Source organism: Stenotrophomonas ginsengisoli, assembly GCF_001431485.1.
Lineage (GTDB): Bacteria > Pseudomonadota > Gammaproteobacteria > Xanthomonadales > Xanthomonadaceae > Stenotrophomonas > Stenotrophomonas ginsengisoli.
Genome location: NZ_LDJM01000034.1, coordinates 1 through 56338 on the forward strand (window position 1 = coordinate 1; position 56338 = coordinate 56338).

52 protein-coding genes (1 of these 52 cut by a window edge) are annotated in these 56338 nt (G+C 67.2%); 22 read left to right on the plus strand and 30 right to left on the minus strand.

The window, feature by feature from the left end; all coding sequences use genetic code 11:
* The 5 genes from ABB30_RS16310 to ABB30_RS12680 all read right to left on the minus strand — a co-directional run.
* On the minus strand, nucleotides 1-98 hold a 98-nt coding region (locus tag ABB30_RS16310), incomplete at its 3' end, for a transposase (RefSeq protein ID WP_152980734.1).
* A gap of 495 nt (nucleotides 99-593) precedes the next feature.
* Complete coding sequence (locus ABB30_RS12665; protein ID WP_057638684.1) at nucleotides 594-899, minus strand: hypothetical protein; 306 nt, start codon at nucleotides 897-899, stop codon at nucleotides 594-596.
* Nucleotides 900-963: 64 nt separating this feature from the next.
* Nucleotides 964-1479 (minus strand): hypothetical protein, encoded by a 516-nt coding sequence (locus tag ABB30_RS12670; protein ID WP_057638685.1) that lies wholly within the window; start codon nucleotides 1477-1479, stop codon nucleotides 964-966.
* A 595-nt stretch (nucleotides 1480-2074) separates the two neighbouring features.
* Nucleotides 2075-4102: a M3 family metallopeptidase gene (locus ABB30_RS12675; RefSeq protein WP_057638686.1), complete on the minus strand. Its 2028-nt coding sequence runs from the start codon at nucleotides 4100-4102 to the stop codon at nucleotides 2075-2077.
* A gap of 36 nt (nucleotides 4103-4138) precedes the next feature.
* Nucleotides 4139-5260 (minus strand): PLP-dependent cysteine synthase family protein, encoded by a 1122-nt coding sequence (locus ABB30_RS12680; RefSeq protein ID WP_057638687.1) that lies wholly within the window; start codon nucleotides 5258-5260, stop codon nucleotides 4139-4141.
* A gap of 102 nt (nucleotides 5261-5362) precedes the next feature.
* Here ABB30_RS12680 and ABB30_RS12685 point away from each other — a divergent pair, with 102 nt between their 5' ends.
* The 5 genes from ABB30_RS12685 to gloA all read left to right on the plus strand — a co-directional run bounded on the left by ABB30_RS12685 (nucleotide 5363) and on the right by gloA (nucleotide 9765).
* Nucleotides 5363-5728: a CopL family metal-binding regulatory protein gene (locus ABB30_RS12685; protein WP_057638688.1), complete on the plus strand. Its 366-nt coding sequence runs from the start codon at nucleotides 5363-5365 to the stop codon at nucleotides 5726-5728.
* A gap of 75 nt (nucleotides 5729-5803) precedes the next feature.
* Complete coding sequence (locus tag ABB30_RS12690; RefSeq protein ID WP_057638689.1) at nucleotides 5804-7588, plus strand: copper resistance system multicopper oxidase; 1785 nt, start codon at nucleotides 5804-5806, stop codon at nucleotides 7586-7588.
* A complete protein-coding gene (locus tag ABB30_RS12695) occupies nucleotides 7585-8613 on the plus strand; it encodes a copper resistance protein B (protein WP_057638690.1) in 1029 nt (342 codons plus the stop codon). Before ABB30_RS12690 ends, ABB30_RS12695 begins: the two co-directional genes overlap by 4 nt.
* Before the next feature lie 51 nt (nucleotides 8614-8664).
* On the plus strand, nucleotides 8665-9189 hold the full coding sequence (locus tag ABB30_RS12700; RefSeq protein WP_245626506.1) for a DUF411 domain-containing protein: 525 nt from the start codon (nucleotides 8665-8667) through the stop codon (nucleotides 9187-9189).
* 54 nt (nucleotides 9190-9243) lie between these two features.
* A complete protein-coding gene (gene gloA / locus ABB30_RS12705) occupies nucleotides 9244-9765 on the plus strand; it encodes a lactoylglutathione lyase (RefSeq protein WP_057638691.1) in 522 nt (173 codons plus the stop codon).
* Between the two features lie 43 nt (nucleotides 9766-9808).
* Here the strand turns inward: gloA and ABB30_RS12710 are convergent, their stop codons facing one another.
* The 10 genes from ABB30_RS12710 to ABB30_RS12755 all read right to left on the minus strand — a co-directional run bounded on the left by ABB30_RS12710 (nucleotide 9809) and on the right by ABB30_RS12755 (nucleotide 22474).
* Nucleotides 9809-11332 carry a response regulator gene (locus tag ABB30_RS12710; protein WP_057638692.1) on the minus strand — a complete coding sequence of 508 codons (1524 nt, stop codon included), beginning with the start codon at nucleotides 11330-11332 and terminating at the stop codon, nucleotides 9809-9811.
* Nucleotides 11333-11773, minus strand: a complete 441-nt coding sequence (locus ABB30_RS12715) for a response regulator (protein WP_057638693.1) — start codon at nucleotides 11771-11773, stop codon at nucleotides 11333-11335.
* A complete protein-coding gene (locus ABB30_RS12720) occupies nucleotides 11770-13608 on the minus strand; it encodes a sensor histidine kinase (RefSeq protein ID WP_057638694.1) in 1839 nt (612 codons plus the stop codon). The genes ABB30_RS12715 and ABB30_RS12720 overlap by 4 nt, the downstream gene beginning before the upstream one ends.
* A gap of 191 nt (nucleotides 13609-13799) precedes the next feature.
* Nucleotides 13800-15974 (minus strand): carboxy terminal-processing peptidase, encoded by a 2175-nt coding sequence (locus ABB30_RS12725; protein WP_057638695.1) that lies wholly within the window; start codon nucleotides 15972-15974, stop codon nucleotides 13800-13802.
* 194 nt (nucleotides 15975-16168) lie between these two features.
* Entirely contained in the window at nucleotides 16169-17176 is a 1008-nt protein-coding gene (lipA, locus tag ABB30_RS12730; RefSeq protein WP_057638696.1) for a lipoyl synthase, read from the minus strand.
* Between the two features lie 15 nt (nucleotides 17177-17191).
* Nucleotides 17192-17896: a lipoyl(octanoyl) transferase LipB gene (lipB, locus tag ABB30_RS12735; RefSeq protein ID WP_057638697.1), complete on the minus strand. Its 705-nt coding sequence runs from the start codon at nucleotides 17894-17896 to the stop codon at nucleotides 17192-17194.
* Nucleotides 17884-18162, minus strand: coding sequence for a DUF493 family protein (locus ABB30_RS12740; protein WP_057638698.1), 279 nt, complete (start codon nucleotides 18160-18162; stop codon nucleotides 17884-17886). Before ABB30_RS12740 ends, lipB begins: the two co-directional genes overlap by 13 nt.
* A gap of 79 nt (nucleotides 18163-18241) precedes the next feature.
* On the minus strand, nucleotides 18242-20053 hold the full coding sequence (locus ABB30_RS16880) for a CsgG/HfaB family protein (protein ID WP_161808862.1): 1812 nt from the start codon (nucleotides 20051-20053) through the stop codon (nucleotides 18242-18244).
* 288 nt (nucleotides 20054-20341) lie between these two features.
* The gene (locus ABB30_RS12750) at nucleotides 20342-21307 is read right to left on the minus strand and encodes a CsgG/HfaB family protein (protein WP_057638700.1); all 966 of its coding nucleotides are present in this window, start codon (nucleotides 21305-21307) and stop codon (nucleotides 20342-20344) included.
* 267 nt (nucleotides 21308-21574) lie between these two features.
* Nucleotides 21575-22474 carry a DMT family transporter gene (locus ABB30_RS12755; RefSeq protein ID WP_057638701.1) on the minus strand — a complete coding sequence of 300 codons (900 nt, stop codon included), beginning with the start codon at nucleotides 22472-22474 and terminating at the stop codon, nucleotides 21575-21577.
* A gap of 119 nt (nucleotides 22475-22593) precedes the next feature.
* On the opposite strand from ABB30_RS12755, the gene ABB30_RS12760 reads away from it, so the two are divergent.
* Nucleotides 22594-23079 carry a YajQ family cyclic di-GMP-binding protein gene (locus ABB30_RS12760; protein WP_057638702.1) on the plus strand — a complete coding sequence of 162 codons (486 nt, stop codon included), beginning with the start codon at nucleotides 22594-22596 and terminating at the stop codon, nucleotides 23077-23079.
* 72 nt (nucleotides 23080-23151) lie between these two features.
* Here the strand turns inward: ABB30_RS12760 and ABB30_RS12765 are convergent, their stop codons facing one another.
* On the minus strand, nucleotides 23152-24621 hold the full coding sequence (locus ABB30_RS12765; RefSeq protein WP_057638703.1) for an aldehyde dehydrogenase family protein: 1470 nt from the start codon (nucleotides 24619-24621) through the stop codon (nucleotides 23152-23154).
* A gap of 106 nt (nucleotides 24622-24727) precedes the next feature.
* On the opposite strand from ABB30_RS12765, the gene ABB30_RS12770 reads away from it, so the two are divergent.
* Entirely contained in the window at nucleotides 24728-25276 is a 549-nt protein-coding gene (locus tag ABB30_RS12770; RefSeq protein WP_083489866.1) for a DUF1415 domain-containing protein, read from the plus strand.
* A complete protein-coding gene (locus ABB30_RS12775; protein ID WP_057638705.1) occupies nucleotides 25276-26079 on the plus strand; it encodes an SDR family oxidoreductase in 804 nt (267 codons plus the stop codon). The genes ABB30_RS12770 and ABB30_RS12775 overlap by 1 nt, the downstream gene beginning before the upstream one ends.
* A 69-nt stretch (nucleotides 26080-26148) precedes the next feature.
* On the opposite strand, the gene ABB30_RS12780 is transcribed toward ABB30_RS12775, so the two are convergent.
* From ABB30_RS12780 to ABB30_RS12795, 4 genes are all read right to left on the minus strand, one after another.
* Nucleotides 26149-26856 carry a pseudouridine synthase gene (locus tag ABB30_RS12780; RefSeq protein WP_057638706.1) on the minus strand — a complete coding sequence of 236 codons (708 nt, stop codon included), beginning with the start codon at nucleotides 26854-26856 and terminating at the stop codon, nucleotides 26149-26151.
* Between the two features lies 1 nt (nucleotide 26857).
* Nucleotides 26858-27907 (minus strand): class I SAM-dependent methyltransferase, encoded by a 1050-nt coding sequence (locus ABB30_RS12785; RefSeq protein ID WP_057638707.1) that lies wholly within the window; start codon nucleotides 27905-27907, stop codon nucleotides 26858-26860.
* Nucleotides 27908-27939: 32 nt separating this feature from the next.
* Nucleotides 27940-29958 carry a hybrid sensor histidine kinase/response regulator gene (locus tag ABB30_RS12790; RefSeq protein ID WP_057638708.1) on the minus strand — a complete coding sequence of 673 codons (2019 nt, stop codon included), beginning with the start codon at nucleotides 29956-29958 and terminating at the stop codon, nucleotides 27940-27942.
* A gap of 113 nt (nucleotides 29959-30071) precedes the next feature.
* On the minus strand, nucleotides 30072-31982 hold the full coding sequence (locus ABB30_RS12795) for a PAS domain-containing sensor histidine kinase (protein ID WP_057638709.1): 1911 nt from the start codon (nucleotides 31980-31982) through the stop codon (nucleotides 30072-30074).
* 220 nt (nucleotides 31983-32202) lie between these two features.
* Between ABB30_RS12795 and ABB30_RS12800 the strand changes: the two genes are divergently transcribed.
* Nucleotides 32203-32793: a DUF3016 domain-containing protein gene (locus ABB30_RS12800; RefSeq protein ID WP_057638710.1), complete on the plus strand. Its 591-nt coding sequence runs from the start codon at nucleotides 32203-32205 to the stop codon at nucleotides 32791-32793.
* Between the two features lie 19 nt (nucleotides 32794-32812).
* Here ABB30_RS12800 and alr read toward each other — a convergent pair whose 3' ends face one another.
* The gene (gene alr, locus ABB30_RS12805; protein ID WP_057638711.1) at nucleotides 32813-33880 is read right to left on the minus strand and encodes an alanine racemase; all 1068 of its coding nucleotides are present in this window, start codon (nucleotides 33878-33880) and stop codon (nucleotides 32813-32815) included.
* Nucleotides 33859-35241, minus strand: coding sequence for a D-amino acid dehydrogenase (locus ABB30_RS12810; protein ID WP_275452402.1), 1383 nt, complete (start codon nucleotides 35239-35241; stop codon nucleotides 33859-33861). The genes alr and ABB30_RS12810 overlap by 22 nt, the downstream gene beginning before the upstream one ends.
* A gap of 68 nt (nucleotides 35242-35309) precedes the next feature.
* On the opposite strand from ABB30_RS12810, the gene ABB30_RS12815 reads away from it, so the two are divergent.
* Complete coding sequence (locus ABB30_RS12815; protein ID WP_057638713.1) at nucleotides 35310-35795, plus strand: winged helix-turn-helix transcriptional regulator; 486 nt, start codon at nucleotides 35310-35312, stop codon at nucleotides 35793-35795.
* A gap of 59 nt (nucleotides 35796-35854) precedes the next feature.
* Here the strand turns inward: ABB30_RS12815 and ABB30_RS12820 are convergent, their stop codons facing one another.
* Nucleotides 35855-36079 carry a hypothetical protein gene (locus tag ABB30_RS12820; RefSeq protein WP_152980736.1) on the minus strand — a complete coding sequence of 75 codons (225 nt, stop codon included), beginning with the start codon at nucleotides 36077-36079 and terminating at the stop codon, nucleotides 35855-35857.
* Between the two features lie 150 nt (nucleotides 36080-36229).
* Between ABB30_RS12820 and msrB the strand changes: the two genes are divergently transcribed.
* The 3 genes from msrB to ABB30_RS12835 all read left to right on the plus strand — a co-directional run bounded on the left by msrB (nucleotide 36230) and on the right by ABB30_RS12835 (nucleotide 37599).
* Nucleotides 36230-36727, plus strand: a complete 498-nt coding sequence (gene msrB, locus ABB30_RS12825; protein WP_245626507.1) for a peptide-methionine (R)-S-oxide reductase MsrB — start codon at nucleotides 36230-36232, stop codon at nucleotides 36725-36727.
* A gap of 76 nt (nucleotides 36728-36803) precedes the next feature.
* On the plus strand, nucleotides 36804-37289 hold the full coding sequence (locus tag ABB30_RS12830) for a hypothetical protein (RefSeq protein ID WP_057638715.1): 486 nt from the start codon (nucleotides 36804-36806) through the stop codon (nucleotides 37287-37289).
* Nucleotides 37290-37305: 16 nt separating this feature from the next.
* Entirely contained in the window at nucleotides 37306-37599 is a 294-nt protein-coding gene (locus ABB30_RS12835; protein ID WP_057638716.1) for a DUF4031 domain-containing protein, read from the plus strand.
* Nucleotides 37600-37607: 8 nt separating this feature from the next.
* On the opposite strand, the gene ABB30_RS12840 is transcribed toward ABB30_RS12835, so the two are convergent.
* A complete protein-coding gene (locus ABB30_RS12840) occupies nucleotides 37608-38147 on the minus strand; it encodes a DUF6630 family protein (RefSeq protein WP_057638734.1) in 540 nt (179 codons plus the stop codon).
* Nucleotides 38148-38300: 153 nt separating this feature from the next.
* Here ABB30_RS12840 and ABB30_RS12845 point away from each other — a divergent pair, with 153 nt between their 5' ends.
* Nucleotides 38301-38558 (plus strand): DUF3297 family protein, encoded by a 258-nt coding sequence (locus tag ABB30_RS12845; RefSeq protein ID WP_057638735.1) that lies wholly within the window; start codon nucleotides 38301-38303, stop codon nucleotides 38556-38558.
* Between the two features lie 73 nt (nucleotides 38559-38631).
* Here the strand turns inward: ABB30_RS12845 and ABB30_RS12850 are convergent, their stop codons facing one another.
* Entirely contained in the window at nucleotides 38632-40275 is a 1644-nt protein-coding gene (locus ABB30_RS12850; RefSeq protein WP_057638717.1) for a Na+/H+ antiporter, read from the minus strand.
* Nucleotides 40276-40523: 248 nt separating this feature from the next.
* Between ABB30_RS12850 and ABB30_RS12855 the strand changes: the two genes are divergently transcribed.
* Genes ABB30_RS12855 through ABB30_RS12880 form a run of 6 tightly spaced genes read left to right on the plus strand, consistent with a single transcriptional unit; the run spans nucleotide 40524 to nucleotide 46614 of the window.
* Nucleotides 40524-41522 carry a 3-oxoacyl-[acyl-carrier-protein] synthase III C-terminal domain-containing protein gene (locus tag ABB30_RS12855; RefSeq protein WP_057638718.1) on the plus strand — a complete coding sequence of 333 codons (999 nt, stop codon included), beginning with the start codon at nucleotides 40524-40526 and terminating at the stop codon, nucleotides 41520-41522.
* Nucleotides 41522-42499, plus strand: coding sequence for an NAD-dependent epimerase/dehydratase family protein (locus tag ABB30_RS12860; protein ID WP_057638719.1), 978 nt, complete (start codon nucleotides 41522-41524; stop codon nucleotides 42497-42499). Before ABB30_RS12855 ends, ABB30_RS12860 begins: the two co-directional genes overlap by 1 nt.
* On the plus strand, nucleotides 42496-43326 hold the full coding sequence (locus tag ABB30_RS12865) for an MBL fold metallo-hydrolase (protein ID WP_057638720.1): 831 nt from the start codon (nucleotides 42496-42498) through the stop codon (nucleotides 43324-43326). Before ABB30_RS12860 ends, ABB30_RS12865 begins: the two co-directional genes overlap by 4 nt.
* A complete protein-coding gene (locus ABB30_RS12870) occupies nucleotides 43323-44483 on the plus strand; it encodes an ATP-grasp domain-containing protein (RefSeq protein ID WP_057638721.1) in 1161 nt (386 codons plus the stop codon). The genes ABB30_RS12865 and ABB30_RS12870 overlap by 4 nt, the downstream gene beginning before the upstream one ends.
* Nucleotides 44480-45589, plus strand: coding sequence for a hypothetical protein (locus tag ABB30_RS12875; RefSeq protein WP_152980737.1), 1110 nt, complete (start codon nucleotides 44480-44482; stop codon nucleotides 45587-45589). Before ABB30_RS12870 ends, ABB30_RS12875 begins: the two co-directional genes overlap by 4 nt.
* Nucleotides 45586-46614 (plus strand): Rieske 2Fe-2S domain-containing protein, encoded by a 1029-nt coding sequence (locus ABB30_RS12880; RefSeq protein ID WP_057638723.1) that lies wholly within the window; start codon nucleotides 45586-45588, stop codon nucleotides 46612-46614. The genes ABB30_RS12875 and ABB30_RS12880 overlap by 4 nt, the downstream gene beginning before the upstream one ends.
* On the opposite strand, the gene ABB30_RS12885 is transcribed toward ABB30_RS12880, so the two are convergent.
* The gene (locus tag ABB30_RS12885; protein ID WP_245626508.1) at nucleotides 46598-49537 is read right to left on the minus strand and encodes a bifunctional diguanylate cyclase/phosphodiesterase; all 2940 of its coding nucleotides are present in this window, start codon (nucleotides 49535-49537) and stop codon (nucleotides 46598-46600) included. The genes ABB30_RS12880 and ABB30_RS12885 overlap by 17 nt on opposite strands.
* A 421-nt stretch (nucleotides 49538-49958) precedes the next feature.
* Between ABB30_RS12885 and ABB30_RS12890 the strand changes: the two genes are divergently transcribed.
* Nucleotides 49959-50561 (plus strand): hypothetical protein, encoded by a 603-nt coding sequence (locus ABB30_RS12890; RefSeq protein ID WP_057638725.1) that lies wholly within the window; start codon nucleotides 49959-49961, stop codon nucleotides 50559-50561.
* 88 nt (nucleotides 50562-50649) lie between these two features.
* Here ABB30_RS12890 and ABB30_RS12895 read toward each other — a convergent pair whose 3' ends face one another.
* Together ABB30_RS12895 and ABB30_RS12900 are read right to left on the minus strand one after the other, a co-directional pair.
* Nucleotides 50650-52299, minus strand: a complete 1650-nt coding sequence (locus ABB30_RS12895) for a M28 family metallopeptidase (protein ID WP_057638726.1) — start codon at nucleotides 52297-52299, stop codon at nucleotides 50650-50652.
* Between the two features lie 83 nt (nucleotides 52300-52382).
* Nucleotides 52383-54458: an NHL repeat-containing protein gene (locus tag ABB30_RS12900; protein ID WP_057638727.1), complete on the minus strand. Its 2076-nt coding sequence runs from the start codon at nucleotides 54456-54458 to the stop codon at nucleotides 52383-52385.
* 77 nt (nucleotides 54459-54535) lie between these two features.
* On the opposite strand from ABB30_RS12900, the gene ABB30_RS12905 reads away from it, so the two are divergent.
* Nucleotides 54536-54970, plus strand: a complete 435-nt coding sequence (locus ABB30_RS12905) for a hypothetical protein (protein ID WP_057638728.1) — start codon at nucleotides 54536-54538, stop codon at nucleotides 54968-54970.
* 10 nt (nucleotides 54971-54980) lie between these two features.
* Here ABB30_RS12905 and ABB30_RS12910 read toward each other — a convergent pair whose 3' ends face one another.
* Together ABB30_RS12910 and ABB30_RS12915 are read right to left on the minus strand one after the other, a co-directional pair.
* Nucleotides 54981-55436 carry a hemerythrin domain-containing protein gene (locus tag ABB30_RS12910; protein WP_057638729.1) on the minus strand — a complete coding sequence of 152 codons (456 nt, stop codon included), beginning with the start codon at nucleotides 55434-55436 and terminating at the stop codon, nucleotides 54981-54983.
* Nucleotides 55437-55500: 64 nt separating this feature from the next.
* On the minus strand, nucleotides 55501-56338 hold the 3' portion of the coding sequence (locus tag ABB30_RS12915; protein ID WP_057638730.1) for a SulP family inorganic anion transporter. It continues 647 nt past the right edge of the window; only the last 838 of its 1485 coding nucleotides appear in the window; its start codon lies off the right edge, out of view; the stop codon is at nucleotides 55501-55503.

Sequence of the window (56338 nt, forward strand, 5' to 3'; positions counted from 1 at the left end):
ATCCCAGTCTGGCGACAGATGTCCTTGACTGGCACGCCTGCATCGGCCCGTTTGAGCGCGGCGACGATCTGCGTTTCGGTGAACTTTGATGTGCGCATGAAACCTCCTGACTGGGAAAAGATGCCAGAAAGTTCTACTTATGGGATGTCTGCCGATCGGGGGAGCTTACGACGGGGGAGCTTACGACGGGACCGCTCTGATCGCGCACCGTGTAGTGGGCATTGCGGCATTTGCCGTTGCCGTTGCCGTTGCCGTTGCCGTTGCCGTTGCCGTTGCCGTTGCCGTTGCCGTTGCCGTTGGATCTTGATCTTCCTGCCCGAGCCGTAGAGCGTGCCGAGCATCGCAGCGGATCAAAGGAACAGGCGCGAGGTGTTTGAGCGCAGCGAGTTCTCGCGCCGCTTTGAGCCGCGAGAAGCACAGGGCACCGCTGTGGCCGCAGGCCGCAGCGGCACGCGGCCCGGCGAGAAGCACTTTTGGTTCCTTTTGGTGCGTCAAAAGGAACCCGCACGCACAGCGTGTGGAAGCCTTTACCTGCTTTGACAGTTAATCCAACTTGACCCCGTTGATTAAACGAGAAGCCCCTTACGGACTTGCTAGATCACACTACCCTCGAGTGATGAAAATGTTTCTTCACTGACGACGACATGCTCCCCGAAACGAATGCCCCGCATATTACCGAAGCGCTCCTTGATGGCTGCCATTGGCAACTTCCCGCTCATAACCACAACCACATCAGGAGTTTTGTAGTTTTCTAAATAGAGGCCATCAATAACCATGCCAAACTCTGAAGCAAGGAACTTAACAATCCGCCCTATATCTTTTGGCATGAACTGCTGTATGAGATGGGGATATACCCTGGCAAATCGATACTCATTAGACATTACTTCGTAGTAGCTCATAACGCGCTCTAACGCTGGATTTAAGCGGCATCGAAGCCGTCCGTGCCGAGTGTAATGTTAGCGATCAATTGAAGCCAATCCGATTTGAAACCTCGCGACTGTAAACACTCTCGAAGTCGCTTATGCTACTTGCCCTATACCATAGTCCAGCGATGTACTTAAACTCCTGCTCAAATGGATGCAAGAATGCAGAAATATCCGTAGCGTATTCACAGTTCCGAGAAAGCATAACCATCCAGTCCGGATAGCCCAGCGCCTGGTAAATCTTGTCGAATTTTTCTTTGAGAGTGTTAGCACACTCGAATCCTGCCAAATATCTCTGATGAAGTTCGACCAAATACTTGCCAGCGACTAGGTGATAATCAATTTCGGATTGGACGGAGTAACGCGCGACTATGGCCTCGACGTATGGCAATGCTTCCTCAGTAGTAGCTGCACCAGCCAGGAGCACAATATCCAGGTCATCACCCTCTTGATCTAGGCGGAGGCGGTCCATAGCCCAGTCTATTCCGTCCGACAGATCGCTTACGCCAATTTTGTGCATTGAATATGACTGTTGCAGCCTTGCGAGATATTCCATGTGAGGGCTAACGCCTAGTAGACCGCCTATCTGCGGCAATTTACCGAGTTTGGCCTATCCGCAGTGCAAAGTGAACTGGCAGCAACCTGTCCGGAATCAATGCCCTGCATGACAGCCGCACCACATGTTGGCACTTCACCCTGTTCGCGTTATTCCGCAGGAATGCGGTGCTATGCAAACCTCAGGGTCCGATTGGCTTGTCTTTTTAAAGCAGGTAACAGCTTCCGCCCGCTCCGCGTGCGGGCTCCTTTGGAAGCACCCAAAGGAACCCAAGGAGCGCAGCGACTAACGGCGAAGCCGACCCGAAGGGCGAGCGCCACAGGTGCGAGTCAAGGTGCTTTCCGCCGGGCCGCATGCCGATGCGATGAAGCCGCACCGGTGCCCTGCGCTTCTCGCGTGCCGGGGCGGTGCGGGAACTCGCTTCGCTCAAACACCCCGCACCTTCATCCCCGGCTCGCTGCGATGCTCGGCATGCTCTGACGGCTCGGAAAGATCAAAAGCAATGGCAAAAAAAAGCAACAAAAAGCCCGGCTTTTGCCGGGCTTTTTGTTGGAAACGTCGCGGCCGGGGCCGCTCCCACACAGTGGTTGCAGGCTTACGCCGCCATGCCGTTGTGGCGCAGCAGGGCGTCGATGTTCGGCTCACGGCCGCGGAAGGCGCGGAAGTTCTCCGCTGCGGGGCGGCTGCCGCCGCGGCTGATGATCTCGGCCAGGAAACGCTGGCCGGTTGCGGCCAGCTGTTCCTCGCCGGCTTCCTCGAATGCCGCGTAGGCATCGGCGCTGAGCACCTCGGCCCACTTGTAGCTGTAATAACCGGCAGCATAGCCACCGGCGAAGATGTGGCTGAACTGGTTGGCGAAACGGTTGAACGCCGGCGGGATGTTCACCGCCACCTCGGCACGTACCGCGTCCAGCACCGCCTGCACATCACCGGCCGGATCAAAGCCGTGGTGGATGCGCATGTCGAACAGGGCAAATTCCAGCTGGCGCACGGTGAACATGCCGCTCTGGAAATTCTTGGCCGCCAGCATCTTGTCGAACAGGGTGCGCGGCAGCGATGCGCCGGTATCGACATGGGCGGTCATGGCCTGCACGCGCGGCCATTCCCAGCAGAAGTTCTCCATGAACTGACTCGGCAGTTCCACCGCATCCCATTCCACCCCGTTGATGCCGGCCACACCCAGCTCACCGATGCGGGTAAGCAGCTGGTGCAGGCCATGGCCCATTTCATGGAACAGGGTGACCACGTCATCGTGGGTGAGCGTGGCCGGCTTGCCGTCCACCCCGCGGCCGAAGTTGCACACCAGATACACCAGCGGCGTCTGCACGCTGCCATCGGCACGCACGCGGCGGTTGCGGCAGTCATCCATCCACGCACCACCGCGCTTGCCCTCGCGCGCATACGGGTCCAGGTAGAACTGGCCGACCAGATCGCCATGGGCGGTGGTGACCCGGTAGAAGCGCACATCGGCGTGCCAGGTCGGCGCGCTGTCACGCTCCACGGTCAGGCCGTACAGGTCCTTGATCACAGCAAACAGGCCGGCCAGCACACGGTCTTCGGTGAAGTACTGCTTCACCTCCAGCGCCGAGTAGCTGTAACGGGCCTGCTTGAGCTTCTCGCTGACCCAGGACAGGTCCCAGGCCTGCAGCGTGTCCAGCCCCAGCTCATCGCGGGCAAAGGCTTCCAGCTCGGCGCGGTCGGTCTGCGCGAACGGCTTGGCGCGGGCGGCCAGGTCGCTCAAGAAATCCATCACCTGGGCCGGGCTGTCGGCCATCTTGGTGGCCAGCGAATACTCGGCATAGCTTTCCATGCCCAGCAGGGCGGCCTTCTCGGCGCGCAAGGCCAGGATCTGTGCGATCAGTGGGCTGTTGTCGCGCTCGTCCGGGCCGAACTCCGAGGCGCGGGTGACACTGGCGCGGTACAGCTGCTCGCGCAGGCCGCGGTTGTCGGCATAGGTCTGCACCGGCAGGTAGCACGGCATCTGCAGGGTCAGCTTGTAGCCGTCCTTGCCCTCACTCTGCGCCGCCGTGCGGCAGGCGGCCTTGACCTCGGCCGGCAGGCCGGCCAGTTCGGCCTCATCAAGCACATACAGGGCGTAGGCGTCGGTGGCATCGAGCACGTTCTGCGAGAACTTGGCGTTCAGTGCCGAGAGCTCCTCGCTGATCGCGGCAAAGCGGGCCTTGCCGGCCTCGTCCAGCTCGGCACCGCCGAGGCGGAAACCACGCAGGGAGTGTTCCAGCACCTGCTTGCGGGCCGCATCGAAACCGGCAGCCTGCGGGCTGTCGGCCAGCTTGCGGTACTGCGCGTACAAGCCCAGGTCCTGCGACACCTCACTGCCGAAGCGGGTGATCTTGGCCAGGTTGGCGTTGTAGACCTCGCGCAGTGCCGGCGTGTTGACCACCGATTCCAAGTGGCTGACCTGGCCCCAGGCCCGGTACAGGCGCTCGGTGGCGTCGTCCAGCGGCACCACGAACGACTCCCAGGTCACCGGCTCGACGCTGCGCGCAGCGGCCACCGCAGCGCGCGCCTGCTCCAGCAGGGTGTCGATGGCCGGGGTGATGTGCTCCGGGGTGATCGCGTCAAAACGCGGCAGGCCGGAGAAATCGAGCAGGGGGTTGGTCATGGCAAATCCTTTGAACGGCTACCGGCAAGCGCCGGATCAGCCCTGATATGGGTCCGGCAGGGTCCCGGCACAAGCCAGCGGCGGCAACGGGGAGCCTGCCACGGCGGCGGCGATGGCCGCGTCGGCCGCGGCCACCTCGATGCCACGGGCCGCATACCAGGCCGGGTCGTAATAGGAATGGGCGTAGCGCTCGCCGGCATCGCACAGGATGGTGACGATGCTGCCACCCTGCCCAGCCGCGGCCATGGCCTGGGCCACGCGCAGCACGCCGACGAAATTGGTCCCGGTGGAACCGCCGACACGCCGGCCGAGCACCGCGCTGACATGGCGCATCGCGGCCAGGCTGAGGTCATCGGGCACCTTGACCATGGCATCCACGCAGGACGGGATGAAGCTGGCCTCGACCTTGGGCCGGCCGATGCCTTCCACCCGCGAGCCGCCGTCGATGGCCAGGTGCTGCCAGCACTGGCCGTCCAGCGCGGCGCGGTAGCCATCGAAGAACACCGAGATTTCCGGGTCCACACAGGCGATGGCCGTGGCGTGCTGGCGGTAGCGCACGTAGCGGCCCAGAGTGGCCGCGGTACCACCGGTACCCGGCGAGCAGACGATCCAGGTCGGCACCGGGTGCGGTTCCTGAGCCATCTGCTTGAAGATCGACTCGGCGATGTTGTTGTTGGCACGCCAGTCGGTGGCGCGCTCGGCATAGGTGAACTGGTCCATGAAGTGGCCGCCGGTTTCCCGCGCCAGGGCATGGGCGGCGGCATCCAGGCCGCAGGCCGAGGCCACCAGATGGCAGCGGCCACCATAGAACTCGATGGCGGCGATCTTCTCCGGCGAGGTACCTGCCGGAATCACCGCAATGAACGGCAGGCCGAGCAGGCGCGCGAAGTAGGCTTCGGACACCGCGGTGGAGCCGGAGGAGGCCTCGATCACCGGGCAATCTTCGCGCAGCCAGCCATTGGCCAGCGCGTAGAGGAACAGCGAGCGCGCCAGCCGGTGCTTGAGCGAGCCGGTGGGGTGGCTGGATTCGTCCTTGAAGTAGACGTCGATGCCGGGATACCCCGGCAGGGCCATCGGAATCAGGTGGGTATCGGCAGACCGGTTGAAATCGGCCTCAATCTTCTGGATGGCGGCGGCCACCCATGCACGCTGGGACATGGGGCACTCAAGGCTGTGGAACGCTGGGGCCATTGTAGCCCCGCTCAGCCAGCGCCCGGCCGGGCTGTTATGCTCGCCGGCACCTGCCCACCCACTGCACCGATGGCCCTGCTGCTGCGCCTGCTGCTGATCACCCTGCTGCTCGTCAACACGAGTGCCAGCGCGTGGGCGGCCACCGGCATGGCGGCCAGCCTGCTGCCGGCCGCTGGCAGTGCGCACAGCATGGCCATGGCCAGCGAGGCGATGACGGCGGACTGCCACGGCGCACCGGCAGCCGAGGCGCCGATGCCCTGCGGCAATGACAGCCAGCATTGCGACTGCCTGCATGCCTGCAGCGCCCTGCCCTCACCGGTGGCCCTGTGGCTGCCGCTGGCCTTGCGGGCCAGCCCGCAGGCTCCCAGCCCGCGGCCCGCTGCCCCGCCGCACCTGGCCGACCCGGTACGGCCACCGATCCACCTCCCCGCCTGAAGCAAGCCAGCACGCTGCCTGCGTGCTGATCCTTTCCTGCAACACGCCGCCATCGCGGCTGGGAGTGGTTGAACCATGTCTGATGACACCTTGCACGACGCCCGCAGCGTCGTGAGCCGTCGTCGTTTCGTCCAGGGCCTGGGCTTTGCCGGCCTGGTGGCCGGCACCGGCCTGTGGCGCCCGCTGGCCGCCCAGGCCAAACAGGCCTCCTTCCCCGTGCCCGAGCTGCGCGGCAACAACCTGCAGCTGAGCATCGGCCAGCTGCCGGTGAACTTCACCGGCAAGCCGCGCAGCGCCATCACCGTCAACCAGTCACTGCCCGCACCGACCCTGCGCTGGCGCGAGGGCGACACGGTCAACATCCATGTGCACAACGCCCTGCGCGATGACATGAGCTCGGTCCACTGGCACGGCATCCTGCTGCCGGCCAACATGGACGGCGTGCCGGGCCTGAGCTTTGACGGCATTGCCCCGGGCCAGGCCTACCACTACCGCTTCGACCTCAAGCAGAGCGGCACCTACTGGTACCACAGCCATTCGCTGTTCCAGGAGCAGGCCGGCCTGTACGGCGCGCTGATCATCGACCCGCTGGCGCCACCGCCCTACCGGGTGGACCGCGAGCACGTGCTGCTGCTCTCCGACTGGACCGACCTGGACGGCGCTGCGCTGTACCGGCGGATGAAGAAGATGGCCATGCACGACAACACCTACCAGCAGACCGTGGGGGATTTTGTCCGTGATGCCCGCCGCGACGGCCTGCGCGCCACCCTGGCCGACCGCGCGATGTGGGGGCGCATGCGCATGACCCCCACCGACATCTCCGACATCAACGCCAACACCTACACCTACCTGCTCAACGGCCACACCCCGGCCGCCAACTGGACCGGGCTGTTCCGCAGCGGCGAGAAGGTGCTGCTGCGCCTGATCAACGGTTCGGCCATGACCCACTTCGACATCCGCATCCCGGGGCTGAAGATGACCGTGGTGGCCGCCGATGGCCAGTACGTGCACCCGGTCAGCGTGGACGAGCTGCGCATTGCCACGGCTGAAACGTTTGACGTGATCGTCGAGCCCAGCGGCCAGGACGCCTTCACCATCTTTGCCCAGGACATGGGCCGCAGCGGCTTTGCCTGCGGCACCCTGGCCACCCGCCCCGGCCTGGCCGCGGTGGTGCCGGCGCTGGACCGCCGCCCGCTGCTGAGCATGGGTGACATGGCCCATGACCATGGCGGCAGCCACGGTGGCCATGCGATGCAGGCCGATCCACATGCTGGACACGCCGGGCATGCCATGCCGGCCGATCCGCACGCGGGCCATGGCGGCGCGGCCGCCGTCACCATCCACCACCCGGCCGGCGAAACCGGCAACCCGCTGGTGGACATGCAATCCAACCCCACCGGCCCACGCCTGGAAGACCCGGGCATCGGCCTGCGTGACAACGGCCGCCGGGTGCTGGCCTATGCCGACCTGCACTCCTTGTTCGACGACCCGGACGGCCGCGAACCCGAACGCGAGATCGAGCTGCACCTGACCGGCCACATGGAAAAGTTCGCCTGGAACTTCGACGGCATCCCGTTTGCCGGGGCGGACCCCATCTCCCTGCGCTACGGCGAGCGCATGCGCTTTGTGCTGGTCAACGACACCATGATGACCCACCCCATCCACCTGCACGGGGTATGGAGTGACCTGGAAGACGCGCAAGGCAATTTCCAGGTGCGCAAGCACACCATCGACATGCCGCCGGGCACCAGCCGCAGCTTCCGCGTGCGTGCCGACGCACTCGGGCGCTGGGCCTTCCACTGCCACCTGCTCTACCACATGGAAGCGGGAATGATGCGCGAAGTGAGGATCGAGCAATGAAGCACACCCCCCTGCTCATCGCCCTGGCCGCCTGCAGCCCGCTGGCCGCAGCCCAGCACTCCCAGCACCCGGCGCCTTCCACGGCCGTGCCCGCATCACCGGCCGCACCCGTGCCTGCGGCTGATCCGCATGCCGGGCACAACATGAGTGCTGATCCGCATGCCGGGCACAACATGAGTGCTGATCCGCATGCCGGGCACAACATGAGTGCTGATCCGCATGCCGGGCACAACATGAGTGCTGATCCGCATGCCGGGCACAACATGAGTGCTGATCCGCATGCCGGGCACAACATGCCGGGCGCGGCGTTGGACACGCCGCGGACACCGATCCCGGTGCCCACGGCCGCTGACCGTGCAGCGGCCTTCCCGGTGCTGCACCACCATTCCATGGAGCATGCGCCGGCAATCAACCGCTACCTGCTGGTGGATCAACTCGAAGCCTGGGACAACGTCAAGGGCAGCGGCCAGGCCTGGGCCGTGCAGGGCTGGTGGGGCAGCGATACCCGGCGGCTGTGGCTGCGCAGCGAGGGCGAGCGCGAAGACGGCAGCAGTGAGGGCAACATCGACCTGCTCTACGGCCAGGCCACCGGGCCCTGGTGGGAAGCAGTGGCCGGCCTGCGCCACGAACATGGCCGCCAGCCACGTACCCGCGCTGCACTGGGCGTGCAGGGGCTGAGCCCGTACAAGCTGGAAACCCACGTCACCGCCCTGGTCGGTGGCAGCCCGCGGCTGGCGCTGGAAACCGAGCTGGAATACAGCGTGCTGCTGAGCAACCGGCTGATCCTGCAGCCCTCCGTACATGCCAGCGCGCTGCTGCGTGATGATCGTGCACGCGGCCTTGGCCGTGGCCTGGCCAACGTGGAGGGCGGGCTGCGCCTGCGCTATGAGATCACCCGGCGCGTTGCACCGTATGTGGGTGTGGTCCACGAGCGACGCTTCGGCCGCAGCGCCGATCTTGCCGCCGCCGATGGCCATGAGCGCCAGCACACCCGCTGGGTGGCCGGCATCCGCCTGTGGTTCTGAGCCTGCCTTGATCCCTGCCCGGCCCCGGCCGGGCCCTGACTGGACACAATGATGACCGTGAACCGTTTGCTGCTCACCTCCCTGCTGGCCGCCAGCCTGCTCGGCCCCGCCCTGGCGCAGCCGCGCCCAGCCGCCAGCACCGGCCCGCGCCCGGCTGCCGCCACCGCCTTGCCGGAAATGAGCGTGCACCGCCATCCGTCCTGCGGTTGTTGCGGCGGCTGGGTCGAACACATGCGCCATGCCGGCTTCAGCGTGCGGGTCAACAACGTGCAGGACGTGATGGCACCCAAGCAACGCCTCGGCGTACCGGCCAGCCAGGCCTCCTGCCACACCACCGAGGTCGGTGGCTATGTGGTGGAAGGCCATGTGCCGGCCAGTGACATCCTCAAGCTGCTGCGCGACAAGCCACGGGCGCGTGGCCTGGTCCTGCCGGGCATGCCGCTGGGCTCGCCGGGGATGGAAGCGCCCGACGGCAGCGCCCAGGCCTATACCGTGCAGCTGCTCGGCCTGGACGGCAGCCTGCGCGACTTCAGCCACCACCCGGCCCGCACCGGCAAGCCACAGCCCACTCGTTAAACTGGACGGCGCAGGCCGCGTGCCTGCCGCTCCCCTGCATCAAGGATCCTTCCGATGAGCCACCCCATTCCCGCCGGCGTTGCCGCACACGTGCCTGCCGAAACCACCGGTTTCGTGTTCAACCACACCATGCTGCGGGTCAAGGACCCGACCACCTCGCTGGACTTCTACACCCGCGTGCTGGGCTTTTCGCTGATTGACCAGCGCCACTTCGACGAAGCCGCCTTCAGCCTGTACTTCCTGGCCTACCTGCCGGCCGGCACCCGGATTCCGGCCGATGCCGGCGAGCGTGCGGTGTGGATGGCCAAATTGCCGGCCCTGCTCGAGCTGACCCACAACCATGGCAGCGAGGACCAGGACGGCGCGGTCTACCACAACGGCAACAGCGAGCCGCGCGGCTTCGGCCACATCTGCGTGTCGGTGCCGGACATCGAAGCGGCCTGCGCCCGCTTCGAGCAACTGGAGGTGCCGTTCCAGAAGCGCCTCTCCGATGGCCGGATGAAGAGCATCGCCTTCATCCGTGACCCGGACGACTACTGGGTGGAAATCATCTCCAGCACCCCGTACAGCCCGTAAGCGCGGTATCGATGGTGCCTGCCGTGTGCAGGCACCATCGGCCTCAGTTGCCCGCCGTGCCCAGGATCGCGCCCACCGCGCGGAACACATGCTGCATCTCCAGCGGCTTGCGCAGGGTCTGTACCTGCAGGCCCATCGGCAGTATGTCCGGGTCCACCGGCTGGGCCGGGTCCTCCAGCAGCAACGCCGGCCCGCTGTAACCCAGGGCCTGCAGTTCACCGAGCAGCTGGCCGGCCGCCATCAACGGCAGGTCGGTATCGATCACCACCACGTCGGGCATGCCCTGGGCGCGCACATGCAGCAAGGCCGCCGCCGCATCGGCGGCCAGCGACAGACGATAGCCCTGGCTGGACAGCGCATTGCCCAGCAGCGACAGGCGGGTGGCGGTGTTGTCCACCACCAGCACCTGCTGGCCTTCGCCCACCGGTGCATGGCTGGCCACCTCGTTGCGTGCGGTGACCCGCCCACTGATCGGCAGCAGCAGGTCAAAGCGGCTGCCCACCCCCACCTCACTGCTGACGTGGATCGAGCCCTGCATGCCCTCCACGATGCGCTTGCATGACAACAGGCCCAGGCCGGTGCCGTTGCTCTTGGTGGTGAAGAACGGGCTGAACAGACGCTCCAGCACATCTGCCGGCATCCCCGTGCCTTGGTCGGTGACCCGCATGCAGAGCTGGTCATTGCCATCCACGTCGGTCACCGGCTCGGCCAGCAACTCCAGGCTGCCGCCGTCGGGCATGGCCTGGATCGCATTCAGGGCCAGGTTGAGCAGCACCTGCTGCAGCTCGGTGAAGTTGCCTTCCAGGGCCAGATCCTGCTGGACCAGGCGGAACTGCAGCTGCACTGTGCTTGGCAGGCTGCCACGCAGCAGCAGTTCCACCGCACTGAACAGGCGGGACACTTCGATGTGCTCGCTGGCCCGGCGCGAGCCACGCACGAAGGACAGCATCGATTCGGCCATCTCGTTGCCACGTACGCCGCACTCTGTGATCACATCGGCCAGCTGGCGTATCTTCGGATCATCACTGTGCAGCTTGAGCATGTCCGGCACGATCAGCAGCGGCTGCAGGATGTTGCGCAGGTCATGGCTCAGGCCGGCGGCCAGCAAGGACATGCTTTCCAGACGCTGCGCCCGCATCAGTTCCATCTCGACCCGGCGCCGCTCGACATACACGCGGGCCTCGCGCACCGCCCTGGCCACCGCCGAGGGCAGGCGCCCGGGCGAGTGCTTGAGGATGTAGTCAGCCGCGCCCTGCTGCAGTGCCTGCACCGCCAGGTCCTCGCCCATGGTGCCGGAGACAAACACGAACGGCAGCGAGGGATGCAGCTCACGCACCACTTCCAGGGCGCGCATGCCGGAAAAGCCGGGCATGCTCAGGTCCGACAGCACGATGTCAAAACGATGCTCGGTCAACAGTGCGACCAGGCCGTCCTCATCTTCAGCCCGCTCGAAACTGGCGCTGATCCCGGATTCGAGCAGCATGTCGGCAATCAGCTCGGCATCCTCGGGCGAATCCTCGACCAGGACGATGGCCAGCTGGCCCAGGGGCGTTCCGGACAGTGGCATTCAATCCTCGCTTGGTGGCTGGTTGATCACGGCCCAGAAAGTGCCCAGCGTCTTGATCGCGTTGAAGAACTGGTCCACGTCCACCGGCTTGACCACGTAGGCATTGACACCCAGGTCCCAGCTGCGGGCCAGGTCGCTTTCCTCGCGCGAGGAAGACAGGATCACGATCGGCAGGCGCTGGAACTGTGCATCGGCGCGGATCTGCTGCAGCACTTCCAGGCCATCCATGCGCGGCATCTTGATGTCCAGCAGCAGCACCGACGGCAATCCTTCCGGACGTCCGGCCCAGGCCCCGCGGGCATACAGGTAATCCAGTACCTCCACCCCGTCCTCGACATGCACGATGGGGTTGGCCAGGTGCGCTTCGCGCAAGGCATCGATGGCCATTTCGGCATCGGCCGGGCTGTCCTCGGCCAACAAGATCGTACGTATGGCACTCATGCTTGGGTTTCCTGGTTGGAGGCGTCCAGCGCCGATGGGAGGATGAAATGGAAATCTGCACCACGGTCGACCTCGGCCTCGGCCCAGACCTTGCCGCCATGGCGGGTCAGGACCCGGCGTACGCTGGCCAGGCCAATGCCGGTACCGCTGTATTCGCTGGCCTTGTGCAGGCGCTGGAACACGCCGAACAGCTTGCCGGCGTAATTCATGTCAAAACCGGCACCGTTGTCGCTGACGGTGAACTCATGCCCGCCGTCATCAAGCTGGCGCGAGCTGACCGTGATCACCGCCGGGTCGCGCCCGGCGCTGTACTTGACTGCATTGCCGAGCAGGTTCAGCCACACCTGGCGCATCATGTTCTCATCGGCCAGCACCATCGGCAGCGAGGCGATATTCCACTGCACATGGCGCGGCATCTGGCCGGCAGCCTCGGCATCGCTGCGCAGGGTGGCATCGAGCATGGCGCGGGTTTCGGCCACCAGCGACTGCATGTCCACTGCCTGCAGGCGCATTGCGCCACGGCCCAGGCGCGAATACACCAGCAGGTCATCGATCAAGGTGGACATGCGCCGGGCCGAACCGCCGATCACCTGCAGGTAATGGGCCGATTTCTCGTCGGCCTGCTCGCCCAGGTGCTTGCCCAGCTTGTCGGCAAACCCGGCGATATGACGCAGTGGTGCGCGCAGGTCGTGTGACACCGAATAACTGAAGGCTTCCAGTTCCTGGTTGACCTCGGTGACCTGGTCGATCTTGCCTTCCAGCTGGCGGTTGAGCTGTTCCACCCGCAGCTGGGCGCTGCGCTGGGCACTGACATCGGCCAGGGTCATCAGCACCGCCGGTGCCTTGCTGTCGGGCAGGCCGATGCGCTGCGCGTTGAGCAGCAGCACGCGACGGTTGCCGTCAGCATCGAGCTGTTCCAGTTCGTGGTCCCACATCTCGCGGCCGCGGTTGGCCACGTCACGCAGGCGCTGCAGCACCACCTCATCCTTGCTCCACGCCTTGCCGCCGACATCGCTCAGGGCAATGTCGCCGGCCGGGCCGGCATCCATGCCCTCGCTGTCCACCAGGCCATACATCTGGTCAAAGGCCGGGTTGCGCAGGGTCACGTTCAACTGCCGGTCCAGCAGCGCAATCGGCTCGCGTACGCTGTTGAGCACGGCCGTGGCCTGCAAGGCCGTCTGGGCGATGGTGGATTCCACCTGCAGACGCGCCCGCAACTGGCGCAACATCAGCCACAGCACCACCACCAGCAAGGCCAGCTGCAGGCCCAGGGCCAGCCAGCTGACCCACTCCTGCATCCGGTCACGGCGCAGCGAATCGGCGTAGCGCAACTGCAGCAGGCGTCGCTCCTCGGCCTGCAGCTCGGTGACCATGCTGCGGATCGGCGCGCCGACCACCAGCTCCTCGACCAAGGGCCGTTGCTGCTCGATGTCCTGCAGCTCGGCAATCTGCCGGGCCAGATTGACCCGGCGCTCCAACCGGGCCTGGATCCTGCCCACACGCACCAGCTGGGCGGGGTTGTCCTGCAGCTTGTCGGCCAGTTCGGCCAGGGTGTCGGGGAAACCATCAGCCAGACGCATGCGCTGCTGCAGCTCCGGCGTGCTCACGCCCTTGGACAGGGTCAGCGCGGCCGATTCGAAGTCGCGGATGTCCGCCTGCAGGCGGTACAGCAGCGCGCCCACCACCTGGGTGTGGTCCACCCGCTCGGTCGCCTGCTGGCTGCGGTCCCACAGCCCACGCATCAGCAACCACGGCAGCACGATGATCAGCACCGCGGCCAGGGCCAGCAACCCCAGGCGCGCATGCTCGTTACGCCAACTGACAAGCCAACTCACCGCATCCCCCGCATGGTCCGTACCTCGTCTCAACGATGCCGTCGCAGCCTTCTCTTACGACAATAACCGGTACTGTCGCCGCCGTCACGCGACGTTGAGGGATTCCTCACATTGCTGATGTGAATGCATGCTCACAAATAAAAACGCCGACTTGCGTCGGCGCTTTCATGTGCATATTGGCCAACAATTGGTCAATGTGACCAACGCCCGCTGCCGGCAGCCCGGGGCAGGACCCGTGCCGACAGCTGGCGATCGGCCTGGAGCAGGCCAATGGCATCGGACAGGATCGCCGCGGACTCGCGCAGCAACGGATCCGGACGCTTCTCGGCGGCCTTCTCGCGGGCGGCATCGGCAACGATGTCACGCTCGTTGCCGGTCAGGCCGTCATCGCTTTCCTCGGCCAGCGGATCCAGATCCAGGCCCAGCTCGCGGCGCTTGGCCTGGCGGTCCTTGCGCTGGGCTTCCAGCCGCTCACGCTCGGCCTGACGCTCGGCCTCGTTCAAGGAGATGCTCTTGCGCTCGGCCTCGGCGCGGTAGTGGTCCACGTCTTCCTTCCACCAGCCGAACTCCAGGTCCCCGGCCACGCGCTGCTGGTGACGCTGCTCCAGCGAGGCCACCAGCGGCTGGAAGTCGCCGTACTGTTCGTGCGGCACCTCGGCGATGCGGGTCCACGGCAGGGCATTTTTGTAGGTGCTCTCGCCGAACTCGCTGGCATCCACACTGGCCGGGAAGGCGATGTCCGGCACCACTCCCTTGTGCTGGGTGGACGAGCCGCTGATGCGGAAGAACTGGGCGATGGTCAGCTTGAGCTGGCCGAACTGGACGTTGTCCTCGCGCTGCCAACGGTCCAGGTCGATGATGTTCTGCACCGTGCCCTTGCCGAAGGTGGTCTCGCCGATCACCAGGCCACGGCCGTAATCCTGCATGGCACCGGCGAAGATCTCCGAAGCCGAGGCCGAACCACGGTTGATCAGCACCGCCAGCGGGCCTTCCCAGGCCACGCCGGGCTTGCGGTCGCTGTTGACCACCACGCGGCCACCGGATTCACGCACCTGGACCACCGGGCCCTGGTCAATGAACAGGCCGCTCAGCTCGATGGCCTCGTCCAGCGAGCCACCACCGTTGTTGCGCAGGTCCAGCACCACACCATCGATGCCGTCGGTCTTGAACTGGGCCAGCAGACGGGCCACGTCACGGGTGGCCGAGGCGTAGTCGGCCGCATTGCGGCGACGGCCTTCGAAGTCCTGGTAGAAGGCCGGCAGCTTGATCACGCCGATGCGACGTTCGGCTGCGCCCTCGGCGCCCGGAATGACCAGGGTCTCGCCCTTGGCCGCCTGCTCGGACAGCCGCACCTTGGCCCGGTCCAAGACCACGCTGCGGTGCTTGCCGTTGATGCCGTCTGCGGCCGGGATGTACTCCAGACGCACCTGGCTGTCAGGCTTGCCGCGGATCTTGGCCACCACATCGTCGATGCGCCAGCCGATCACATCCTCGATCGCGCCATCGCGGCCCTGGCCGACACCGACGATGCGGTCACCCGGCTGCAGGGTGCCGTCCAGCGCGGCCGGGCCGCCGGGGATGATCTCGCGGATCACCACCACGTCATCCTGGCGCTGCAGCTGGGCACCGATGCCCTCCAGCGACAGCGACATGGCCTGGTTGAAGTTCTCCGCGCTGCGCGGGGTCATGTATTCGGTATGCGGGTCGATCGAATCGGTATAGGCGTTGAGGAACAAGGCGAACACGTCATCGCTCTTGAGCTCGTTGATCGACTTGAGCAGGGTCTGGTAGCGCTTGTCCAGGGTGGTGCGGATGTCGGCCGCCGGCTTGCCGGCCAGACGCAGGCGCAGCCAGTCATTCTTCACCGACTTGCGCCAGATCTCGTCCAGCTCGGCCTGGTTGGCCGCCCACGCCGCTTCCTCGCGGTCGTAGTCGTAACGCTCTTCGATGGTGAAATCCGGCTCGCCCTTGAGCAGCTCGCGGGCATGGGCAATCCGCTCGGCCGCACGCTGCTTGTAGATGCCGAACATCTGCTCGGCCATGTCGGTACGGCCGGCGCGGATGGCATTGGCCACCTCGCCACGCAGCGGGGCAAAGCCGTCGATGTCGGACTGCAGGAAGAACTGGCGGTTGCCGTCCAGGGTCTTGAGGTACTTGTCAAAGACCTGGTCGGCGGCGGCGCTGTCCAGCGCCCGCGGGCGGTAGGCATAGCGGCTGTCGGAAAGCAGGCCATAGACCAGTCGCGAAGCCGTGGTGCGGTCCAGCGTGCTGGCCGGGGGCGCGGTCGGGGCATCGGCATGTGCGATCAGGGCAACCGGCGCGGTCAGCGCCAACGCCAACAGAAAAGGGATCGCCTTGGTCTTCATTGAAACTCGCTCTGCTTGAAGTGCGGTAGGAAAGACACTGCGCGCAGTGCCTGCAGCCAAACAGTGCCGGAAGTCGCAGCATCTGTCACCCGTCCAGCGTAGCCGCAGTCAGGCACAGTCACGTGAACTGCGCATAGCCATTATCAAAACGTAAAAGGCCCGGCAGTGCCGGGCCTTTTGGCAGCTGCGCGGGATCAACCGACGCCGGCGCCGGCGGCCTGGATGTCGGCATGGTAGGACGAGCGCACCATCGGCCCGGAAGCGACATGGGCAAAGCCCAGTTCGTAGCCGTACTCCTCCAGCTGCTTGTACTCCTCCGGGGTCCAGTAACGCAGCACCGGGTGATGATGGGCCGACGGCTGCAGGTACTGGCCGATGGTGATCATGTCCACATCATGGGCACGCAGGTCACGCATGGTGGCCTTGATCTGCTCCCACTCCTCGCCCAGGCCGAGCATGATGCCGCTCTTGGTGGAGACATCCGGATGCTGGGCCTTGAATTTCTTGAGCAGGGTCAGCGACCACTGGTAGTCCGCACCCGGGCGCACGTTGCGGTACAGGTCCGGCACGGTTTCGATGTTGTGGTTGAACACGTCCGGCGGGCTGGAGGCCAGGATGTCCAGCGCGCGCTCCATGCGGCCCTTGCCACGGAAATCCGGGGTCAGTACCTCGATGCGAGTGCCCGGCGATTTGTCGCGGATGGCGCTGATGCAGTCCACAAAGTGCTGGGCACCGCCATCGCGCAGGTCATCACGGTCCACGCTGGTGACCACCACGTACTTCAGGCCCATGTCGGCCACGGTGTTGGCCAGGTTCAGCGGTTCTTTGGCATCGGGCGGCTTGGGCCGGCCGTGGGCCACGTCGCAGAACGAGCAGCGGCGGGTGCAGACCTCGCCCAGGATCATGAAGGTGGCAGTGCCGTGGCCGAAGCATTCGTGGATGTTCGGGCAGCTGGCTTCCTCGCACACGGTGACCAGGCGGTTCTCGCGCAGCTTGGCCTTCAGGTTGGCCACCGCATTGCCCGAGGGGATGCGCACACGGATCCACGACGGCTTGCGCAGCACCGGCGCATCGGCGAACTGCACCGGCGAGCGGGCAATCTTGTCACCGGCGACCTGCTTGACGCCTGCCTGCAACGGGGCAGCCGGGGCATCGCTGCTGACAATCTGCAACGGGATGGAACGCGACGTGGTTTCGGTCATGGCAATACGGACGGCTTACGGGTGCGCGGAAAGGTCAGGCAGGTCTGGCGTGGCCACCAGGGTCAACCCGAACTGCTTGGCCAGTTGCTCCAGCAACACGGCCTTGAGGCTGTCCATCGATGATGGGCCGCCCAAGTCTAGCACCGTGGTCACGCGCATCCCGGCGTAGCCGCAGGGGTTGATGCGCAGGAACGGTTCCAGGTCCATGGCCACATTGAAGGACAGGCCATGGAAGGTACGCCCGCGGCGCACGCGGATGCCCAGCGCGGCGATCTTGGCGCCGGCCACATACACCCCCGGCGCACCGTCCTGACGCTCGGCCTGGATGTTCCAGTGGTCCAGGGTGTCGATGATGGCCTGCTCGATCCGGCACACGTACTCGCGCACCCCGATACCGAGGCGGTGCAGGTCCAGCAGCGGGTAGACCACCAGCTGGCCGGGGCCGTGATAGGTCACCTGGCCACCACGATCGACCTGCACCACCGGGATGTCCCCGGGGGCAAGGACGTGTTCGGGCTTGCCCGCCTGGCCCAGGGTGAACACAGGGTCGTGCTCGACCACCCACAGTTCGTCCGGGGTCTGGCCGTCGCGCACGTCGGTGAAGGCCGACATCGCCTTCCACACCGGGACATAGCTTTGCCGGCCCAGCTCGCGCACCAGCGCCGTGTGCACCGCCGGGGCGGCAGCCACGGCCGGGCCGTCAGCGGTCACAGGGTCCACTTCACATGCGGATGGCTGCGCAGGGCCTCATGCACGGTGTCGTAGTGCTCGCGGCTCTCGGCCTGGAAGCAGATGCGTACCGAGACATACTTGCCGTTGGAGGAGTGCTTCCAGCTGATCTTCTCGCGCTGGATCACCACACCGCCACGCTCGAGCAGGATGGGAAGTTCGCTTTCCAGGCCGATGCCGGCGGTGCCCATGACGCTGAGCTCGAACACACCGGGGAACTGGAAGCCGTGATCGGGGTTGTCAGACTTGATTTCCATGCCCCTATTATCGGGGCGCAACCCGGTAAACCCAAGTGAGGGACGCCGTCACCAATGGCACACGGCATCCTGCCACTGGTTACTGCGCGTTGATCAGGTCGGCAATGGTGTCAGCCGGGACCCAGCCGATGATGCCGCTGGTGTCGCGCACCTGCAGCATGCCGGCCTGGGCGCCCAGACGGGCCAAGGTTTCACCCGGCTGCAGCACGCGCATGACGCTGCCGTTGCCACTGGGATCGGCCATGAAATTGGCCGGCACCCGCAGCACCATCACCGTATTGGTCCCGGCACCGGTGCTGGCCAACTGCTGAACAGCACCCTGCACCAGAGCCTGACCGAGGTTGCCCTGCTGGGCGCCCTGGATCACCTGACCTGCCAGCTGGGTCGCACCGGCCGGCAGCATCTGCCCGGCCACCTGCTGCACTGCCCCCTGCACCAGGGCCTGGCCGAGGTTTCCTTGCTGAGCCCCCTGCATCACCTGACCGGCCAGCTGGGTCGCACCGGCCGGCAGCATCTGCCCGGCCACCTGCTGTACCGCCCCCTGCACCAGGGCCTGGCCGAGGTTGCCCTGCTGGGCGCCCTGGATCACCTGGCCCGCCAGCTGGGTCGCACCGGCCGGCAGCATCTGCCCGGCCACCTGCTGTACCGCCCCCTGCACCAGGGCCTGGCCGACACCGGCAGCCGGTACCACATTGCCGTTCATGACCAGGCCCTGCGGGCTGGCCTGCTGATACTGCGGATTCTGCTGGTTCTGCTGCAGGTACTGCTGTTGCAGCATCTGTTGCTGCTGCATCTGCTGCTGGTACATCTGCTGCTGCTCCAGCTGCTGCGGCTGCTGGTTGCCCTGACGCAGCTGCTGGATCTGCTGGATCTGCTGGGTGTGGATCTGGGTGTGTGCCGCATGCTGGTCCAGCTGCATCTGCGCCGGGGCCGACGAGGTGGTCATGGTCGGGGAACCACCGGTGCCGTAGGCACTGGCCTGGGCAACATCACGCTGCTGGCTGGCCTGCGGCGCGGCCTGGACGCGGGCGCGCATGTCCATCGGCTCCAGATCGAACAGCATCTGGTGGAAGGCCTGGTGATAGGCGGCACGGATGACGGTGCCCATCTCGGTATTTTCATAGGCACCGGCAGAAATGTTGCCCTGGCCCGAGGCCAGGCCCGCCTTGCCGGCACCGGAGGCCATCAGCTGCCACTGGCGGTCGCTGACTTCGGCCGAGCCGGTCGAGGTCGCCAGCACTTCGGAGGTGCGCGAATCGACCATGGTCAGCATCACCGACACGGTCTTCTGCCGGCTGGAACCGCCACCACCGAGCATCAGGCGGCCCAGGCCGCCGGCCGAGCCGCCACCGCCGGCACCGAAATTGCGCCCGCCGGCATTGGCGTTCTGCGAGACGATGTCCGGGATCAGGATGTAATCGGCGGCCAGCATCTGCCCGCCGCCCAGGTTGGAACCACGCTGCAGATGCCCGCCCGAAGCCAGCTCACGCTCGGCCTGCGCCGCGGCAAAGCCAACGCCACGATCCAGCACCATCCAGCAACCGGACTCGGTCACGAACGAACGCAGCATGCGGGTCGGCATCGGCAGGCCATAGCTGGCCCACAGGGCCTGGCCATCATCCGGCTCGACAATGCGCAGGCTGCCCTCGGCGGCAACGCACTTGGGCAGGTCGACCTTGCCCTCGTTGATCGCCTCGACCTGACGCTTGCTCAACATCCGCGCTTCCGGGCGCTCCTGGCCACGGCTGGTCGGGATCGGCAGCAGGTAGGACAGGGCACCAGACCCCAACAGCCCACGTTCCTTGCGGACAAATTCCAATGCGTCGGCCGGAGCGGTGGCAAGCCCGGCCAATACCGCGCCCATCGCCGTAGCGAGTAGTTCCTTCTTCACGATGTTTCCCCTGGATTGATGGCGTCTGGCGCCTTGGCAGCGATCGCCACACACCGAGGCGCAGCAGCGGATCACCAGCATTCACATAACTATACAAGATGTGAATGCATCAAAAAATATCGACAGGGGTCACTGACTCTTGAAGGAAATTGTGAAATCTGCGGTAAAAATCTGATCGACCGCTCAGTTTTACGGGAAATCCAGGCCAGGATCGCCGCGTATCCACGCTACGGCAGCAATCTGCCCCGGTGCTGCAGCGACCGGGGCCGGCCTGCCAGCGGCGCCTGCTCAGCGCGCCAGTTCCACCGATTCGCTGCTGATCCAGCCCTTGTTGCCCAGCTCGTCCTCGACCTCGATCAGCAGGCCTTCGCGCCCACCCAGTGGGTAGAGCAGCATCCCCGCCTCCAGCGCGCGTACCTGCCCCCGCCCCTGGGCGTCTGCGAGCAGGCGGCCGCTGCGGGTCATGCGCATGGCCTGCTGCGCACCGGCCGCCGAGGCGTCAGCCGGCAGACCGCCAAGCTGGTCGATGACCTGGGTGTAGGCATGCAGATAGGCCATGGCGATGACCTGGCCCATTTCGGTATTGGCATAGCCGCCGACCCCGGCACTGCTCAGGCTGCTGCCCCAGCTGCTGCCCCGGCCACTGAAGCTGATGTCGTTCTTGCGCGCCGAACCCTCGGCTACGGCGACCTGTTCGGAGGAACGCACATCGGTGACCGAGAGCACCACATCGGCGGTCTTGCTGCGCAGGTTCATGCCGCCGATGACCTGCCCGGCCCGCCCCCCGACCAGGCCGCTGAGCAGGCCACCGATGGCATTGCCCCCGGCATCGGCGTTGTGCGAGACCAGATCCGGAACCATGACGTAATCGGCGGCGCGCACCTGGCCGCGGCCGACATTGGAACGGTTGCGCAGTTGGCCATCGGCGGCCAGGTCACGCTCGTACTGGCTGGCGGCCATGCCGCTGCCGCGATCGACCAGGGTGAAACAGCGCGAACGGGCGACGTAGGCCTTGATCAGCCGCGATGGCTCGGGCAACTGGTAGCCGCTCCACCAATGGCTGCCGACCTCCGGCTCGACCACCGACAGCGTGCCCAGCGGGCGCTGGCACACCGGTATCTGCGCACTGGCCTGCTGGCGCTGCTGCTGTGCCCGGCTGCCGGTGGAAAAACGGGCCTCGGCGGGTTGCCAGCCGGCCAGCAGCCATACACCAACGACACCTGCCGCCATCGCGGCGAGCGGGATCCTGCCCATACATACACCTCCGGGTGAGCCCCGGCGTCAGTACCGGGGAGGGTCATGACCACCTCCCCTGCGGGCAGGGCGCCGGCAGCAGGAAGTACGCTGCAACGGCAGATGTCCCGGTGCAGGCACGCATCACGTTGCGTACCAGTCCAGACTAGGCAGTGCCCGTTTGCGCCTACAGGTACGCCTGACCCGGGCATGGGTCAGTGCCCGGCGCGACTGTCGATCAGGGCGTGCGGCAGCCCCCCCGGCCCAGCCTGACAGGTGCAGCGGAAATCACGGATGGTCCAGCGGGGCTTTCTGCCGGGCCCGCTGCACCCGCTCGCGGTGCAGCAGGTACAGGCCGCTGGCCACGATCACCGCACCACCCAGCCAGGTCCAGCGATCAGGCAGCACGTTCCACAGCAGCAGGTCCCAGCCGATCACCCAGAGCAGGCCGGTGTATTCCAGCGGCGCGATCACCGAGGCCTGGCCGAGCTGGAAGGCCCGGGTCAGGGCCACCTGGCCAATCGCCCCGCTCAGGCCCAGCCCGGCAATCAGCCAGCCGTGGGCAGCCCAGTCGATCGGTTGCCAGTTCGGCCAGGCCATCACCCCGGCACCGGCCGCCATCAGCACCAGGAACCAGACCACCATCGATTGCGGGGTATCGGTACGGGTGAGCAGGCTGACCGTGATCGCCCCCACCGCGTAGGCACTGGCCGCGGCGATCACCATCAGCCCGGGCAGGGAGATGATCCCTTCCCCGCCCGGACGCAGCACGATCAGCACGCCGAGCAGGCCGACCCCGATCGCGGCCCAGCGCCGTGGGCCGACATGCTCGCCCAGCAGCGGCACCGACAGCGCGGCCACCAGCAGGGGCGAGACGAAGTACAGGGTGTAGGCGGTGGACAGCGGCAAGGTGCGCAGGGCATAGACGAAGCAGCCGATCATCACCATGCCCAGCACCCCGCGCAGCAGGTGCAGGCTCCAGCGCCGCGGGATGATCGAGCGCGCCCCGGCGGTGGCCAGCACCCAGGCCAGCACGAACGGCAACGAGGCCGCCCCGCGCAGGGTGGTGACCTGCAGGGTCGGGTAATGGGCAGCCAGCAGTTTCATCGCCGTATCCATCAAGGAGAACACGGCCACGGCGGCAAGCATCCAGACGATGGCGCGGACGGGGGATTTTTCGACAGTCATGCCCGGCATTATCCGCCGCCCTGCCCGCCGGCACACGCGCACGGCGTGATCAGGCAAGGCCGCAGGATGCGGCCATCGCCTAGAATGGGCGGCAGTCATTCATTACATGGAGTGGGCCCATGCCTTCCTTTGACGTCGTTTCCGAAGTGAACAAGCACGAGCTGACCAATGCCGTGGACCAGGCCAACCGCGAGCTGTCCACCCGCTTTGACTTCAAGGGTGTGGACGCCAAGTTCGAACTGGAAGATGAAAAGCTGATCAAGCTGACCGCCCCGTCGGATTTCCAGATCACCCAGATGGCCGACATCCTCAAGCAGCGCCTGGGTGCCCGCCAGATCGACTTCCGCTGCCTGGAATTCGGCGACATCGAAACCAACCTGGGCGGCGCCCGCCAGTCGGTCACGGTCAAGCAGGGCATCGAGCAGAAGCTGGCCAAGCAGATTGCCGCCAGGATCAAGGAAGCCAAGATCAAGGTGGACACCCAGATCAACGGCGACAAGCTGCGTGTGAACGGCAAGAAGCGCGATGACCTGCAGGAAGTGATGGGCCTGCTGCGCAAGGGCGAATTCGAGCAGCCGCTGCAGTTTGAAAACTTCCGCGACTGATCCTGCACCTGCACGATGACAAAGGCCCGCCAATGGCGGGCCTTTGTTTTGCCGTGGCACCTCGATCCCGGCTCAGACCGGATAGGCCACCGGCTGCGGGCGGATGGTCAGCCACTGCCACTGGGTGAATTCCTCCCAGTTGGCCAGGCCGCCCACGCTGGTGCCATTGCCCGAGGCCCCGACCCCGCCGAACGGCTCGATCACCTCGTCCTTCACGGTCTGGTCGTTGATGTGCAGCAGGCCGGCCTGCAGCTGGTCGGCAAAGGCCAGCACCCGGCCGATGTTGCCGGTGATCACCCCCATCGAAAGCCCGTACGGGCCCTGGTTGGCCAGGGCAATGCCGTCGGCGTCGGTATCGAACGGGGTGACCACGGCCACCGGGCCGAAGATCTCCTCGTCGAAGGCCGGGTTGCCCGGGGCCACATCGGCCAGCACCGTGGGCTGGTAAATCAGGCCCTGATGGCTGCCGCCGGCCAGCAGGCGCGCCCCGGCAGCAACGGACGCCTGCACGATGCGGTCGCAGCTGTCACGCTGGGCGGCATTGATCAGCGGGCCAACCAACACGCCCGGCTCGGCCCAGGGGTCACCCACGCCGATGGTCTTGAGCTTGGCCAACAGCTTGTCCAGGAAGGCCGGATACAGCGAACGCTGGACCAAGATGCGCCCGGTGGCCATGCAGATCTGCCCTTGGTGCAGGAAGCTGCCCCAGGCCGCATTGTTCACCGCCAGGTCCAGATCGGCATCATCAAGGATCAACAGCGCATTCTTGCCACCCAGCTCCAGCGAGACCTTCTTCAGGTGCTTGCCGCACGCCTCGCCGACCTTGCGCCCGGCCGCGGTGGAGCCGGTGAACTGGATCGCCGCGACATGTGCGTCGCTGGTCATCACCGCGCCGACCGCGCCATCGCCGGGCAGCACCTGCAGCGCCCCGGCCGGCAAACCGGCCAGCTCGAACAGGCGCGCGATCACCACCCCGCCGCACACGGCCGTGCGTGGGTCGGGCTTGAGCACCACCGCATTGCCCACGGCCAGGGCCGGGGCCACCGCGCGCATGGCCAGGTACAGCGGGAAATTGAACGGCGGGATCACCCCGACCACCCCCAGCGGACGGCGCCGGGCCAGGCTCAGGCTGCCGTCACTGCTGGGCAGCACGTCGCCCTGGCTGGCCGAGGGCAGCTGGCTGGCCTGCAGCAGGCACTTGGCGGTGATGGCCGCCTCGGTACCGGCCTTGATCCGGCTGGAGCCGCCTTCGCGGGTCAGCCACATCGCGATCTCCTCGCTGTGCAGCGCGGCCAGTTCACCGGCCCGGCGCAGCACCGCTGCCCGCTGCTCGTAGCCCAGTGCCGCCCAGGCCGGCTGCGCGGCGGCGGCATCGGCACAGGCCCGGCTCATGCCCTGCGCGTCGGTCAGGGCCACGGCCCCCAGGCGCTGGCCACTGGCCGGCTCGCATACCTCGGCGGTACTGGCGCCTTCGACCCAGCGGCCGCAAAACAACCGCTCCTGCCACAACGAGGAAGGCAACAACGCTGCACTGTCTGACATGGCCCTGCTTCCGGTGAAAACCCGTTGCAGACTGCCTTGCCACGACCCAGCACAGGGTGAACCGGCGCCAGCGCCTACAATGACGCCCCCTGTACGGAGCCTGCCCATGAACGACACCGCCATTGATCCGATCGCCCTGACCCGCCGCTGGCTGGAAAAGGCGGTGATTGGCCTGAACCTGTGCCCGTTCGCCAAGGCGGTGTACGTCAAGAACCAGGTCCGTTTCGTGCTCTCCGATGCAACCACGCCCGAAGCGCTGATCGAGCAGCTGGCCGAGGAACTGCTGCTGCTGCGTGACACCCCGGCCGAGCAGATCGACACCACCTTGATCATCCACCCGGACGTGCTCACCGATTTTTTGGACTACAACGACTTCCTGGACAACGCCGATGCGGCGGTGGAAGCGCTGGACCTGTCCGGCATCCTGCAGGTGGCCAGCTTCCACCCGGATTACCAGTTCGACGGCACCCACGCCGAGGATGCCTCCAACTACACCAACCGCGCCCCCTTCCCGACCCTGCACCTGCTGCGCGAGGACAGCGTGGAGCGTGCCGTGGCCGCCTTCCCCGACCCGGATGTGATCGTGGAGCGCAATATCGCCACCCTGGACAAGCTCGGCGCCGAGGGTTTCAAGCGCCTGCTGGCCGAGGACTGATGGCCAGCGTGCCTGGCATTGCCAAATGGCCGGCGCAGCCGCTGGCCGGGCGCGTGATCCTGGTCACCGGCGGTGGCAACGGCATCGGCCGTGGCATTGCCCAGGCCGTGCTCGGTGCCGGCGGCAGCGTGGCCATTGCCGACCGTGACCAGCATGGGCTGGACGCCTGCCTGGCTGATTGGCAGGTGGGACAACGCGCACTTGCCGTGCCCCTGGATGTCACCGCACCAGAAAGCGTGGAAGCCGGCATCGCCCGGGTACTGGCCCATTTCGGCCGCCTCGACGGCCTGGTCAACAATGCCGGCGTGGCCGACCCGCACCTGCCGCCGCTGGAGGCAGCCAGCTGGGACGACTGGCAGCGCGGCCTGTCCAGCCTGCACGGGGCATTCCTGTGCTGCCGCGCGGCCCTGCCCGCCTTGCGCGCCAGTGGCCAGGGCGCAGTGGTCAACATCGCCTCCACCCGTGCCCACCAGTCCGAGCCGCACAGCGAGGCCTATGCCGCCGCCAAGGGCGGCCTGCTGGCCTTCAGCCATGCGCTGGCGGTGAGCGAGGGCCCGGCCGTGCGGGTCAACGCGATCACCCCGGGCTGGGTGGAAACCGCCGATTGGCAGGCACCCTCACGCTGGAGCACACCGCAGCAACGGCCGATCGACCATGCCCAGCACCCGGCCGGGCGCATCGGCCAGCCGCAGGACATCGGCCACCTGACCGTGTTCCTGCTCAGCGGGCTGGCCGGTTTTGTCACCGGCCAGGAGTTCATTGCCGATGGCGGCATGAGCCGGGTCATGCACTACGCGCCCTGAGCCCGCAACCAAAAACGCCGCGATGATCGCGGCGTTCTTAGTTGCATCGGCCCATGCCGCAGCCAGGGATCAGCGGCCGAACAGGCGCTCGATGTCGGCCGGTTGCAGCAGCTTCCACTGCCCCGGCTCGAGCCCGTCCAGGTCCAGACCACCGACATGGGCGCGGTGCAGCGCCTCGACGTGGTTGCCAACGGCGGCGAACATGCGGCGAACCTGATGGTAACGCCCCTCATGCAGGGTCAGGCGGGCCGTGCGCGGGCCAGTCACTTCCAGCTCGGCCGGCAGCAGCGGCTTGTGCTCGCCTTCCAGCATCAGCTCGCCACTGGCAAAGATCGCGCCTTCATCGCCGCGCAGGTCCTGGGCCAGGGTCGCCTCGTAGATCTTGTCCAGGCCGCTCTTGGGCGAGGTGATCCGGTGCAGCAGCTGGCCGTCATCGGTGAGCAGCAGCAGGCCGGAGGTATCACGGTCCAGCCGGCCCACGGTGGACAGGTTGGGGGCGCGGCGGGCAAAGCGCTCGGGCAGCAGGTCATACACCAGCCGGCCCTGGTCCTTGGTCGAGCAGGTCACCCCGGTCGGCTTGTTGAGCAGCACGACCATGCCCGGAGCCGGGTCCAGCGGCTCGCCATCGATGCGGATCACCTCGTGCGGCACCTTGTCATCGCCGTACAGCACCTCGCCATCGGCATCGGTGACCCGGCCCTCGCGCAGCATCCACTCCACATCGCGGCGGGTGCCATAACCCAGATTGGCCAGGTAGCGCAGCAGTTTGACCTTCATCTCAACGACCTGCCTTGATTGCACTGATCAGCTTGAAACCATCGCGCTCGGCCAGCACGTCGATCTGGCTGAAGCGCTCGCCCAGCACTTCCTCGTAAGGCAGGTGGCGGTTGGCCACCAGCAGCAGACGCCCGCCTTGGCGCAGGCCATCGGCGGCAGCCTTGATGAAGGACTGCCCCAGCTCCGGGCGGCCGGTACGGTTGGTGGTGTGGAACGGCGGGTTGGTGACCACGAAGTCGTACTTGCCGGCCAGCCCGGCGCTGACATCGGCCCAGTGGAAGGTGGCGCGTTCACCGGCAGCGGCCAGGTTGTGCCGGGCCAGGGCCAGGGCGCGGCCTTCGGCCTCGTACAGATCGATCCGGGTCACCTTCGCGCAGCGCTCCAGGACCTCGGCCGACAGGTAGCCCCAACCGGCTCCCAGATCGGCACCGATGCCGGCCAGGGTCGAAGGCAGATGTTCCACCAGCAGGGCGCTGGCCGGGTCGATGCGGTCCCAGGCAAACACGCCCGGACGCGAGGTGAAACGGCCACCGGCAATGCTGCGCGGCGCCTCGGCGGCCAGCCAGCGGCTGGCCAGGGCGGCATCGTGCTGGCCGCCCAGCGGCAGGGTCCAGAACACCCGGCAATGGTTCTTGGTCAGGCTGCCACCCAGGCCGGCCAATGCCTTCAGGTCGGCCTCACCGGAGCGGGCACCCTCATCATTGTGCTGGCAGGCCACGATCCGCCCGCCCGGCGCGCACAGCGCCAGGGCGCGGGCAAACACCGCACGCGCCTCGTCCTTCTGCCGCGGCGAGAGCACCAGCACCAGGTCGAACTGGCCGTCGCGGCCATCCAGGGTATCGCTGACGTCCCAGCCGGCCAAGCGCAATGCCTGCATCTGCGGGAAATAGCTCTGCTCGGCAGCAATCGAGGCCGGGCTGACGCCGTCAGGCAGTTCCAGGCCGGCGCGGGCGCGCAGGCAGGCAACCTTGCCGCTGGCCGGCCATGCCAGTTCGCCACGGGCAAACGGCAGGGTCAGGGTCTTGAGCGGAGCATGGGCAACATTGGACATCGGCAGGCACGGCGACAACAGGGGCGGGCATTCTACCCGGTGCGCAGGCGCTGGCCGTGTTCAAGCCGGCAGCAGCGCAGGATTTCAGTCACCAGGTCGGCCAGGTTGCAGGGCTTGGTGACCACCGCCTGGAAGCCATTGGCCAGGGCATCACGGCAGTCACTTTCGCGGGCCAGGGCGGTGATGGCGATCATCGGCAGGTATTGCGCGCTCAGGTACAGGTCCTGACGCACCGCGCGGGCCAGGCTGTAGCCGTCCATGCCCGGCATGCTGATGTCCGACAGCACGGCCCGGTAATGGTCGGCCGGATGGCTGGCAATCAGCTGCAGGGCCTGGTTGCCCGAGGCGGCAAGCTCGATCTGCGCACCGTGCCGGCGCAAGGCCTGGCCCAGGTATTCCAGGATGTCCGGCTGATCATCCACCAGCAGCAGACGGTAGCCCTCAAGCACCTGCGAGTCGGTACCCACCACCAGTGCGCCGGCCCCGGCGCGGTCCGCCCCGCCTTCGCCCGGTGTCCCATCGCACTGTTGCAGCAGCGGCAACTGGACCACAAAGCAGCTGCCGCGTCCCAGGCCCTCGCTGCTGACCGAAACCTTGCCACCATGCAGGCCTACCAGCTGCTGCACGATGGCCAGGCCCAGGCCCAGGCCGCCATGGCGGCGGGTGGTACTGGCATCGGCCTGGCTGAAACGTTCAAACAGGTGCGGCAGGAATTCCGGCGCGATGCCGGTGCCGTTGTCGCGCACCGCCACCCGGCACTGCCCGGCCTCCACCTCCAGGGCCAGGGTGATCTGCCCATCACGGCTGTGGCTGGTGAACTTGCGCGCATTGGACAACAGGTTCCAGAACACCTGGCGCAGACGCGCCGTGTCGCCCAGCACCCAGACCTCCTGCTCGGGCAGGATCAGGCTGATCGGCTCGCGGCCCGAGCGCTCCGAGCCCTCCAGTGCGGTGACCGCCTCGCGCAGGGCCTCCCCCAGCAGGACCGGCTTGAGGTCCAGGTACAGCTTGCCCACCAGCATGCCGCTGAGATCAAGCATGTCCGAGATCAACCGGCTCAGGGTTTCGGCACTGGAGGAGATCACCGACAACCCGCGGTACTGCATGTCGGCCGGGTCGGCCTTGGCCAGCAGCAGCTCGGTCCAGCCCAGGATGGTGGTCAACGGCGTGCGCATCTCGTGCGACAGCGTGGCCAGGAACTCATCCTTGATCCGGGTGCTGGTCTCGGCAGTGATGCGCGCGGCGCGCTCGCTCTCCAGCAGGTCATCGCGTGCCTGTACCAGGGCATGGTGCTCGGTGACGTCACGGAAGCTGCCATCCAGGCCGATCAACTCGCCCTTGACCGAGAAGCAGGCATTGGCCTGCACCTCCAGCCAGCGCCACTGCCCATCGGCACGCCGCCCGCGCACCACCGCGCTGAAATCACTGACGTTCTCCAGGGCCAGGCGCAGGCGCAGCATGAAGTGCTCGTAGTCATCGGGGTGGATCAGATTGGCCCAGGCGACCTTGCCGCTGCTGCAGAACATGCCGAAGAAGGTGTCAAAACGGCTGTTGACGTACTGCACCACGCCATGAGCATTGACCCCCCAGATCGGCAACGGCATGCGGTCGATCACGCTGCGGTAGTGGTGCTTGCGCTCGGTAACCTCGGTTTCGCGCTGACGCAGCAGGGTGATGTCCTGGGCCAGCAGGCCGACGATGTTCTGGCTGGCATCCACCGGCACCACATCGACCTGGGTCCAGCGTCCGGGCTGGATCCGGGAACATTCCAGACGCACGACCTTGCCGCTGTAGATGGCCTGTTCGAAAGCCTGCGGCCACTGTTTCTCCAGCCCCGGACACTTCTCGCGCAGGGACACCCCCGGGAGCAACAACATGCCGTCCTCCCAGGCACGGGCAATGGTTCCCTGCAGCACCAATGCATCCCAGTGGCGCGACGCCACCAGATGGGTGACCTGCAACAGGATCAATGCCCCGCTGCTGGCCTGGATGACTGCCTGCTTCCATGCCAACACCCGCTCCGGGGCATCAGCCAGTTGATTGGTTTCCATGCCCCGCCCCCCTGCGTACCGATCAGCATGCGCACGTGTCCCCAGCGGCGCATCTGGCAAGAGGTGAAAATTAGTTCACGGCATCGTGATGAAAATGTGATGCCGTACCTGCTTCAACGCGGCAGCACCGCACGTATTTCGGCCAGCAGGACGGCCAGGTTACAGGGCTTGGTCACATGGGCCTGGAAACCATTGTCCAACGCCCGCTGGCGGTCATCGCTGCGGGCCAGGGCGGTCACCGCGATGATCGGCAGGACCGAAGCCGGCAGGCCCAGATCCTCGCGGATGGTGCGCACCATGCCGTAGCCGTCCATGCCGGGCATGCCGATATCGCTGAGCACCACGTCATAACGGGCATGGTCACTGCCACCGATCATGCGCAGCGCTTCGGCCGCACTGCTGGCCGTATGCACCTGGGCGCCGTGGCGCTCCAGTGACTGGCGCAGCAATTCGATGATTTCCTTCTGGTCGTCCACCAGCAGCAGGCGCAGGTTGGCCAGGGTGTCCGAATCGGTACCCACCGCCTTGATCACGGTGCGCCGGCTGCCACGCGGCGCGCGCGCGGCCTGGCCACTGCGGGCCAGGGCCGGCAGCAGCACGGTGAAGGTGGCCCCGGCACCGATGCCCGGGCTGGAGGCGCTGACCTTGCCGCCATGCAGGTCAATGAGCTGCTGCACGATCGACAGGCCCAGGCCCAGGCCGCCGTAACGCCGGGTGGTGGTGCCATCGGCCTGGCGGAAGCGCGAGAACAGATGCGGCAGGAACTCCTCGGCGATGCCGACCCCGCTGTCGGTGATGCGCAGGCGGTAATTGCTGCCCTGCTTGTCCATGGTGATGTCAATCACCCCGCCCTCGTCGGTGAACTTGGCCGCATTGGACAGCAGGTTCCACAGCACCTGCTGCAGGCGGGTCTGGTCACCCAGTACCGGGCATTCACTGGATGGCAGGTGCAGGCGCACCTGCAGCCGGCGCTCGGCGGCGGCCAGGTCCAACGAGCGCACCGCGTCGCGCACCTCGCTGGCCAGGTCCAGCACTTCCATGTCCAGTTTCAACTTGCCCAGCAGCATGCCGCTGAGGTCGAGCATGTCGCCGATCAGGCGCTTGAGCGCCTGCGCACTGGTGGTGATGACCTTCAAACCCTTGTAGTTGGCATCCTCCGGCCGCATTCGCTGCAGCAGCATCTCGCTCCAGCCCAGCACCGTGGTCAACGGGGTGCGCAGCTCATGGGAAATGGTGGCCATGAACTCGTCCTTCAGCCGCGCGGTGGACTCGGCGGCCGAACGGGCCACGCGCTCGGCGCGCAGCAGTTGCTCGTTGGCCTGTTCCAGCTCGCGACGATCGGTGATGTCACGGCTGTTGCCGGCCATACCCAGGAACCGGCCCATGCGCGAGAAGCGCGGCACCACGCTGATCTCCAGCCAGCGCCACTGGCCATCGGCGCGCCGGCCACGCACCAGGCTGGCCAGCTCGCTGCGTTCGGACAAGGCCCGCTGGATCAGGTGTTCAAAGCCGGCAATGTCCTCCGGGTGCAGGAAGTGCGACCACATCACGGCATGCTCGCGGCTTTGTGGTGGGCCGAAGAAGGTCTCGAACACGCTGTTGACGAACTGCACCTGGCCATCGGCACCGATCACCCAGACCGGCAACGGCAGGCCATCGACCAAGGCCCGGTAACGCTGCTTCTTGTCGTGGACTTCCTGCTCGCGGCGTTTGCGGCTGCTGATGTTGCGCACGGTGATGCCGAGCAGGCCCGGCTCGCCGTCCAGAGCCGACACATCAATGGCCAGCCAGCGCGAGCGTCCGCCGATGCGCCGTTCCAGCGCACTGGCGCGACCGCTGCCGGCCACCCGGGCCAGCAGTTCGAACCATTCGTCTTCCAGCAATGGCGCCAGTTGGCGCAGGCTGTCACCCGGGCTGGGCGTCAATCGCGTCAGCCGGTTGAACATGCCGTTGGCATGGACAAAATGCGCGTCGTTGTCCGCCCCGCAACGCAGGATCGCAATCCCGACCCGGTTGGCTTCCACAATCCGCCCGGCCCAGTAAGCACCTGTCTGCTCTGGTGCCGATCCGTCAGTGTGCTGATGATCCAGTGGCAAGGACACGCGCGTTCTCGAGAACCAGACCCCAGCGGCTAGGATGAATGCAAGCTGTCGGAAAAATCAACTCAGCCCAAACACGCCGGCTTGCCCCGCCCTGCTGGCCCGGGCCACACTGCCAGGCATGGATCACCCGTGGAGAACGCCGATGCGCGCCCTGATTCCTGGTTTGATGCTGTGCCTGCTGTGCCTGCTGTGGCCATTGGCTGCTCAGGCGGCCACCCCACGCCACGTCACCGATGCCGCTGCCCCGCGCACCGTGGGCACCGATGGGCCGGTCCTGGTGCAATGGGGCGACCCGGCCAAATTCACCGAGCTCACCCACAGCGGCAACCGTTGGGAAGCAGCTCGTGGCAACTGGGTGTTCGAGCTGGCCGAGCACCTGGCCAGCCAGGCCAGCCCGAGGCTGGCCGACGGCCAGCGTCTGGAAGTGGACATCGTGGATATCGACCTGGCCGGTGACTACGAGCCCTGGCGCGGCCCCCGCCTCAGCGATACGCGCTACGTGCGCGACATCTATCCGCCGCAGATCACCCTCTCCTACCGCCTGCTCGATGCGCAGGGCCAGGTCCTGGAGAGCCAGCAGCAGACCCTGCGTGACCTGGGGTTTTTGCACGGCAGCGGCAGCATGGTGCGCTACCGCAACGATTCCCTGCGCCATGAAAAGCGCCTGATCGACCGCTGGTTGCAGCAGGCGCTGCCGGCCACTTCCGGCCAGCTCGCCCAGGGCCGGAAGTAAGCCGCCTCGGACCGCGCCCTCAACGGTAGTGGCGCGGCACCCGCTTCAGCCCGCACGGCAGGCGGTAGGCACTGGTGGCGCAGATCGGCGCCAGTTCGGCCAGGGTAATGTCACAGCCCCACAGCTCCACCGCGGTGCCGACCACCGCCTGCGGGTGGTCACTCAGGTCCACGGTGAGCATGTCCATCGAGACCCGGCCGATCAGCCGCCCACGTACCCCGTCGATCAGCACCGGGGTGCCGTTGGGGGCGAACTGCGGGTAACCATCGGCATAGCCCATGGCCACCACCCCGACCCGGGTCGGCTTGTCGGCAACAAAGCGGGCGCCATAGCCCAGCGGCTCGCCCACGGCCAGCTCGCGCACGGCAATGATCTTCGAGCGCAACGCCATCACCGGGCGCAGCTGCGCACTGGCATCTGTGGCATGGGCAAACGGGTCGGCGCCGTACAGCATCAGGCCCGGACGCACCCAGTCACTGCGCACCTGCGGCCAGCCCAGCAGGGCCGGCGAATTGCACAGGCTGGTCTGCCCGGACAGGCCGGTCGTGGCGGCATTGAACACCGCCAGCTGCTGCTCGGTACGCGGGCAATCCAGCTCATCGGCACGGGCCAGGTGGCTCATCATCACGATAGTGGCCACATGCGGCAGGGCCGACAGCTGCGCATGCGCGGCACGGAACTGCGACGGCGACAGCCCCAGCCGGTGCATGCCCGAATCCAGTTTCAGCCACAGGGTCAGCCGCGCCTGGGTGCGCAGCTCGCAGATGGCCTGCACCTGCTCGGGCGTGGACACCGCCGGCCACAGGTCATGGGCAATGACCAGCTCCAGCTCGCTGGGTTCAAAACAGCCTTCCAGCAACACGATCGGGCCAGTGATGCCGGCAGCGCGCAGCTCCAGTGCCTCTTCAATGCAGGCCACACCAAAGCCGTCGGCCTCATCGGCCAGGGCCTGGGCACAGCGCACTGCCCCATGGCCGTAGGCATCGGCCTTGACGATGGCCAGCGCCTTGCCACCACCGAGCTGGCGGGCCAGGCGGTAGTTGTGGCGCAGCGCCTGAAGGTCAATTACAGCGTGGGCCGGGCGCATGCGGCAGCCTCCTCACGGGCACGGCTGCCCAGATAACGATAGACACTCAAACCTTCTGTACTGATTTCAGGGGCACGACCGCCCATGATATCGGCCAGGTACTTGCCCGAACCGCAGGCCATGGTCCAGCCCAGCGTGCCGTGGCCGGTGTTCAGGAACAGGTTGGAGTACGGCGTGGCGCCGATCACCGGAGTGCCGTCCGGGGTGGCCGGGCGCAGGCCGGTCCAGAAGGTCGCCGCCGACAGGTCACCGCCCTGCGGGTAGAGGTCGCGCACCACCAACTCCAGGGTGGCGCGGCGCTTGGCCGACAGGGACAGGTCAAACCCGGCCACCTCGGCCATGCCGCCGACGCGGATGCGCTCGTTGAAACGGGTCACCGCGATCTTGTAGCTCTCGTCCAGGATGGTCGAGGCCGGGGCCATGTCCGGGTTGGTCACCGGCAGGGTCAGCGAATAGCCCTTGAGCGGATACACCGGCAGCGGCAGGCCCAGCGGGCACACCAGTGCCGGGCTGTAGCTGCCCAGTGCCACCACGTACTGGTCGGCGGTTTCGCGCTGGCCGTTGATGCGCACCGCGGTGATGCGCTGACCGTCCGATTCCAGCGCCTCGATCTGCTGGCCATAGCGGAACTGCACCCCGGCCGCAGCGGCCATCGCCGCCAGGCGGGTGGTGAACAGCTGGCAATCGCCGGTCTGGTCCTCGGGCAGGCGCAATGCGCCGACCAGCTTGTCGGCCACCGCGGCCAGGGCCGGTTCGGCGGCAATGATGCCGTCGCGGTCCAGCACCTGGTAGGGCACGCCGTATTGCGCCAGCACCGCGATGTCGGCGGCGGCGGCATCCAGCTGCTGCTGGGTACGGAACAGCTGGGTGGTGCCCAGGGTGCGGCCTTCATAATCGATGCCGGTCTGCTCGCGCAGGGCATTGATGCAGTCACGGCTGTAATCGGACATGCGCACCATGCGCGCCTTGTTGATCGCATAGCGCTGCGCGGTGCAGTTGCGCAGCATGGCCAGCAACCAGCGGTACTGGGCCGGGTCGGCCGTCGGCTTGATTGCCAGCGGCGCATGCTCCTCGAACAGCCACTTCACCGCCTTCAGCGGAATGCCCGGTGCCGCCCACGGCGAGGTGTAGCCGAAGGACAGCTGGCCGGCATTGGCAAAGCTGGTTTCCAGCGCCGGGCCGGGCTGGCGGTCGACCACCGTGACCTGGTAACCGGCCCGGGACAGGTACCAGGCACTGGTGACACCCACCACGCCGCCGCCGAGGACGAGAACATGCATCTGAAGGACTCCACTGCAAACGGGATGATCCACTGCCACGACAGCAGGAAAGACCAGAAGTGGCGCAGTATATGACCGCATTTACAGAACTAATCCCTGTATTGAAAGCGTTATTCAGGCATTCTTTCTGAAAAATGCCGGAGCCACAGATGTCCACCCCCACCCGCCGCCGTGAACTGGACAAGATCGACCGCAAGATCCTGCGCATCCTGCAGGCCGAGGGCCGCATTTCCTTCACTGAACTGGGCGAACGCGTGGGCCTGTCCACCACCCCCTGCACCGAGCGGGTACGCCGCCTGGAGCGCGACGGCATCATCAGCGGCTACTACGCCCGGCTGGACCCGCAGCTGATGAAACACTCGCTGCTGGTGTTCGTGGAAATCTCCCTGGCCTACAAGTCCGGCGACATCTTCGAGGAGTTCCGCCGCGCCGCCCTGCGCCTGCCCAATGTGCTGGAGTGCCACCTGGTCTCCGGCGATTTCGACTACCTGATCAAGGCCCGCATCAGCGAGATGGCCTCCTACCGCAAGCTGCTCGGCTCCACCCTGCTGACCCTGCCGCACGTGCGCGAATCCAAGAGCTACATCGTGATGGAGGAGGTCAAGGAGACCCTGGCCCTGCCCATTGCCGACTGACGCACGACAAAGGCGGCGCACACCGGCGCCGCCTTCGGATCAATTGTCGTTACGGGGCGTCAGCGTTGCTGGCTGGGATCGTTGCGCTGTTTTTCCTGCTGCTGGCCGGGCTTGCGCTGCTGGCCCGGATGCTGTTCATCCCACTGCTGCTGTTCCTGCTGACGCTGCTGTTCCTGTTGGTCGGACTGCTCCCACTGCTGCTGGTTCTGCTGACGCTGGGTGTTGTTGTCACGCGGCTGGATTTCCTGCGGCGGGAACTTGCCGGGCTGCTGCTTGTTGTTCATGACATCTACCTCGTTGCCTTGCTTCGGGGGAGCCAGCGGCAGCTGCACAGTGCCAAGCTGCCGGGGCAGGTCCACAGTGGGCGCGCCGGTGTTAGACAATTGGCAAACCGATGTAAACCCTGCACCTACGCTTCACTGACTGCGCAGTCCATGACAGCCAGCATTCACCTGAACCCGGAGACCGCCATGCCCTTCGACCTTTCCCCGCCCAGCGATGCCCAGCGCGCGCAGCTGCAGGCCGGGCTGACCCCGGAAGAACGCCGTGTGCTGTTGGCCCACGGCACCGAAGCCCCATTTTGCGGGGTTTTTCTGGACAACAAGCAGACCGGCCACTACTGCTGCCGGTTGTGCGGCCTGCCGTTGTTCGCCTCCTCCACCAAGTTCGACTCGGGCACCGGCTGGCCCTCGTTCTTTGCCCCGCTGGATGAACGCCACCTGGGCCGCATCACCGATACCAGCCACGGCATGCTCCGCACCGAGATCACCTGCACCCGCTGCGCCAGCCATCTGGGCCATGTGTTCCCCGACGGCCCGCCGCCGAGCTTCGAGCGCCATTGCCTGAATTCGGTCTGCCTGCAGTTCGTGGCCAGCGGCGATCGTCTGCCCGACCCGCTGCAACGCGGTGAAACGGCCTTGCTGGCCGGCTGAACAGGCCACGCCATGGTCCTGAGGCGGCTGCCGAAGCCGTTACAATGGGCGTTTTCCACGTTTATCAGGCACCGACATGTCCCAGAAATCCAAGGCCAAGCGCGACACCCGCAAGAAACAGCAGGGCAAGCGCCCGTTCCTGCGCCTGAACCAGCGCGAGCAGGTGCAGAACCACGCCGTGCTGGTCGATGACCAGGACCAGGTGGTGGCCGCCATCGGCCTGCAGAACCGCCAGTGGCTGCTGGCCATCGGTGGCCAGACCATGGGCAGCGCCGAAAACCCGGTGCCGATGCTGGCCATGCTGCAGCACATGGCCAACGTGCAGGAAGCCGAAGGCCGCAAGGTCACCCTGGAAACCTCCGAAGCGATGAAGCAGATCGTTGCCTCGCTGGCCGAAGCTGACGGCGTCACCGCCGAGGAGTACATCGGCAAGCTGGTGGCCGAGTTCGACCAGGCCAAGGAAGCGGCTGAAGCCGAAGAAGTCGACGGCGAAGAAGCCACCGACGTTGCCGTCGCCGAGGAAGTCCCGGCTGACGAAGACAGCAAGGCCGACAAGGCCTGATCCACGGAGGCCGCGCATGGCTGTGTACGTCGATGACGCCGTGCACCGCTGGCGCGGCCTGCGCTGGGCCCATCTGATGGCCGATACGGTGGGCGAGCTGCACGCCATGGCCCAGCGACTGGGCATCCCGCAACGGGCCTTCCAGAACAAGGCCAGCGGCGTGCATTACGACATCCCGGCCCACCTGCGCCCACTGGCCATTGCCCTGGGCACGGTGCCGCTGTCGCGCCATACCGACCGTGCGCAGCTGCGCGCGGTGATTGCCCGGGCCCGCGAACAGTGGCAGCCCGAGCCGCCACCGGTCGCCTGAGCCGGGCTTCAGAACGCGTCGGTACCCGGGCGCACTTCCACCCCCAGCAGCGAGCACAGGGCCAGCATGGCCTCGTCGTCGCGGCTCAGCGCCATCCAGCCGGCATGGCCCTCGCCATCGGTGTTCCAGCTCCACAGGGTGTAGCCGTGTTCACGCAGGCTGTCGTGGGCGATGGCCATCAGCGCATGCACGTCAAGATCGGCGGTGAAGTCCTCATCGTCGAAGTCCCCGCCCCACTCCACCCGCAGGTTCCAGCGCGCGGCCAGCTCATCGATGGCGGTGACCAGGGCTTCGATGTCATTGCGGCCGACATGGAAACCGGCGCGCCAGTCGATCACCTCGCGCAGCAGCGGCTGCCAGTCATCACTGTCCGGGTCGACCTCGCCACCGAGCTGTTCGCGCAGGGCGTCAAACTGCTGCAGGGCGGCATCCTCGTCACCGGGGTTGATCAGCCACAGCAGGTTCCAGACCCGGGCCGCGCCATCGTCTTCCTCGAAGTCGGCCAGCAAGCCTTCGTCGTTTTCGTAATCGGCACTGTTGTCGGGCATGGCGGGTTCCTTGAAGATGGCGCGCAAACGGGTGTCGATTCTGCCCCTGCGTTCAGGCCAGCGGAAGGGCCTGCCCCTGCGCCGGCCCGCCAGCGTTTATCCTTGGCGGCCTAGAAGGCGGCGCGGTTGCCGCTGGCAGATGAAGAAATCACCATGAGCCTGACTCCCCCGGACCGCCTGGCGGTCGACCCCCGCAGCCCCCATCACGATGCCGCTGCCCTCGAGCGCGGTGTTGGCGTGCGCTTCAACGGCAACGAGCGCATGGACGTGGAGGAATACTCCGTGTCCGAAGGCTGGGTGCGCGTGCAGGCCGGCAAGGCGCGTGACCGCCGCGGCAACCCGATGACCCTGAAGCTGCGCGGTGCGGTCGAGCCGTACTGGCTGCAGCCGGCTGCCGAAGCCGCCGAATAAGCGCGCCAGGTTTGCCGCAACCAGACAGGGCCGCATTGCGGCCCTGTCTTGTTTCATCCTCTGGCCACAGCGCTCACTCGCGCTGGCGCGATTCGAGCAGGTCCAGGTTGCGGATCAGCTTGCGCGAGAGCTCATCGGAAATGCGCCCGCGCCGGGCCAGCCGGAACAGCTCCTCGCGCTCGGCATTCAGGCCGGCATTGCGCAGTTTGCGGTAGCCCTGTTCCATCCGCGCGACCTGTTCCGGATCGGCATCCGGGTTCTGCCCGCGCACCAGGTTGCGCTGGTACAGCAGGCTGACCCGCGAGGCTGCGTCATTGACCAGCTGCACCGACGTGGTCGACTGCCCCTGCACCATTTCCTGGCGGCTGCGCTCCACCGCGGCCAGCGCCGCCTTGGACGACATCCGCCGGGCCAGGTCTTCTTCCTGGCGCTCGCTGTCATCGGCCGGCAGCTCCAGCCCCTTGAGCACCACCGGCAACAGCAGGCTGGCACTGAGCAGCGAACACAGGATCACCGCCGCGGCAATGAAGATCACCAGGTCACGTGCCGGGAAGGCACTGCCGTCGGGCAGCAGCAGCGGCAGGGTCAACACACCGGCCAGGGTCACCGCACCGCGCACCCCGGCCACCGAGGTGGCCAGGATGATGCGCCACGGCGTCACCGGGCGTTGCTGGCCGCGCAGGCGCGCCTTGAGCAGGCTCCAGCGCATCGACAGCCAGACCCAGAGCAGGCGCAGCACCACCAGGCTGGCGTTGATAACCGCCACATACACCAGCAACCACCATGGGCCGTGGCCATCGCTGTTGCGCATGTAGTCCAGCGCGCGCTCCACGATGCCCGGCAACTGCTCGCCCAGCAGCACGAAGATGATGCCGTTGAAGGCGAACTGCACGGTGTCCCAGACCGCGGTGCGCTGCACCCGCATCGAGCCGCTGACCCGGCCGGTCAGCTCGACATAGCTCATGGTGATGCCGGCGGCCACCGCCGCCAGGATGCCCGAGGCGTGCACATGTTCGGCCAGCAGGTAGGCGGCAAACGGGGTCAGCAGGTTGACCAGCAGGGCCGCACCGGGCTCCTCGCCGAAACCACGCCACAACCAGCGCTGGGCCGCGGCAATGCCCCAGGTCACGCCCACACCGATGGCCAGGCCGGCAAAGGCCACCCACAGGAAGGTCAGCGAGGCATCGGCCAGCGAGAACGCGCCGGTCATCACCGCTGCCACCGCGAAGCGGAAGCAGACCAGGCCGGAGGCGTCATTGAGCAGCGACTCGCCTTCCAGGATGTGCATCAGGCGCTTGGGAATCGGCGCGCGTTTGGCAATGGCCGAAACGGCGACCGGATCGGTCGGTGACAGGATTGCCGCCAGGGCAAAGGCCACGCCCATCGGCATGGACGGGATCAGCCAGTGGATCAGGAAACCGGCACCGACCACGGTGAACAGCACCAGGCCCAGGGCCAGCTCGATCACCGTGCTCTTGTCGCGGAACAGGCCCTGCTTGGGAATGCGCCAGCCATCCAGGAACAACAACGGCGGCAGGAACAGCAGGAAGAACAATTGCGGATCCAGAGTGTGGCCCCAGCCGAACACACCGGCCACCACCGCCCCCAGGCCGATCTGCACCAGGGGCAGCGGCAGGGAAATCGGCAGGATCCGTACCAAGTAGCCACTGGCGACCACCGCCAGCAGCATCGCAAGAACCACTTCAATGGAATGCATGGGGAAATCGCAGCGCCGCAGTACGGCGCGGGCAGTGTCGGTAGCAAAAACAGACTCAACGCTATCACGCCAGGCCGCCTGCACACTGTGTCGGCAGCCTGATTTGCGCCATTGGGCCCGATCATGCAAGCCGGCACCGGAGCGGCGCTATTGGCAGCCCGGGTCCGGCCACCTAGCATGCGAAGGCCGCACGCAGTCCACGCGCCGCTTGCGGCTGCCATACCCCTTGGTCATTGGTTGTCCTTGTAATGCCTGATCCGATTTCCCTGCGCATTGCCGGCAGCGGCATCCAACTGCCCGCCCTGCAGCGTGACAACGCCTGGTTTGACCGGCGCTTCGGCCAGCCTGAAGGCTGGACTGCCCGCCATTGCGGCATTGTGTCGCGGCCCCTGGCCGGCCCCGGGCAGACCAGCGCCAGCCTGGCCGCCGGTGCCATCAACCAGGCCCTGGCCAGTGCCGGCTGGGCCACGGACGGGTTTGATGCATTGATCAGCGCCTGCGGTGTCGGCCAGCAGGCCCTGCCCTGCAGTGCCGCGCTGATCCACCGCCAGCTCGGCCTGAGTGACAGCGGGATTGCCGCCTTCGACGTCAATGCCAGCTGCCTGAGCTTTCCGGTGGCCCTGGACATGGCCGCCTGCGCCCTGGCCACTGGCCGCTACCGGCGGGTGGTGATTGTTTCCAGCGAGATCGCCAGCGCCGGGCTGAACTGGGACGATGCCGATACCGCACCGCTGTTCGGCGACGGTGCCGCGGCCGTGGCGATCGAGGCCGGTGACGGCCGCTCGCAACTGCTGGCCGCCCATCTGCAGACCTGGTCGGACGGGGCCGACTATTGCCAGGTGCGGGCCGGCGGCACCGCGGTGCGCCTGCAGGATGGGGTGGAAGCCTACCGCCAGGCGGCCATGTTCGAGATGGACGGCGCTGCCGTGTACCGGTTGGCCGCACAGAAGCTGCCCGGTTTTGTGGCCGAACTGTCGCAGCGCGCCGGCATCGTGCCGGCCCAGCTCAAGGCGCTGGTGCCGCACCAGGCCAGCGCCAAGGCGCTCAAGCACATCCAGCGCGTGCTGCGTCTGCCGCCGGGCCTGCTGGTCAACATCATCCAGACCTACGGCAACCAGATGTCCGCCTCCATTCCCACCGCCCTGCATCTGGCCATCGCCGATGGCCGGATCGCACGCGGCGATCTGATCGCCCTGGTCGGCACCGGCGCCGGGCTGTCGGCCGGCGGCGTGGTGCTGCGCTACTGATGGCACGCATCCTGGTCACCGGTGCCACCGGCTTCATCGGCGGCCACATCGCCCGCGCCCTGGCCGCTGACGGCCACCAGGTGCGGGCCAGCGGCCGCAACACTCAGGCCCTGGCTGCGCTGGGGCCGGGCATCGACGTTGTTGCTGCCGACCTCGCTGCCGATGACCTGGGCCCGCTGCTGGCCGGCATCGATGCGGTGGTGCACAGCGCCGCCCGCTCCAGTCCGTGGGGCACGGCCGCACAGTTCCAGCGTGACAACGTGCAGGCCACCGCCAGCCTGCTGGCGGCCAGCCAGGCCGCCGGGGTGCAGCGCTTCGTCCACTTCAGCTCGCCCAGCATCTATTTCCGTTTTGCCGACCAATACAACGTCGGCGAAGCCTTCAGCCCACCCACACGCTGGATCACCGAGTACGCGCGCAGCAAATGGGAGGGCGAGCAGCTGGTGCGCGCCGCCGCCCCCGCCCTGCCCAGCGTGGTGCTGCGCCCGCGTGCCGTGTTCGGCCCCGGCGATACGGCGATCTTCCCGCGCATCCTCGCCGTGGCCGCTGGCGGCCGTTTCCCGCTGGTGCATGGTGGCCGCGCGGTGATCGACATCACCCATGTGGACAACGTGGTCGCCGCCACCCGTGCCGCCCTGTGCCCCGATGCCCCGGGCGATGGGCGTGCCTACAACATCAGCAATGGCGAGCCGACCGCGGTGGCCGAACTGCTGGCCCGTACCTTCGCCCTGTGCGGGCTGCAGGTGGCCCTGCGCCCGGTGCCACGCCGGCTGGCCGTGGCCGCGGCCGGGCTGGCCGAAACCGTCGCCCGGCTGCGCCCGGGCCGGCCCGAGCCGCGCCTGACCCGCTACGGCGTCGGCGTGATCGGCTGGTCGCAGACCCTGGACATCACCCGCGCCCGCCACGAGCTGGGCTACACCCCGGTGGTTTCGTTGCAGCAGGGCCTGGCCGGTTTTGCCCGGGACTGGCGCCGATGATCGACCACTGGCAGCTGTTCGAGGCCGGCCATTGCCGCCACCCGGAAATCGCCGTGCGCCGCGATGGTGCCCTCAGCGTCTGCGAATTTCCTTCGCTGGCTGCCGCCCTGCACCACCGCGAGCATGGCTGGCTGCTGTTTGATACCGGCTACGCCAGCCATTTCCTGCACGCCACCGATCCGTTTCCCGAGCGCCTGTACCGCTGGACCACCCCGGTGCACGGCGCCTGCGAACAGGCCCTGGCCGGGCAGCTGAGTGCCCTGGGTATCGATGCGGCGCAGATCGGCCACATCGTGCTGTCCCACCTGCATGGCGACCATGTGGCCGGGGTGGCCGATTTTCCGCAGGCGCAGGTCTACTGCGCAGCGGCCGCCTGGCAGCACCTGCGCCGCTGCAACCGGGTCCAGGCCACCGCCAATGGCTACCTGCCGGCCCTGCTCGCCGATGCGGCGCCACGGCTGCGGCATTTCCACCAACTGCCGCTGGCCGCCATGGTGCCGGCCGAGCTGGCCGGCTTTGCCCATCCGCATGACCTGTTCGGCGATGGCGCGGTGCTGCTGGTCGACCTGCCCGGCCACGCCGCCGGCCACAGCGGGCTGTGGTTTGACGATGGCAGCGGCCCGGTGTTCCTGATCGCCGATGCCACCTGGTCGTCCGATGCGCTGGAAAAGGGCGTGCTGCCACCGGCCGTGGTCACCGCCTGGCTCGGTGATGGCCCGGCCTACCGCGACACCTTCGCCCGCCTGCATGCGCTGGGCCGGCAGCACCCGCATGTGCGTCTGGTGCCCTCGCACTGCCAGCGCTGGCGCCCGGGAGCCGGATCATGAGTACGCCGAGCAAGCGGGTGCTGCTGACCGGGGCGCGTGCGCCGGTCGCCCTGGACCTGGCCCGCCAGTTCGCCGCCGCCGGCTGGCAGGTGCATAGCGCCGACAGCCAGCCGGCCCACGCCACCGCCGCCAGCCACGCGGTAAGCGCGCACCACCGCGTGCCGGCGCCGCGCCAGCAGCCGCAGGCCTTCATCCAGGCACTGGCCAGCCTGTGCCAGGCCCAGGCCATCGACCTGCTGCTGCCCACCTGCGAGGAAGTGTTCTACGTGGCCCACGGCCGGGCGCAACTGTCTGCCCATACCCGCGTGGCCTGCATGGATCTGCCCCAGCTGCGCCAGCTGCACAGCAAATGGGAGTTCCTCGGCCTGGCCGCTGCTGCCGGTCTGCGCGTGCCGGCCAGTGCGCGCGTGCACAGCATCGACCAGGCCCGGCAGTGGGCCGGCACCCGGCCGCTGGTGCTCAAGCCGGAGTTCTCCCGCTTCGGGGTGGATGTGCGCCTGCATCGCGATGGCCTGCCCGCCACTGCCCGCCCGCTCGATGGCCGCCCCTGGGTGGCCCAGGCCCTGCTCGACGGGCAGGAAGTGTGCAGTTATGGCGTGGCCCACAACGGCCACCTGCTGGCCCATGCCGCCTACCGCCCCGGCTGGCGCATGGCCCGCAGTGCCAGCTATTACTTCGATGGCGTGGACAACCCCGACATCCTGGCCCAGACCCGCGCCCTGGTGGCCGCGCTGGGCTACAGCGGGCAGATCGCCTTTGACTGGATCGTCGATGCCCATGGCCAGGCCACGGTGATCGAGTGCAACCCGCGCGGCACCAGTGCCATCCACCTGTTTGCCGGCAGCGATGCACTGGTCCAGGCCTTGGACGGCCAGGGCAGCCAATGCCGGCAGCCGCCGCCCGGCAGTGCGGCGATGCTGGCACCGATGATGTGGCTGCATGCCGCGCCGCTGGCCCTGTGCCGTGGCCAGTGGCCACGCTGGCAGCACGACTGGCGCCGCGCCAGCGATGTGCTCGCCCGTGGCAGCGACCGCGCCCCGCGCGGCCAGGTGCTGCGTGACCTGGCCCATTACGCGGCCAGTGCGCTGCGCAGCGGCGGCAACCTGCGCGCGGCCTCCACCGTGGATATCGAATGGGACGGGCAGCCCCTGCCATGAGCCCTGCAGCCACGCCGATCGAACGGTTCGCCGGCAATGTGCTGGCCTACCTGGCCCGCTACGAAGGTGCCAATGCCAATGCCCTGGCACGCAACCTGGATGCCGGCATCGAGGCGGTGGATGCCGGCAGCACGTGGCTGCCGGTCACCGTCAACCACGGCGAGGCCGGCAATGCCTGGGTCTGCTCGCCGCGCAGCACCTACATCGATTACGCCGCCGAGGAAGCCCGCCGGCTGCTGCCGGCCGCCATCGGCCGGCCACTGGCCGGGCTGTGCGGCCAGCTGGCACGGTTGGCCGATGCCTGCGCGCTGGACCGCGCGGTGGCACTGAACAACTGGTGCCTGTCCACCAACCTGTATCCGCCGCTGGCCAGCCTGGACATCGACCGCGCCATCGACCAGGCCCGCCAGCGCTGGCCGCAGCATGCGCTGTGGCTGCGCTCGCTCAATCGCCATGACAATGGCGACTGGTTGGATGCCCTGCAGGCACGCGGCTTTGTCCTGATCGCCAGCCGCCAGGTCTGGCTGTATCCGGACCTGGACGCCGCCGCCCGCCTGCCCAACATGCGCGCCGATGCCCGCCTGCTGCAGCGCCAGGACCTGCACTGGTGCGACAACGCGGCCATCCGTGCCGAGGATGCGCCGCGCATTGCCCAGCTGTATGCGCAGCTGTACCTGGGCAAGTACTCACGCTGGAACCCGGATTACCGCCCCCAGATGATTGCCGACTGGCACCGCGACGGCCTGCTGCGTCTGGAGGGCTGGCGCGATGATGCCGGCCAGTTGCAGTGCATTGCCGGCATGTTCGGCACCGAACACCATGTTTCAACCCCCATCGTCGGTTACGACACCGCGGCCCCGGCGCGTCTGGCGCTGTACCGCACCCTCACTGCCACCAGTTACCGCCAGGCCCGGCTGTCGCAGCGCCATCTCAACCTCAGCGCCGGCGCGGCCCGCTTCAAGCGCCTGCGCGGTGGCCAGGCCGCGATCGAATACAGTGCGGTATGGGCACCACCGCAGGCACGCCGCACCCGCGCCCTGCTGCACGCCCTGGGCCTGCTCACCCGCCGCCTCGGCGAACCGTTGATGCGCCATTACCGCCTATGACCCCGGCACCGACTCCCGATTGGCCCAGCGCGCTGTTGACGCACTGGTATGCCGTGGCCCGCGCCGACCAGCTGCGCCGCAAGCCGCTGCCGATCACCCTGCTGGACCGCCACTTCGTGCTGGCCCGCGATGCTGACGGCAGCGCCTACGCCCTGGAAGACCGCTGCCCGCACCGTCAGGTCGCCTTGTCAGCCGGCTGCCTGCGCGATGGCCAGCTGCAGTGCCCCTACCACGGCTGGCGCTTCGGCGCCGATGGCCTGCTGCGCGACCTGCCCGGGCATGACCCGGCCCAACCGCTGCCGGCCATCCGCGTGCCCGGCTTCCCGCTGCAGGAGCATGACGGCCTGCTCTGGCTGCGCCCGTGCGCAGAAGGCAGCGAGCAGCTGCCGGCGCTGGCCCGCGAGCTGGCGCCCGGGCAGCGCCGCTTCGAGTGGCAGGCGCAATGGCGCGGCCATGTGCTGGATGTGATGGAAAATTTCCTCGATGCCCTGCACACCCACTACGTGCATGCCGGCTGGCTGCGTCGCCACAGCCAACGCCGCCCCTGCCAGGTGGCGCTGGACATCGATGGCGAACGGGTACGGGTGGATTACCGCGCCCACGGCGAGCAGAGCGGGCTGGTCTATCGCCTGTTCGAATCACGCCGCCTTGGTGAGAGCGCGCATTTCCAGCTGCCCGGCAGCAGCCGCCTGCAGTACGACTACCGCGATGGCAGCCAGGTCTGCATCAGCCTGCACTTTTCCCCGGTGGATGGGCGCAATACGCGCATCCTGGCCAGCCTGCACGTCCGCGGGCGCTGGGCCCCGCGCTGGGCGGTGCGCGCCCTGCTGTGGCCGTTGCTGGCCCATGTCGGCCGCCAGGATGCGGCCATCCTGGCCGCGCAGCAGGACAACATGGCGCGTTTTGCCGGGCGCCGGCCGGCGCGCATGCACGGCGACGTGCTGCGCCCGGTGCTGGAGGACTGGTGGCTGCACGGGCGCACGCCCGACCCGGCCCACGCCCGCCAGCTCACGCTTTGGCTTTGAAGGTCTCCAGCCAGGCCAGGGTCTGGCCCATGCTGGCCGGGCGGCCGAGCAGGTAACCCTGCAGCTGGTCGCACTGATGGGCCTGCAGCCACTGGCGCTGGCCCTCGGTCTCCACCCCTTCGGCCACCACTTCCAGGCCCAGGCTGTGGCCCAGTGACAGCAGCGCGCGGCAGATCGCGGCATTGCGCGGATTGGTCTCCACATCGGCCACGAAGCTGCGGTCGATCTTCAGTGCATCCAGCGGCAGGTGCTGCAGGTAGGACATCGAGGAGAAGCCGGTACCGAAGTCATCAAGGGCGATCTTGATGCCACGGTCATGCAGCCGCTGCATGGTCTGCAGGCCACGTTCCGGATCACGCATCAGGCTGGATTCGGTCAACTCCACCTGCAGCGCCTGCGGGGCAATGCCGACATCCTCGCAGGCCCGGCTGAACTCGCCGAGCAGGTCATCGTTGAAGAACTGCACCGCCGAGACATTGATCGCCACGCTGAGATCGCGCCAGCCAGCGGTGGCCAGCGCCAGCTGGGCCCGGGCCGCGGCCCGGATCACCCAGCGGCCCAGCGCGATCATCTGCCCGGTGTCTTCGGCCAGGTTGATGAACTCACCGGGCATGATCCAGCTGCCATCGGCCTGCGGCCAGCGCAGCAGGGCCTCCAGCATCACCGGCTGGCCATCACCGGCGCGGCAGATCGGCTGGAAGTAAAGCTCGAACTGGCCCTGCTCGATGGCGCTGTGGATGCGGGCGGCCATGTGCAGGCGCGAGGTCAGGCGCTGCGCCACGGCCTGGTCGTAATACTTGATCAGCACGCCGTCGGCACGCGCGGCATGCGCGGCCTGGGCGGCGCGGGCCATCACCGTATCGGCCGGCAGGCGGTTGTCGGTGCAGCTGTCCACACCGATGTGGGCCTGCAGCTGGTGGAACGATTCGGGGCCCCGCACCGGCTCGCTGACCACTTCGGCCAGATGCTCCAGCACGTGTTCCAGTTCGTAACGGCCCTTGATCGCCAGGATGAAATCCTCGCCCGGCTGGTAGGCCAGCAGGCCGTAACGGCCGCCCAGCCCGCCCAGCCTTGCGGCCACCGCACGCAGCACCTGCTCGCCGATGTCCTGGCCCAGGGTGTCGCCGACCAGCTGCAGGCCGCGCAGCTGGATGTGGGCAATGGCATAGGGGCGGTCGCGCATGTCCAGGGTGTCGGCCAGGGCGCGGCGGGTCATCAGCCCGGTTTCCGGGTGGTGGCTGGCGCGGTAGGCCAGGTCACGCTCGTAGGCCAGGCGCTCGGTCACATCCACCGCCAGCACCAGGCAGGCGTCGTGGCCGGCAAATTCCAGGCGGGCGGTCTGCTCCTGCACCGAAAGCAGGGTGCCGTCCTTGCGCTGGTGGGTACGTACCCGCGATTCACGCAGCACTCCACGCTGGATCAGGCTGATGGTCTCGCGCAGCTCGGCCCAGTCCTCCTGCGGACGGATGTCCAGCACGGTCATCGCCAGCAGCTCCTCGCGGCTGTAGCCGTAACGCTCGACCGCGGCGTGGTTGACCTCCAGAAAGCGCAGGTTCTGCAGGTCAAACAACCAGAACGGCACCGGATTGCGTTCAAACAGGATGCGGAACTGGCGCTCGGCCTCGCGCGCGCGCTCCTGTGCCTGCACCCGTTCGGTCACATCCACCGCCGCACCGGTCATGTAGCCGCTGCCATCGGCCACCCGCTCGCCGCGCACCGACAGCCAGCGGATCACGCCACCGGGAAACACCAGGCGGAACATCAGGTCCATCGGCTGTTCGCCGCTCCAGGCCTGCTGCCAGCTGCGCCGCACCATCGCCACATCCAGGTGGTGCACGCGTTCAAACACATCGCCCAGGCTGGCCGAGTTGTGGTCCAGGCCAAACGCCTGCGCCGCCCCGTGCCCCCAGTGCAGGGTCTGGGTGTTGGCCGTCCAGGTACTGACCCGGCCGATCTTGTTGGCCAGGGCCAGTTCGGCCGAACCGGCGCGCAATTCATCGGCCAAACGCTGCTGGCGCAGGTGTGCGTTGCGGATCGCATACAGCAGGTAACCCACCCCGAGCAGGTAGATCAGGTAGATCAGCAGGGAGCCGGCCAGGTAGCGCCACCAACCCACCAGGGCCTCGTCACGGGCACGCGCGGTGACCACCCGCAGCGGCAGCTGGCCCGGCTCGCCGACCGCCAGCACACGCACCACGCCATCACCGAACACCTCCTCACCGCTGGCCGTCTGCGGGTACTGCGCCATGTTCTGCGCCCAGTAGCCCAGCTGGCGCCCGAGCAGGCGCGGTCCGCGGCTGTCGGCCAGCACCAGGCCGGCGCGGTCCAGCAGCAACTGCACGCCACCGGCACCGAGCTGGTCATTGCCGACCAGGGCCTGCATCTGGCTGCCGCGCAGGCGCAGCAGCAGCCAGCGCCCGGCATCGATGCGCATGGCCAGCGGCAACTGCCAGCTGTTGTCGCTGCGGGCCTGCAGCGGGCCGATGTACAGCGGACTGCCGGTGACCAGGTTGCCGGCCACCGCCCAGTCATAGAAATTCGGATCGCCACGGCTGCCGGCCAGCAGCTGGCCGCTGTCATCCACCACACTCAGGTCCACCAGCTCCGGGTTGCGGGCGGCGGTCTGTTCCAGCACCTGCTCCAGCACCTGCGGTTGCAGCTGGTTGTTGCCCAGGGCCTGGCGCAGCTGCAGCAGCTGGCCCTGCACGCTGGTCATGGCCCGGGTGGTGGTGTCGAGCTGGTGCTGCAGCAGGCGCTGGGTCGATTGCGCCTGCAGGCTGGCCTGGCGCTGCATCAGCGACAGGCGTGACTGTCGGTCCACCCCGAGCATCAAGGCAAATGCGCAGGCCAGCACCAGGGCCACAACCGCCCCTGCACTGGCCACCACCCGCATCTGTTGTCTATAGGCATGCTGCCCGGGCATTCCAACCTCTCCCCGCGCAGCCCCGAGGCTGCGACCAATTGCCAAGCTCCACTATTACCTTATCGGCCGCCATCGCGCAGACAACAATAAGACTGCCTAGCATGCCCGAGGGGGCTTGCCACAGGAACCCTGTTCACGCTTTTGCAAACCCATTGACCCGAAGCGGTGAGTTGCGCGTTTTCACGCCGGCTTAGCAATTGCAGCAGATCCCCGATTTTCTGTGCACTTGCACAAATATTCGCTGCATTTATCTGTTTTTCAAGCCCATGCCTGCTTGCGCAGCGCAGCACCCAGTCCGTCACTGCCGGCAATGGCCAGCCTGCCCATTGCGTCTCCACAACGACAGGCGCACAACAACAGCCATGCCGTCGCAACCGTGGACAGCGGCGGCCCTTGAGGCCAGTTGCATAGGAGTAAGCCGATGATTGCCTTGTTCAAAGGTCTGGGATTGCTGCTGCAGGACAACGAGCTGTACCGCGCCCCGTTTGAAAAGCAGGTCGCGCACTGGAAAGCCAAGACTGAAACCCAGCTGCATGACGAAGTGGACCTGCTGGCCCGGGCCAAGTGCCAGTGGCTGATCGTGTCCATCGTGCTGTGGCAGGCTGCCGCGCTGCTGGCGCTGGCGCTGATCGTCAATTACCTGTGGCGCGATGACTTCCAGATCACCCTGACCCGGGTGGTCATCGTGTTCGGCTCGTGGGTCTCGATCCTGTTCGTGATCTGGTTCATGGCCAACATGTTCGACCAGACCGCCGGCTTCGAGCGCTGGATGAAGGCCTTCAACAGCCGCGCCCGGGTCAGCCGCGATGCCGACAGCATCGAGGAAGTGGCCCAGGCCCTGGACATGGCCCGGCAGTATCCGGAAGTGATGGACTACAAGCAGGAGGTCATGGCCCAGCGCGAGCTGCGTCACGAGGACATCCGCATCATGCGCGAACTGGGCAGGATCCGGCAGCATTCGGCCCTGGTGGTCCAGCTCAACCAGATGGGCGACCGCAACCTGCGCCTGCAACCGGCCTTCTGAGTCCGGCCAGCCAACCACGCAAAAAACAACGGGGCGCCACTGGCGCCCCGTTGTTTTTGCCTGCGCAGCCTCTCAGCCGGCAATGCGCTTACTTGCGCTGGTCATCGCTGGCGCGGCGCAGCTCGCCGAACTGCGAGGACGCCCCCCAGGCCGGCCACTGGCGCGAGTTGGCCAGTTCGCTGCCCAGCGCATGCAGGATTTCCAGGTCACGCACGGCACCGGCGAAGGTCCACTCCGGCTGCCATTCATCGGCCTGCTGGTGGTAGCGGTTGACGTTGTACTCGGCAGCCGCCGCACGCCCGGCCTCGATCCCGCCATCGACCAGGTCCTGGCCGGCGCCGTAGGAAACGGCCGGCACGCCGCGCTTGGCGAACGGGAAGTGGTCCGAACGGAAGAACAGGCCGGCTTCGGGCTTGCTGTCCGGGGTGTAACGCACATCCCAGCGCCCGGCCACCTCGATCAGCTGGTCCAGCAGCTGCACATCGGCAGTGCCGTAGATGCCGAAATCACGCGAGGGACCCATGGTCGCCGCGCCATCCACATTGAGCACGGCAACGGTCTTTTCCAGCGGGTACAGCGGGTTGTTGGCGTAGTACTCCGAGCCCAGCAGGCCCTTTTCCTCGGCGGTCACGGCCAGGAACACCAGCGAACGCTGCGGCTGCGGCCCGGCCATGAAGCCACGGGCCATTTCCAGGATCGCCGCGGTGCCGCTGGCATTGTCGGTGGCGCCATTGAAGATGCGGTCGCCGCGGGCATCGGGCTCACCCACGCCGATGTGGTCCCAGTGCGCCGAATAGATGATGGTTTCGTCCGGGTGGGTGCTGCCTTCGATGCGGCCGACCACGTTGTGGGAAACGATCTGCTCGCTCTTGACCGCATAGCTGGCCGAGAAGGTCTGCCCGCCCAGCGCCACCGGCTGGAATTCGCGGGTCTGCGCGGCCGCCTTGAGCTTTTCAAAATCCAGCCCGGCATCGGCGAACAGTTGCACGGCCAGGTCACGCTGGATCCAGCCTTCCACCGCGGTGTGGGCCGACTTCGGATCGGTACGCACCACGTCGAACATGGTGTTGGCATTGGAGCCGGCCACGGTGGCCCAGCCGTAGGAGGCCGGGGCGGTCTCGTGCACGATCAGCACGCCGGCAGCGCCCTGGCGGGCGGCCTCTTCGTACTTGTAGGTCCAGCGGCCGTAGTAGGTCATGCCCTTGCCGTCGAAGTCGCCTTCGCCGCTTTCAAAATCCGGATCGTTGACCAGCACCACCATGATCTTGCCGGCCAGGTCCACGCCCTTGAAGTCGTCCCAGTTGCGCTCCGGCGCATGCACGCCGTAACCGACGAACACCAGCGGCGCATCGACCAGGGTGACCTGGCTGCTGCCGTCCTGGGCCGGGCGCACGGTGATCTGCTCACGCTGGCTCAGCGACTGGTGCGCACCGGGCTTGCCGATGGACAGCACCGGGTTGCCGACGATGTCGCTCATCACCAGCGGCACGGCCTGGGTCCACAGGCGCTTGCCGTCGACCAGGTCGCCACCGGGCTGCACGCCGGCCTGCTCCAGCGCCGCGGACAGATAGGCCACGGTCTTGCGCTCACCCTCGGTGGCCGGCGAACGGCCTTCGAAGGCGTCGGAGGCCAACTCCTTGACGTCGGCATTGATGCGCGCAGCGTCAAAGGCCGGGGTGGCAGCCATCAGCGCCGAGGAAATGGACAGCGCCAGCGCGCCGGTAAGCACTCGTTTCACGGATACCTCATCAAATCGTGGGCCAGACAATCACCCGAGTGTAGTGCACCACGGGCCGTGATCACCCCTGCCCATGGTCAGGCTCACTGCAGGCGCAACCACAGCTCGCTGTCCGCCGCCTGGTTGCCATGCCAGTCGCGTGCACTGATGCGCAGGCGGTAGTCGCCGGCCGGCAGCGCGCTGACATCCAGCCCGCCGCGTGCCATCCGGCCATCACGCACGGTGTTGGTGACCAGGTACTGGAAGCGGGTCACCGCGCTGCCGTGCACGGTGATGCCACTGTCCGGACCATAGGCATGCAAGACCGCATCGCGCTGTGGCGGCATGCGGTTGAACTCCAGATTCATCAGCGGCTGCTCGTAACCGGGAAGTGGCCGGCCGGTGGCATCGAGCAACTGCCAGCCCAGCGCGTACAGGCCCAGGCGACGGCGCGGCAGGTTGCCATCCACCTGGTCGCGGGCATGCACCGCCAGCTGCACCACCCCGGCGCTGCGCGGCAGGTGCCACACCCCCTCGCGCAGCTGGCCGACCCGGCGCTCGTCGGCATCGAGCACGGCAATGCCCTCGATCACCGGGGCGATGGTGTCGATGAAGCCGGTAAAGCCCAGCCCGATCGCATTGCGCTCGTACCCGCCCGGGCCGACCTGCAGGTGCACATGGGCCTGGGCGTTGATCGTGCCCAGGGCGTCACCGGCGGCAAACCGGGTACCACGACGCACGCGTACCCGTTCGACCCGGCCGCGAGCGTCGCGCAGCAGCTCGAAACGGCCATCCAAAGGCTGGCCACTGGCCGTACGCCCCACCCGCATGTGGATGTAGTCCAGATCGGCCACGGCCAGCCCCTCGGCCTGGCCATTGGGGCTCCACGCCGCCATCGGGCTGGACACCTTGCCATCGGCAATGGCCAGCACGCGCTGGCCGACATCACCGCGGATGTCGAAACCGGCATGCAGGTGGTTGCGGTTCTTGCCGGCGAAGGTGCCGCGCACCTCGCCCAAGGTGCCCACCACCTCGTGCCAACCACGCTGCGGGGCCAGTGGCCAACGGCCGGCGGTGGCCGGCAGTGCGCGTGCCGGATCCGGGCCAATCTCCCCGCTCACGCTTGTCTGGCCCGCTGGCTGGCTGCGCAGCCAGTGCAGGCGCATGCCGCCGGCATCGCTGACCAGCAGGCCGCCTTCCGGGGTCAGGGCCAGGCCGGCCGGGCGCGACAAGCGCACTGACGGATCGCTGCCGAACACGGTGCTCAGGTGCCCCTGCACACTGCGCTGGAGCACCCGCCCGCTCAGCCGTTCGCCGATGTAGAGCACACCGTCAGCGGTGATCGCCAACGCCTGCGGCTGCCACAACTGGCGCTCGTCCGTGCCGCCGACCACGGTGTCCACCCGGCCATCGGGATGCACCCGGCGGATCGCGTCATTGCCCAGGTCGGCCACCCACAGCACACCCTGGCCGTCCAGGGCCAGGCCGGTCGGGGTATCAAAACGTGCCTCCGCGCCCGGGCCGTCGGCCAGACCGGGCCCACCACCACCGGCCAGGGTCCGGACCTGGCCATCGCGGCCGATCAGCGCAATGCGGTCATTGAAGGTATCGGCCACATAGACCTGGCCATCGGCGGCCACGGCCACGGCCATCGGCGCATCGAAGCGGGCCTGCGCGGCCGGGCCATCGCCATCACCGGGCTGGCCATTGCCGGCCAGGGTGCTCAGCTGGCCATCGCGCAGCACGCGCACCGCATGGTTGCCGGTATCGGCGATCAGCAGCGCGCCATCGCCGGCCAGGGCAATGCCGGACGGGGTATGCAGGCGCGCCTGCGCAGCCGGGCCATCGGCATAGCCTTCGCTGCTGCCGGCCAGATCGTGCAGCTGGCCGTGGATGTCCAGGTAACGGATACGGTTGTTGTCGCCGGCATCGCTGATGTACAGCCCGCGCAGGCCGTCACGGGCAATACCCCAGGGCTCGGCAAGGCGGGCCTGGCGGGCCGGGCCATTGCGCAGGCCGGGCTGTCCGTCACCGGCCAGCCACCAGGCCTGGGCCTGCCAGGCCAGTGCCGTGGCCGGCGCCGGCGCTGCGGGCTGCGGCCGCGTCCACCACCAGCCGGCGGCCATGCCGGCCACCACCACGGCCATTGCCGGCCCCGTCCACCATTTACGCTTGCCCACACTCACACCTGCTCATTGCACCGGCGTGCACCATAACCGACCTCCCCGTCACCGCCTACGCTGGCAAGGCTGGCCGCATGCTGAGCTTGACCCTGGACCAGGCACTGGCCGTGCACGACGCACAAGGCCAGCTTCTACTGCGGCTGCCGCTTCCAGTGCCGGCGCAAGGCCGCTTCCCGCCCACACCCGCGCAGCTGGAACAGGCCATTGCCCACATCGAGGATGCGCTGATGCGGCAACTGCCTGCCCTGGCCGGCCGGCCCGGGCCATTGCACAGCCACAGCGCGGCCAGCAATGCCCTGCGCGAACCGGCCGGGCTGCCGTTCGATGGCGTCCAGTGGTTGTCACGGCAGAGTCTGGAAGCGCTGTTCAACCGCCTGGCCGATGCCGCCAACGGGGCGCCGCTGCGCCAGCTCGGCCTGCCTGAAGACCGGCTCTTCGCCGCCCATCTGACCGCCCTGCGCGAGCTGCTGCATCACGCCGACCTGGACGGCGTCTGGCTGCACCCCTGAGCCGGGCGGCTCAGGCCTGCTGCAACTTGCGCACCATGCGTGCGTGTTCGCGCAGGTAGCGGCGGGCCTCGCGGCTCTTCTGCGCCTGGCTGAGGATCTTGCCGGAGACCTGGAAGAACTTCTTCTCTTCCTCGCGCAGGTGATGGTGGACTTTTTCCGACAGCTCGGCTGCCTTGTCCGCCCAGGCCTGGCCGTCGATGGCCAGGGCCTGCAGGTCAGCCACCAGCTCATCGATCTGGTGGTGCTCGTGCAGGGCATGCCGGCTGGCATCCAGGCCGGCATCGTCCATCAGCATCGGCACATACAGCGCGCGCTCCTCGGCCGCCTCGTGGGCGGCGAGCTCGATGCGCAACTCGGTGAACACCTGCTGCCGACGCTGCACATCACGGATGCGTACCAAAGAGCGCAACAAACCACGCTGGACCTCATGGCTGGCACGCAAGGCGTCATACAGGTTCTCACTCATGTCCGGCTCCTGTGGGTTGGCCCGGGCCAGCCTGCACGGGCGCCGATGAACATGACGTGCGTGCTCAGGCCGGCTCGTTGCCCAGCAACTGCTCGCGACGCAGGCGCCGCACCAGCGCGCGACTGCCGGCATCCAGGCCCAGCACCCGCACCTGCACCTGGTGCTGGCGCAGGCGTTTGACCACCGTGTCCAGTGCGGCCACTGCGGTGATGTCCCACAACCGGGTGGCCGACAGGTCGATCACCACCGCGCGCCCTTCCAGGCCCCGCGCATCGAAGGCATCGATGAAGGCGTCGGCCGAGGCGAAGAACACCTGACCACTGACCCGGTAGTGGCGCTCGGCGCCGACATCCTCGTGCACGATCTGCATCAGCCCGGCCACCTTCAGGGTGAAGAACACCCCGGACAGCAGCACACCGATGCCCACGCCGGCGGCCAGGTTGTGGGTGGCCAGGGTCACCGCCACGGTGGCCAGCATCACCAGCGAGGACAGGCGCGGGTAACGCACCAGGGTGGACAGAGAGGCCCAGTCAAACGTGGCCACCGAGACCACCACCATGATCGCCACCAGGGCCACCACCGGCACCTGGGCCACCCACGGCTTGAGCAGCACCATCAGCACCAGCAGGAAGATGCCGGCAAAGGCGGTGGACAGGCGGCCGCGGCCGCCATAGGTCACATTGCCCACGGCCTGGCCGATCATGCCGCAGCCGGCAATGCCGCCGAACAGGCTGGAGCCGATGTTGGCCAGGCCCAGGCCGGTGCACTCACGGTTCTTGTTGGACGGGGTGGCGGTCATTTCATCGACCACGCGCGCGGTCATCAGCGACTCGAGCAGGCCGACCATGGCGATGGCCAGGGCCGGCATGGCAATGATGCGCAGGGTGTTCCAGCTCCACGGC

What these genes read in the sequence shown, in the direction of transcription:
- ABB30_RS12665 (WP_057638684.1), bottom strand. Translation starts at nt 899, where the DNA reads ATGAGCTACTACGAAGTAATGTCTAATGAGTATCGATTTGCCAGGGTA.
- ABB30_RS12670 (WP_057638685.1), bottom strand. Translation starts at nt 1,479, where the DNA reads ATGGAATATCTCGCAAGGCTGCAACAGTCATATTCAATGCACAAAATT.
- ABB30_RS12675 (WP_057638686.1), bottom strand. Translation starts at nt 4,102, where the DNA reads ATGACCAACCCCCTGCTCGATTTCTCCGGCCTGCCGCGTTTTGACGCG.
- ABB30_RS12680 (WP_057638687.1), bottom strand. Translation starts at nt 5,260, where the DNA reads ATGTCCCAGCGTGCATGGGTGGCCGCCGCCATCCAGAAGATTGAGGCC.
- ABB30_RS12685 (WP_057638688.1), top strand. Translation starts at nt 5,363, where the DNA reads ATGGCCCTGCTGCTGCGCCTGCTGCTGATCACCCTGCTGCTCGTCAAC.
- ABB30_RS12690 (WP_057638689.1), top strand. Translation starts at nt 5,804, where the DNA reads ATGTCTGATGACACCTTGCACGACGCCCGCAGCGTCGTGAGCCGTCGT.
- ABB30_RS12695 (WP_057638690.1), top strand. Translation starts at nt 7,585, where the DNA reads ATGAAGCACACCCCCCTGCTCATCGCCCTGGCCGCCTGCAGCCCGCTG.
- ABB30_RS12700 (WP_245626506.1), top strand. Translation starts at nt 8,665, where the DNA reads ATGACCGTGAACCGTTTGCTGCTCACCTCCCTGCTGGCCGCCAGCCTG.
- gloA (WP_057638691.1), top strand. Translation starts at nt 9,244, where the DNA reads ATGAGCCACCCCATTCCCGCCGGCGTTGCCGCACACGTGCCTGCCGAA.
- ABB30_RS12710 (WP_057638692.1), bottom strand. Translation starts at nt 11,332, where the DNA reads ATGCCACTGTCCGGAACGCCCCTGGGCCAGCTGGCCATCGTCCTGGTC.
- ABB30_RS12715 (WP_057638693.1), bottom strand. Translation starts at nt 11,773, where the DNA reads ATGAGTGCCATACGTACGATCTTGTTGGCCGAGGACAGCCCGGCCGAT.
- ABB30_RS12725 (WP_057638695.1), bottom strand. Translation starts at nt 15,974, where the DNA reads ATGAAGACCAAGGCGATCCCTTTTCTGTTGGCGTTGGCGCTGACCGCG.
- lipA (WP_057638696.1), bottom strand. Translation starts at nt 17,176, where the DNA reads ATGACCGAAACCACGTCGCGTTCCATCCCGTTGCAGATTGTCAGCAGC.
- ABB30_RS12740 (WP_057638698.1), bottom strand. Translation starts at nt 18,162, where the DNA reads ATGGAAATCAAGTCTGACAACCCCGATCACGGCTTCCAGTTCCCCGGT.
- ABB30_RS12750 (WP_057638700.1), bottom strand. Translation starts at nt 21,307, where the DNA reads ATGGGCAGGATCCCGCTCGCCGCGATGGCGGCAGGTGTCGTTGGTGTA.
- ABB30_RS12755 (WP_057638701.1), bottom strand. Translation starts at nt 22,474, where the DNA reads ATGACTGTCGAAAAATCCCCCGTCCGCGCCATCGTCTGGATGCTTGCC.
- ABB30_RS12760 (WP_057638702.1), top strand. Translation starts at nt 22,594, where the DNA reads ATGCCTTCCTTTGACGTCGTTTCCGAAGTGAACAAGCACGAGCTGACC.
- ABB30_RS12765 (WP_057638703.1), bottom strand. Translation starts at nt 24,621, where the DNA reads ATGTCAGACAGTGCAGCGTTGTTGCCTTCCTCGTTGTGGCAGGAGCGG.
- ABB30_RS12770 (WP_083489866.1), top strand. Translation starts at nt 24,728, where the DNA reads ATGAACGACACCGCCATTGATCCGATCGCCCTGACCCGCCGCTGGCTG.
- ABB30_RS12775 (WP_057638705.1), top strand. Translation starts at nt 25,276, where the DNA reads ATGGCCAGCGTGCCTGGCATTGCCAAATGGCCGGCGCAGCCGCTGGCC.
- ABB30_RS12780 (WP_057638706.1), bottom strand. Translation starts at nt 26,856, where the DNA reads ATGAAGGTCAAACTGCTGCGCTACCTGGCCAATCTGGGTTATGGCACC.
- ABB30_RS12785 (WP_057638707.1), bottom strand. Translation starts at nt 27,907, where the DNA reads ATGTCCAATGTTGCCCATGCTCCGCTCAAGACCCTGACCCTGCCGTTT.
- ABB30_RS12790 (WP_057638708.1), bottom strand. Translation starts at nt 29,958, where the DNA reads ATGGAAACCAATCAACTGGCTGATGCCCCGGAGCGGGTGTTGGCATGG.
- ABB30_RS12800 (WP_057638710.1), top strand. Translation starts at nt 32,203, where the DNA reads ATGCGCGCCCTGATTCCTGGTTTGATGCTGTGCCTGCTGTGCCTGCTG.
- alr (WP_057638711.1), bottom strand. Translation starts at nt 33,880, where the DNA reads ATGCGCCCGGCCCACGCTGTAATTGACCTTCAGGCGCTGCGCCACAAC.
- ABB30_RS12810 (WP_275452402.1), bottom strand. Translation starts at nt 35,241, where the DNA reads ATGCGGTCATATACTGCGCCACTTCTGGTCTTTCCTGCTGTCGTGGCA.
- ABB30_RS12815 (WP_057638713.1), top strand. Translation starts at nt 35,310, where the DNA reads ATGTCCACCCCCACCCGCCGCCGTGAACTGGACAAGATCGACCGCAAG.
- ABB30_RS12820 (WP_152980736.1), bottom strand. Translation starts at nt 36,079, where the DNA reads ATGAACAACAAGCAGCAGCCCGGCAAGTTCCCGCCGCAGGAAATCCAG.
- msrB (WP_245626507.1), top strand. Translation starts at nt 36,230, where the DNA reads ATGACAGCCAGCATTCACCTGAACCCGGAGACCGCCATGCCCTTCGAC.
- ABB30_RS12830 (WP_057638715.1), top strand. Translation starts at nt 36,804, where the DNA reads ATGTCCCAGAAATCCAAGGCCAAGCGCGACACCCGCAAGAAACAGCAG.
- ABB30_RS12835 (WP_057638716.1), top strand. Translation starts at nt 37,306, where the DNA reads ATGGCTGTGTACGTCGATGACGCCGTGCACCGCTGGCGCGGCCTGCGC.
- ABB30_RS12840 (WP_057638734.1), bottom strand. Translation starts at nt 38,147, where the DNA reads ATGCCCGACAACAGTGCCGATTACGAAAACGACGAAGGCTTGCTGGCC.
- ABB30_RS12845 (WP_057638735.1), top strand. Translation starts at nt 38,301, where the DNA reads ATGAGCCTGACTCCCCCGGACCGCCTGGCGGTCGACCCCCGCAGCCCC.
- ABB30_RS12850 (WP_057638717.1), bottom strand. Translation starts at nt 40,275, where the DNA reads ATGCATTCCATTGAAGTGGTTCTTGCGATGCTGCTGGCGGTGGTCGCC.
- ABB30_RS12855 (WP_057638718.1), top strand. Translation starts at nt 40,524, where the DNA reads ATGCCTGATCCGATTTCCCTGCGCATTGCCGGCAGCGGCATCCAACTG.
- ABB30_RS12860 (WP_057638719.1), top strand. Translation starts at nt 41,522, where the DNA reads ATGGCACGCATCCTGGTCACCGGTGCCACCGGCTTCATCGGCGGCCAC.
- ABB30_RS12865 (WP_057638720.1), top strand. Translation starts at nt 42,496, where the DNA reads ATGATCGACCACTGGCAGCTGTTCGAGGCCGGCCATTGCCGCCACCCG.
- ABB30_RS12870 (WP_057638721.1), top strand. Translation starts at nt 43,323, where the DNA reads ATGAGTACGCCGAGCAAGCGGGTGCTGCTGACCGGGGCGCGTGCGCCG.
- ABB30_RS12875 (WP_152980737.1), top strand. Translation starts at nt 44,480, where the DNA reads ATGAGCCCTGCAGCCACGCCGATCGAACGGTTCGCCGGCAATGTGCTG.
- ABB30_RS12880 (WP_057638723.1), top strand. Translation starts at nt 45,586, where the DNA reads ATGACCCCGGCACCGACTCCCGATTGGCCCAGCGCGCTGTTGACGCAC.
- ABB30_RS12885 (WP_245626508.1), bottom strand. Translation starts at nt 49,537, where the DNA reads ATGCCCGGGCAGCATGCCTATAGACAACAGATGCGGGTGGTGGCCAGT.
- ABB30_RS12890 (WP_057638725.1), top strand. Translation starts at nt 49,959, where the DNA reads ATGATTGCCTTGTTCAAAGGTCTGGGATTGCTGCTGCAGGACAACGAG.
- ABB30_RS12905 (WP_057638728.1), top strand. Translation starts at nt 54,536, where the DNA reads ATGCTGAGCTTGACCCTGGACCAGGCACTGGCCGTGCACGACGCACAA.
- ABB30_RS12910 (WP_057638729.1), bottom strand. Translation starts at nt 55,436, where the DNA reads ATGAGTGAGAACCTGTATGACGCCTTGCGTGCCAGCCATGAGGTCCAG.